Origin of the sequence: Bauldia sp. (genome assembly GCF_020442045.1) — a bacterium.
Lineage (GTDB): Bacteria > Pseudomonadota > Alphaproteobacteria > Rhizobiales > Kaistiaceae > Bauldia.
In genome coordinates this window covers 1-54,415 of the sequence record NZ_JAGRLA010000058.1, presented here as the reverse complement: position 1 = coordinate 54,415, position 54,415 = coordinate 1, and the positions used below count along the sequence as shown (strand labels likewise).

Genomic DNA, 54,415 nt, shown 5'->3' with positions numbered 1-54,415 from the left:
CGGCACAGACCCGGCTGATTGCCGTCGGCGGCTATTCCGGCACCGGCAAGACCTCGCTGTCGCGGTCGGTCGCGTCCCATGTCGGCCGCGCGCCGGGGGCGGTGCATCTTCGCAGCGACATCGAGCGGAAGCGGCTGATGGGAGCCGGCGAGTTGGATCGCCTGCCGCCCTCGGGCTACGAACCCGAGGTCACGGAGAAGGTCTTCGCCGCGCTGCGCGACCAGGCCGAAATGGCGCTGACCGCCGGCCACAGCGTCATCGTCGACGCCGTCCACAAGACGCCCGACGAGCGCAGGCTCATCGCCGCCGTGGCCGAGAGGCTTGGTGTCCCCTTCACCGGTCTGTGGCTGACGGCGCCGGTCGAGGTGCTGATCGGCCGGATCGCCCATCGCCGCGCCGATGCATCCGACGCCACGGCCGCCGTCGTCATGCTCCAGGCAGACCAGCCGAGCGGAGAGATCGACTGGACGACCCTCGACACGACCCGACCGATCCGCGACAACACCGCGGCAGCGCTTCGCGCCGCCCGGCTGCCCCCTGAACCCGTGAACACGCCCCGACAGGCGGGCAGCGCGGCGTCGCGAGAATGAATCCCGAGAACGAGACGGCCCACGACGCCGGCGCGCAAAACGAAAAGGCGCCAGCCTGTCGGACCCGCGTCCGGAAGCTGGCGCCCCCCTGCGACTACATTCGCGAGACCTTGAACTTTCTTCGCGGACGCCTCAAAAAAAACGGTGTCTACTCGAACGCTTGGTCCCGTCTCGTAGCTGGCGCCTCAATACCCGCGACGGCTAGCACGTCCAGGCGGTTATCGAGGCAGCCCCGCACCGTACAGAATATCGCAGGCTTTTCGGCTGTCAAGCACCGGTTTTCGGACCGCGAAACTGGATTTCGGCCTTCAGATCACAGGAGCACACATCAGTCGGATGGCCGATACCAAAAAGAATGGGCCATCGACGCGGGTGTATCGGCTCGGAACGTGTCGGTCACACCGCCCCAATGCGGTTGGCGAGTGTTCCGATCTTTTCAACCGTCAGTTCCACGAGGTCGCCGCGATCGAGATACCGCCCGACCTCGAGGCCGCAGCCGCGTGGTGTCGTGCCCAGGCCAATCACCTCCCCCGCCTCCAGCGTTTCGTCGCGCGACATGTAGGAGACCGTGGCCTCCGGCGTGTGGACCATGCCGTCGAGAACTGCCTCCGCGATGACCTCGCCATTGATCGACACGGACGCTGCAAGGCCAATGGGATCGTCGAGCTCGTCGATCGTCACGATCCATGGCCCCATCGCATTGGCCCCGTCGAAGCTCTTCGACTTGGACGGACCGAAGCCGCCTTCGGCTTCGCGGAGCTGGAAATCCCGCGCCGAGAAGTCGTTGTAGATGGTGTAGCCAAAGAAATGCGAGCGTGCGGCCTCGACCGGAATATTCCGGCCGCGCCTGCCGACGACAAGGCCGAGCTCGAGCTCGTAGTCGATGACGCGGCTGAGACCCGGCCAGGCGATCTCGGCGCCATGGCCGACGACATTGAGCCGGTTCTGGAAGTAGAAGACGGGCCGGTCCGAGAAGGCCGCCGGCACGTCGGCGAGCGGCCCGGCATCATGGTCGCCGGCGAGCCGGCGCATGCCGGCCGGCGCGTGGCGTATGTGCTGCGCGAAGAGCGCGGACTCGCGGAGCTGGATCGGCCTCGGCAGCGGCGGAAGGAAGGTCGCGCTCGCGGTCGGCACCGAGAAACGCGGCTCGTCACCGAGGACCTCGAACAGCGAATGGGCGATCGCGAGGCCGGCTTCGCCCGCCTCGATCAGCGCCAGCATCGACGCGAAGGGGCCCGCATCGGCTCCCGAATGCCGGGCGGCAGCGGCGAGATCGAAGGCAAGGTCGTCGTCGCCATGGATAATCGCGACGTAGGGACCGTCGGCCCCGACCAGCGTGGCAAGTTTCATAGGCGGATCACCCCGGATTCGGGCATGGCCGCGAGATAGCGGGCAAAGCCGGTGCGCAGGTCGTAGCGCGGGAACCAGATACCGTCCCACCGGGCGAGGCTGAAATCGTCCTGGACCTCCGGTGCCGGGTCGGCGCCATCGACAAGCTCTATCCTGGCATCGGGGAGCACGGCGTGCACGCGGTCGACAACCTCGGGCATGGTCAGGCGTTCCCCCGACGTGACGTTGAGGACGTCCGACGGAAGATCCTTCGCGTCGAGGCAGGCGAGCACCGCGCAGGCGACATCGTCGACATGCACATAGTGATAAGGGAATGCCGGGTCGCAGGCGATCGTCGTCGCCAGCCCGGCGGCGTGGTCACCGACAATCCGCCGGAAGGGGCATTCCGCCCGCCGGTACGGCCCGTAGACCCGCGTGATCCGCAGGCTGGCGCCCGGCAGGCCGTAAGCCCTGGCGAATGCGGAGACCAGCGCCTCGCCGGCGACCTTGCTCGCCGCATAGGCGCTGGCGGGCTTCAGTGGATGGTCCTCGTCGATCGTCCCCGGCCCGACATCGCCGTAGACCACATGCGACGAGCAGAAGACGAAGCGGCTGGCACCGAGCCGCCGCGCTGCATCGAGAAGGAATGCCGTCGCCGTTATGTTGATGTCGACGGTTCTCAAGGGGTCTTCGGCGCCCATCACCGGCGACGAGAGCCCGCCGGCGTGGACGACCGCCTCGACCCCTTCGTCACGCATCAGGGATTCGAGACGGTCGGTCTCGGCGAATGAAACAAGACGGAGCGTTGGGTCGTCCCGGCCGAAATCGGTCCGGTCGACCCCAATCGCCTCGTCGCCGCGTTCGGCGAGCGCGCGGCGGACCGCGAGGCCGACGAGGCCGGCGCCGCCTGTCACAAGCGCCCTCATGGTCTCTCCGAATCCGAGAATCCGGTCATCAGGCAAGCAGGCTCCTTGCGAGCATTCCGTGGACACCCTTCTCGACGTTGACCGACTGGGTGACGTGAAAGTCGGCGGCGAGCGAACAGAGCTGGTAGGCCTGCTCACGCGACAGGTTGGTGCGGGCCGTGACGATGCCGATCATCTCGCGAACCGCCCGGCGCATCGCCTCGTCGAGATCGGAATGCATCCCCATGCTGATGAAATGCGTCGTGGTCTCCGCACGCGGATAGGAAATCAGCGGCTCCCGCCCCTGACGCTTGTGGAGGACGAAGGTGAAGGTGCCGGTGAGGCAGGTCTCGAGCGCCGTGACACAGACCTCGCCATGCCCCTGTACCGCGTGACCATCGCCGACCGTGAACAACCCGCCCTCGGCCCAGACCGGAAAGAAGATCGTCGCCCCTGCGCCGAGGTCCTTGTTATCGAGATTGCCGCCGTGCAGCCGCGGCTCGCGCGAGGATATCTCCCCGTAATCCGGCGGCGGCGCCACGCCCATCACACCGAAGAACGGAGCCAGAGGAAGGTCCGTGCCCCAGGGCAGGGTCGCCACCCGGCGCTCACGGTCGATCGGGATATGGTCAAGCACTCGTTCGGGCATGATGAAGTCGTCGGGCAGGGTCCCGTCGAACGGCTCGATGGCGTTGAAGCCCCAGTTGGCGCCGAGCTCGATGGCGTCGACGCGGACCTCGAGCATGTCCCCCGGCTCTGCGCCCGCAATGGCGATCGGCCCGGTCAGGAGATGCCCCCAGCGGAACGGAAGGTCGGCGGCATGGATGGCGCGCAAGCCTTCAGGAACGATCATCCCCGATCGCTCGTCGGGCATCAGCTCCGCGCCTCCGGTCAGGCATTCGACGACCACCGTATCGCCCGACTCGACCTGAAGGACCGGTGGCATCGCCGCCGAGAAACGCCCCCAGGAGACAGTCTCCGGCGTCGCATGAAGCATGTGTCTCGTCATGATCTCCGCCACCCGCCTCCCTCGCGAATCTCGTCGGTCCTCACCGAAGCATCCCTTCCATGCCGGCGTCACAGCGCGCACCGAACCGGAGACGCCCGTCCGCGCTGCCCCGTCGAGGGGCATCAGACGGGATTTGTCCCCGCCCCTTGCGGAAATTGCATCATAGGGGCTGGACAGGCCAGATAAAAGAGGTCAGACTTTTGACCTCTGAACTATGTTGACCGAATCCTGACGAGGTGCGAGGGTCCGCCCCTTTCAACCAGTCAGGGAGGACCACATCGTGGATACGAGCCATTTCGAGGATCTGACCGCCAAGATCTGGGCGTCCGGAACGCCCCGGGAAGACCTCGTCCAGCGCGTCGCGAACGCCCTACGCGAGCAGATTCTGTCCGGACGCCTCGCGGGCGGAACGCGCCTCGTCCCGGAAGCCCAGCTCGCCCGCAATCTCAGCATCAGCCGCCCGACACTCCGCGAGGCCATTCGCGTCCTGGCGCGCGAGGGGCTGCTCGAGGTCAAGCATGGTGTCGGCACCTTCGTCGTGTCCGAACCGTCGCCGATCCTCGGCTCTCTCGAGATGATGCGCTCGATGACCGACCTGATCCGCTCGGTCGGCGGCGAACCTTCGGTCTCGGACCTGGAGATGGAAGTGACCGGCGCCTCGTCCGCGGTCGCCGATGCGCTGGAGATTGCCCCGGAGACCCAGGTCACCCACATCTCGCGCGTCCGGCTGATCGACGGGCGCCCGCTCGTCTTCTCGCACGAGTATCTGCACCTTTCGACCGTGGACGAGGACTTCAAGCTCCTGTCGAGCTTCGACGGCGGGTCGCTCTATGAATTCCTGCGCAGCAAATGCGCCCGCCCGATCTCGCACAGCCGCGTCCTGATCACCGCGGTCGCCGCCGACGCCGACAACGCCAGATGGCTGAAGCTGAAGCGCAATGCACCGCTGCTTCTGGTCCGCGAAACCCATTTCGATTTCAACGGCCGGCCGATCCTCTACGCGGTCAGCTACCACAATTCGGAAGTCGTCGAATTCACCTCCCTAAGGTCCGGTCTCCTGACATGACCTCCGAATTCGCCACCCTCGGCAACATCACCATTGACGACCTCGTCTTCCCTGATGGCTCGACAATGTGGTGTTCGCCGGGTGGCAATGCGGTCTATTCCGCGCTCGGCATCGCGATATGGGGCGAGAAGCCGGACGTCATCGCCCCGATCGGACCCGAATACCCCACCGAATCTCTCGAAGGTCGCGTCGATCTTGCCCGTTGTCGCCGCCTCGACAGAAACCTCCGCAACTGGGGGCTCTACGAGGAAGACGGAACCCGGACCTTCACCTTCCGCTCGAAGACCCGTGACTGGCGCGCCTTCAGCCCCTCCCCCGACGATGTCGGCGACGCGCGCTACCGGTATGTCCATCTCGCCCCGCTGCCCTGGGATCTCCAGATCACCTTTGCCGAGCACTTCCGGGCAACCGGCGCCCAGGTCATCTCCGTCGATCCGGACGACCGCTACCTCGACCAACTCGAGGATGCCGATTTCGATCGGCTGCTTGCCGCCATCGACCTCTTCCTGCCGAGCCTCCAGGATGCCACCGCCCTTTTCCCCGGTTCGTCTCCGTCGGCGGCGATCGCCGCCCTGAGGAAGAGAGCGCCGGAGGTTCCGGTGATCGCCGTCAAATGCGGATCGGACGGCGTGCTGATGCACGCGGCGGGATCTTCGGACCTTATCCAGGTGAAGTCGGCTGCCGTCGACGTAGTTGACGCGACCGGCGCCGGTGACGCGTTTTCCGGCGGCGCTCTGCTTGGCTACGCGCGCACCGGCGATCCCGTCGAGGCCGTCCTCCACGGCAGCGTTTCGGCGTCTTACGCCGTGGCCGTCAACGGACCGGGCGCGCTGGTCCGCGCCGAGGGCGGCGAAACGGCCGCGCGACTGGAACGCCTGCGACCAACCGTTGAAATGATTCCGTTTTGAACCTGACCGGGAACGCGCTGCGAAATGCGCAAACATCCAAGGAGTAGAAGACGTGGAGAATGAAAAGACCGTGATGTTGCGCGAAATCGCGATGCAGCCGGATTTCGTCAAGGACAACATTGACGACATGCTGGCCTACATGCGTGGCGTCCTGAAGGGACGCGAACCCGGCACGCTGCGGCATGGCTTCTCGATCGGCTGCGGCGACAGCTATTTCGCCGCCATCGCCGCCCGCAGCTTCATGATGAAGGCCACCGGTCTCTTCATCGAGCCGGTCGAGGCGCTCGAATTCTCGCGCTACCTCGTGGAAGACCTTCCCGACGATTCCTTCGTCTTCGGCATCTCCAACTCCGGCACCGTCTCCCGCACGATCGAAGGCGTCCACCTCGCCCGCGAAAAGGGCGCCTGGACCTTCGGCGTCACCGTCTCCGAGGACAACACGCTCGCCCAGACAGCCGAGACCCTGATCAAGGTCAACGCCACGCCCAACATCAAGATCCAGGCCGACGGCTCGCGCGTCGTGACCCCCGGCACCATCACCTACACGGCCAGCATGCTCGGGCTCTTCGTCGCCGCGATCGCCTTCGGCGAGCACGTCGGCAACCTCGATCCCGCCAGGTCCGCCGCTCTCGTCGCGGAGCTGAAGGCGGTCGCCGGCCAGATGGCGGCGGCCGATGCCGGCACAGCGGAAATCGCCCGCAAGATTGCGCCAAGCTTCACCACCGACCGCCATACGGTGATCCTCGGCGGCGGCCCCAACTACGCCACCTCATATTTCGGCGTCGCCAAGTGGTTCGAATCGCTCACCCGCGGCTCTCACGTCTCCCAGCTCGAGGAGTGGGCGCATGAGCAGTATTTCATGACCAACGAGACGGTCGACACCATCATCATCCTCCCGCCGGGCGGCGGCCACAGCCGCGGCCTCGAACAGGCCCAGGCGGCGCGCGACATGGAATCGCGCGTCATCATCATCGGCGCCGAGGACGACCAGGCCGCCCGCGACGCCTCCGACGTCTACTTCCCGATGCCGGCCGGCATTCCCGAATACCTGACGCCATTCGTCTACAAGCTGCCGTTCGAATATCTGTCCTGCCAGATTGCCGCCGAGCAGGACATCGCCTTCCTGGGCTTTAACGACCGCAAGCGGCAGGAAGTGAATTTCCGCCAGATCTTCGACTCCTCGCAGGCGGCGGTCCGGGCGGCATCCTGATGGGCGCGCTGACCGACCTCATCGCGGGCGGCACGAAGCCGGTCATCGGCATGATCCAGCTCGCTCCCCTCCCCGACAGCAGTCGGTGGCGGGGGAGCACGCTGGAGGCGGTCCTCGAGCCCGCGCTCGCCGAGGCGGAACTGCTCGCCACCAACGGCATCGACGCGTTGATGGTCCAGAACCTGGGTGACATCCCGGTGGCGCCGCGTGTTGCCGCCGCCCAGGTCGCCTGGATGACCCGCGTCGTGTCGGAGATCACCCGGCGCTACGACCTCCCGGTCGGTCTGAACCTGCTCGAAAACGACGCCGAGGCGATGTTTGCCGTTGCCACCGCGGCCGGTGTCGATTTCGTCCGGATCAAGATTCTCGTCGGCGCGATGATGACGCCCTTCGGCATCGAAAGCGGCCAGGCGCATACCGCCATCAAGGCACGGACCCGCTGGAACGGCGACGGGATTTCGATCTTCGCCGACGTCCACGACCGGACCGGCACGCCGATCGCGACCTCCGGCTTTGCCGAGGATCTCGACTTCGCCGTCCGCCTTGGCGGCGCCGACGGCCTGGTGCTCACCGGCAAGAACCACGCACAGACGATGGATTACATCCGCGAGGCACGAAAACTGCTTGGTCCCGTGCCGATCCTGGTCGGCGGCAGCGTCAATGCGGATAACTGGCATGAGGTCACCGCGGTCGCCGACGGCGCGATCGTCAGTTCGTCCCTGAAGTCCTCCGGTGCTGCGACCGGAAGCTTCGATCCCGAGAAGATCCGGAAGTTCATGGCCACGGTCACCCGCTCGGCAGCGGCCTGACTCCCAAAAACAACAAGAAGAACGAGAAACGCGACAGTCCAGAGAGAACAACGAGGAAAGGGTTTCTGTGATGCTTAAATCTATTCTTGGCCGCGGTTTGGCCGTGGCATTGGCCATCGGGCTCGGCTCCTCCGCCTATGCGCAGGACAAGCTCAAGGTCGCGATGATCACGTCGGAGTCCGGCCTCGGCGACCGGTCGTTCAACGACATGATGGTCGAGGGCATGAAGAAGGCCGAAGCCGACTTCGGCGCCGAATATGTGGTCATCCAGCCGCGCGCCGTCTCGGAGTTCCAATCGGCGATCGCCCGCGCGGCGGGTCAGGGCTTCGACATCATCATCGGTTCGTCATTCGACATGATCAAGCCGATGCAGGAAGTCGCCAAGGCCTTCCCCGACCAGAAATTCGGCCTCGTCGATGTCGGGCCCGAGCCGCTCGGCCCCAATGTCGTCTCGACCGTGACCAAGGACTGGGAAGGTTCCTTCCTGGTCGGCTGGATTGCAGCAAAGACGACCAAGACCGGCAAGATCGGCTTCGTCGGCGGCAAGGACATCCCGATCATCCATCGCTTCTTCATTGGCTATTACTACGGAGCCAAGATGGCTAACCCGGATGTCGAGGTATTCGAGAGCTATTCCGGCACCTTCACCGACCCGGCGGCGGGCAAGGAATATACCCTCGCCCTGATCAACGAAGGCTCCGACATCAACTACGCGGTCGCGGGCTCGACCAGCGCCGGCGTCATCGACGCGGCAAAGGAGACCAACACCTTCGCCATCGGCGTCGACTCCAACCAGAACTATATGGCGCCCGGAAACGTGCTGACCTCGATGATGAAGCGCGTCGACACCCAGGCCTATGACATGATCAAGTCGATCGCCGACGGCGACTTCAAGGGTGGTGAGGTCCTCTACTACGGCCTCGCCGAGGACGGCGTCGCCGCCGCCATGGACGAGTATAACGACGGCCTGATCGCCGAAGACGTGCTCGCCGACGTCGACATGCTGAAGCAGAAGATCCTGACCGGCGAGATCGTGGTTCCGAACTATTTCGACCTGGAGCCCGGCCAGAAGGAGATGGGCAAGCCGCCGATGGCGACGCCGCCGTCGGTCGCCGACGCCAAGTGATCCAATCGTGAGACCAGCCGCGGCGATCTCCTCGCCGCGGCTCCCCCTCCCGACAGAGGATCGATCATGAGCGCCAGTGACGTCGTAGAGATCACGGGTGTCGTCAAGCGCTTCGGCGACTTCACCGCGATCCACGATGCTTCCTTGACAGTCCGCAAGGGCGAGGTTCACGCCATCGTCGGCGAAAACGGCGCCGGCAAATCGACCCTGATGAACATCCTTTACGGCCTGCTTCATCGCGATGCCGGAGAGGTGAAACTCTTCCAGGAATCCGTGAATTTCTCCGGGCCGGCCGAAGCCATAGCCGCCGGTGTCGGCATGGTCCACCAGCACTTCAAGCTGGCCCCGACCTTCACCGTGGCGGACAACATCATTCTCGGTTCCGAGCCGATGCGTTCGCTCGGCCGCCTCGACCGCGAACGCGCCATTCGCGAGACCGGCGAGATCAGCAAGCGCTATGGCCTCGACCTCGACCCGCGGGCGATCATCAGTTCGCTTGCCGTCGGTCTGCGCCAACGCGTCGAAATCCTCAAGGCGCTCTACCGGGAGGCCCAGGTCCTCATTCTCGATGAGCCGACGGCAGTGTTGACCCCGCAGGAAACGCGCGAATTGTTCGCGACCATCCGCACGCTCGCCGAAAACGGCCATTCGATCATCTTCATCACCCACAAGCTCCGCGAGGTGCTTGCCGTTTCCGACCGCATCTCGGTGATGCGCCAGGGGCGCATCGTGGCGACGCTCGACAACAAGGACGTGACGGCCCAGGAGATCGCCAGCCTGATGGTCGGCAGGACCGTCCTGCTCCGCGTCAACAAGAGCAAGGCGAAGGCAAGCGACGAAGCCCTCCTCAGGGTCGACGGCCTGACCGCCCGCGGCGAACGCGGCGAGACCGCGGTCGACGACCTTTCGCTGACCGTCCGCTCCGGCGAGATCGTCGGGCTCGCCGGCGTCCAGGGCAATGGCCAGGATGAACTGGTCGAATGCATCGCGGGCCTCCGCCGTCAGGTTTCCGGCACCATCGACATCTGCGGACGGAGAGCGGCCGCCGACCCCCGCGCCAATCGCGCGGCCGGCCTCGCCTACATCCCGGCCGACCGCGGTGGCGTTGGCCTGTCGCTTGACAGCGCGATCTGGGAAAACCTCACGGTCGGCCATGTCGAGGAATTCGGCCGCGGCCCGATGCTCGCGATCCGCGCCGCGCGGCAGCGCGCCGGATCGCTGATCCAGAGCTTCGACATCCGCGGCGCCGAGCTCGACAAGCGCGCCGGGTCGCTGTCCGGAGGCAATCAGCAGAAGGTTCAGGTCGCCCGCGAGCTCACCCGCGATGCGCGACTGGTGCTCGCCGAGCAGCCGTCCCAGGGCGTCGATATTGGGGCCATCGAATCGATCCACCGGATCCTTGTCGAGATGCGGGACGCGGGACGCGCCGTCTTCGTCATTTCCGCCGACCTCGACGAGATCTTCTCCCTGTCGGATCGAATCCTCGTGATCTATCGGGGGCGCATCGTCGCCGATCTCCTCACCGAGGAGACCGATGCCGAAACCGTCGGCCGCTACATGGGCGGGCTCGATGAACCCGCCCCGCCCGACCAGCACAAGCCGGATACCGGATCCGGCGATGAGGCATCCGCTCATGTCCGCTGAAGCCGCAGTCCCGACCGGAGGCCATTTTTCTCTGGCCGGCCTCGTCAAGCCACTTCTCCAGCCGCTCATCGCGGTCGCGATCGCCGTCGTGGTCGGTGGCCTCCTGGTTCTGTCGCTGGGGGAGAACCCGTTTGAGATCTACTGGCTGCTGATCAGCGGCAGCCTCGTCGGCTGGCCGAACTTCCTGGTCACCCTGCAGATGATGAGTCCGCTGCTGTTTACCGGGCTGGCGGTCGCCATTTCCTTCCGCGCCGGCCTGTGGAATATCGGCGCCGAGGGCCAGATGATCATCGGCGCCCTCTTCGCGGGCATAGCCGGCTTCGCGGTCGACCTTCCGACCTTCCTCCACATCCCCTTCTGCCTCGCCGCGGCGTTCCTCGGCGGCCTGCTCTGGGCACTGATCCCGGCTGTCCTCAGGGTCTGGCTCAACGTCAACGAGATCGTCGTCTGCCTGATGATGAACCCGATCGCCCTTCTCTTCTCCGGCTATGTCTCGACGCATCTCCTCAAGGCGCCCGGTCCCACCAACAAGCTGCCGGACATCGCCGAGACGGCGGTCCTGCCGACCTTCTCGCTCTATTCGCAGGTCAATGCCGGCTTCATTATCGGGCTCGCGCTCTGTCTCCTCTTCGCGGCCATCAACGGCTGGACCAAGAAGGGCTTCGAGTGGAAGATCATGGGCCTCGCCCCGCGCTTCGCCTATTACGGCGGGATCAAGGTGCCGCTGCACGCGGTCGTCGTGATGATGATCAGCGGCGGCATTGCCGGCCTCGGCGGCGCCGAACAGGTCCTCGGCGAATACCGCGCCTTCTACGACAACTTCTCGCCCGGCTACGGCTTCGACGGCATTGCCGTCGCGATGCTGGCCAACTTCAACCCGATCGGCGTCGTACTGGCCGCCTTCCTGTTCGGCGCGCTCAATGGCGGCAGCGCCGTCCTCCAGATGATGACCGGTCTGAGCAAATATCTTGTCCAGGTCCTCCAGTTCATCATCGTCCTTATCCTCGCGGCCCAGTTCACCTGGGGCTGGCTGCGCAGCCGCAAGAACGCCATCACCGCCCAAGAGGACCGGCTCGAGCCGGAGACCGAGGAGAGCTGAGCCATGGACTCCGACATCGCCTTCTCAGCCGTACGCATCTCGACGCCGCTGATCTTCGCCGCGATGGGCGGCCTGCTCACCTATCAGGCGGGCATGCTCAATATCGCGCTCGACGGCTTCATGATCGTTGCGGCCTTCGCGGCGATCGCCGTTGCCTATGTCACCGGCAGCCTCGGCATCGCCCTGCTCGCCGGTGTCTTCTTCTCGGTGGTCATGGCCGCCCTGCTGGCGCTGTTCAACCTGCGCTTCCGGGCCCACATCTTCATCGCCGGCATCGCGGTCACCTTCCTCGCCTACGGGCTGACCGCACTGCTCCTGAAGGGCCTCCTCGGCGAGGACGGTGTCTTCTCCGCGAACACCATCCCGACCTTCTCGACCATCGAGATCCCGTTGATCAAGGACATTCCCTGGATCGGCCGCGTGCTCAGCGGCCACACGATCCTCGTCTATCTCGCCTACCTGTCGGTCCCCGTCGTCGCCTGGTTTCTCTACAGGACACGCTGGGGCCTGCGGGTGCGTGTGGTCGGCGAGGCCGAGGATGCAGCGCTGGCCGCCGGCGTCAATGTCGAGCGGATCAAGCTGCAAACGATGCTTCTCTCCGGTGTCTTCTGCGGCCTCGCCGGCGCCTATCTCTCGCTCGGCTACGTCTCCCTCTTCGCCAACAAGATGACAAACGAACGCGGCCTCATCGCTCTCGCGGCGATCTTCTTCGCCAAGGGCGCGCCGTTCCCGACCGCGCTGGTCGCCCTGCTCTTCGGCACCGCGACCGCGCTCTCCGTCCGGCTGCCGCAAATGACCGGTGCGGCGCCACAGCTCCTGCAGCTCATTCCCTATGTCGTGACCGTGCTCGCGCTGGTCGTCGTCGGCATCCGCAATGCGCGCAGCCGCAGCCGCCACGGCGCCTGGAGGTTCGACGTCCAGTAGGCAAGTGAAACGCCGGTGAGGAAAACCTTCGCCGGCGCCATTTCTCCCTGTCAGGCCGGGTGCTCGGCCAGCCAGTGACGGGCAATGTCGAGTCGGCCCGCCACCCAGGCGTCGTCATGGGCGGCGACATGGTCAAGCAGCCGGGCGAGCCCGACCGCCCGCGCTGGATGTCCGATAAGCCGGCAATGGAGGCCGACCGACATCATCTTCGGCCGGGTGGCGCCCTCGGCATAGAGCATGTCGAAGCCGTCCCGGTGGAAGACGAAATAGTCGTCGGACGTCGCGAAGAGGCCATTGGTGAACTTGGTATCGTTGTTGGCCTGGCTGTAGGGAACGACCAGGTGCGGCTTGCCGCCGACCTCGACGTAATAGGGCAGTTCGTCGTTGTAGGAATCGCTGTCGTAGAGGAAGCCGCCCTCCTCGGCGACGAGGCGCCGCGTATTGACGCTCGCTCCATAGCGGCAATACCAGCCATAGGGGCGCTCGCCGAGCGTCGTTTCGAGGCTGGTGATCGCCTTCGCGATATGGTCGCGCTCCTCGGCCTCCGAGAGCTTGTAATGCTCGATCCACCGCCAGCCGTGGCAGCAGATGTCGTGGCCGGCGTCGCGGATCGCCCTGGCGGCGGCCGGATTGCGCTCGAGCGCCAGGGCGCAGGCGAAGATGGTCAGCTTGAGCCCGCGCTCCTCGAAGAGGCGCAGCACGCGCCAGAAGCCGACGCGGCTGCCGTATTCGAACATCGACTCCGCCGCGAGGTCGCGATCCCCGTGCGGTACCGGCGGCGTGCCGACCTCGGTCAGGAAGGCGTCGGAATGGCCATCCTCGTCCATGAAGGAATATTCCGACCCTTCCTCATAGTTGAGGACGAAATTGACGGCGACGCGCGCCCCTCCCGGCCACTTCGGGTCGGGCGGATTCGGCCCATAGCCGACGATGTCGCGAACCGGCTGTGTCACGCGATATCCTCCTGTCGCGCATTGGCGGGGTCGGCGTCCTGCTGCCACCGACGAAGGACGGTCTCCGGCTCGGCGGCCATGATCCCCGCCGTCCCGAAATCGCCGATGGTGAAGGACGCGGCGGCGACACCCGCCCGCGCCGCGGCCTCGATGTCGCCGGACGTATTGACCAGCGCCGCCATGAAGGCGCCGGAGAAGCTGTCTCCCGCGCCGGTCGCGTCGACGACCCCGGCCGGCAGGGCGGGAACGGCCAGATCCCGGCCAGTTTCCGCGTCGTGGACGAAGCAGCCTTCCGGGCCGAGCTTGACGACGACCAGCCGCGGTCCGAGCGCCGCGAGCTCGCGCGAGGCCCGTGGCCAGTCTTCCGATCCGGTCAGGCGGCGAACCTCGACCGCGCTCGGCAGGAAGACGTCGACCCGCGAAACGATCTCCCGCACCCGTTCCTCGTTGCCGGGGATATAGTCCTGCTGCGGATCGAGAGCCGTGAGGCCGGGTTTGTCGGCCAGGTATCGCGACAGCGCCTCGGTGGCGTCGAGATACATCGCCAGGATGAGAAAGGCATCGGCGCCGAGATAGTCCCGCGGGATGTCGGCGGGCGCCGGCGAGAGGTCGGCGAAATCCTCTTCCGTGTGATGGAAGGTCCAGACCCGCTCGCCATCCGGCTGATAGACGACCTCGACATGCAGGGTCGGCCTGTCGCGCACCGGCAGGCTGGCGGGCGAAAAGCCGCGCACCCTTAGCCGGCGGATCGTCTCCTCGGGAACGTCGTTGCCGATCGGCGCGACGATCTCCGTGGTCGGCTCGAAGATGCGTGCCGCGAAACCGGCATAGAGCGCATCGCCACCGCCCGCGCGCCTCTTCACCGAGCCGTCGGGCAGGACGATATCGTCGCTCGTCAGATTGCCGAGGCAGACGAACCGCGGCGCGGTCATCGTCCGGCCGCCTCCTCTGCTCTGCGGAACTGGATCATCGCGACGTGATAGGCGTAGAGCTGGAGCGGCACTGTATAGACCAGCGGCGACAAGCGCTCGATCATCGGCGGCAGCCGGATCACCGTATCCGCCAGCGCATCGAAGGCCGGGTTGTCGTCGGCGGTAATGGCATAGATGACGCCGCCCGCCAGCCGCCCCTGCTCGGCGGTGTCGCGAGCCCGCGGCACCGACAGCCCGTTCGGCGCCACCAGCCACAAGGGGTCGCCGCGCTTCTGCGACTGGTAGTGGTGATACTCCTCGAGCGGGATCGCCAGCGCATGATCGCGCGTACACTCCTTGATCTTCGCAGCGCCGAAGAAGGCCCCCGCGAAGGACGGCCCGCCACCGCAGAAGAGATGGATCGGCTTCGCCGCCTCGGCTTCCGCGAGACGCGCGACCTCGGCCTCCGTATCCGCGATGACCGCCGCGATCTGGTCGGGCACCGCATCGAGCGCGGCGGTCAGCTCGTCGACCCGGGCGGCGTTCCCGCCCCGTGCCGCCAGGACCGCGATGGCAAGCGCCGACAACAGGCCGATTGCCGCCGTGCTCGCCTGGGTCGGCCAGCCCTTGCGCTCGGCATGGATCAGCATCGCCTCGTCGGATTCGACCATCAGGGTGGATCCGGGCGTATTGCTGAGCGCCAGCGTCCGGGCGCCGAGCGCCCGCGCCCGCAGCATCGCCTCGACCGTGCGGGTCGTCGTTCCGGTCGACGACAACGTCACGACCAGCGTGTCGCCGTCGATCGGCGCGTGGAAGTAATAGGCAAGGTCGAGCGCCTGCATCGGTTCGCAGGGCACGCCGAACCCCTCCTCCAGCAGCACCCGCGCCGCGACCATCACCGCATAGGAGTCGCCGCAGCCGGTGAGATAGACGCGGCGCGGCGGCCTCGCCGCGAAATCCCGGGCAAAGCGGGCGATATCGTCGTGTGCGCCGTCAAGCGTTTGCCGGAACGTCTCCGGCTGGCCGGCGATCTCCGTCCGCGTGATCTCGACCCGGCGGCGGCGGACCGGGTTCAGCGCATCATCGGCGGGAAGCGCCTTGATCCGGGCCGCCTCCTTGTCGAACAGGGCGCGGACGATCGCGCGGGAATGCTCGTCGAGCGGTGAATCGGGGGCGAGCAGCGGCGTTTCCAGTACGGGCGATGTCATGGTGGTGGGTGCTTCCGTTTTCTATCCGGGATGGGCTCAGGCGGAATCGCCGGCCTCGATGTGCCGGCGGTAGTCATCGAGGCCGGCGGCGAGATCGAAGCGTGGCCGCCAGCCGAGGTCACGGCCGATCCTGGCAATGTCGAATTCTGTCTGGACGTCGGGCACGTCGTCGGCGCCGGGAACCAGCACCGGCCTTGCGCCGGTGACCGCCCGCTCTGCGATCCGCGCGATCTCCGGCATGGTCAGGGCCTCGCCGGCACCGACATTATATTCCCGGTCGGGCAGGCTTGGCGCTTCCAGCACCGTCGCGATCGCCTCGCCGACGTCGTCGACATAGACATAGTGATAGACGAAGTCGCTTTCGCAGGGGATTTCGGTGGCCCGCCCCGCCGCGGCATCCCGGATCAGCGAGCCGAGATGGCAGTTGGCACGGCGATAGGGACCGTAGACCCGCGCGATCCTCAGGCTGACGCCGTCGACACCATATTCGGCCGCGAAACCGCGGATGAGCTGTTCGCCGGTGACCTTGGAGGCGCCGTAGACCGAGGTGGGACGCAGCGGCGTCGTCTCGTCGATCCGGCCAGGACCGACATCCCCGTAGACGCTGATCGAGGAACATAGGACGAAGCGCTTCATGCCATAGGCGCGGGCCAGGTCGAGCAACAGGGCCGTTCCGTCGATATTGGCCTTGACGATCTCCAGCGGCTGCCCCTTGAAGAGCATCGGCCCCGAGATCGCGCCACAATGGACGATCGCTTCGATCCGGTCGCGCTCGATGATCGCCTCGAGCCCCGTCCGGTCGTCGAGCCCGATCAGCGACAGGTCCTTGTCGCCGCGACCGAAGTCGGTGAGGTCGATCGCCGTCACCTCGTGGCCGCGAGCGGCGAGCAGCGGCCGCAGCGCCATGCCGATCAGTCCGGCGCCGCCGGTAAGCAGGACTTTCATGGGCGTAACATCCTTCCTTCCATGCATCGGAGACCACCGCCGCCCGCCGTGCGTCGCGCCGTCCGCGATGGTTCGCCGGGGCGGATCATCCAGGCATCGCCACGTCGCGATAGAGGCGCTTCAGCTTCTCCTGGAATGGCGGGTCGCGCTTCTCGAGCGTTCCGGCGTGTGGGTCGGCGCCGGCCAGCATCGTGTCCGTCGCATCGCGCGAGAAATCGACGACGAAGCGCACGCGCTCGGCACGGCGCTGCTCGACCGCCGCCGGAACGCTGGCGAGGGACCGGTCCTCTCGCAATGCCCGCCGTACCTCGTCGACGACGACGCAGGCGTCTTCCATTGCCTGGGTCGCGCCCTGTCCCAGCGTCGGTACCATCGGATGCGCGGCATCGCCGACCAGCAGTACCCGCTCGGCGGGGCGGAACAGGATCGACGCTTCCTGCAAACGCGCCCAGTGGATACTGTCGCAATGCCGCTCGATCGCCCCGATCAGGAACCCGGCCTCGCGGGACGGCGTCCCTGTCGCCGGCCGGTAGACCGCGGTCAGCGCCTCGGCGTTCTTCATCGCATCCGGCACGCCGCTGTCGGCCGGAATCGGGAAGGAACCGGCGAGGTAGACGAAATCGCCGGGAACCCGGTAGGCCAGCAGCCGGTTCGGACCGTTGAACCACTGGCCATAATCATCGATCGGACAGTCGGGCCCGACCGGGAAAAGCAGCCGATAGAGGCAGACGCCGAGGAACATCGGTGGATTGTCGCCGCTGAACGCCGTGCGCACCTTCGAATAGCGGCCGTCGCCGCCGATCAGCAGGTCGATATCCTCCGCCCTCTCGACCGCGTCCGCCGTCCTGTCCCGCCACGTCGCCGTCAGCCGGCCATCGCCCGCGATCCCGCAGCTTTCCAGCTCCGCACCGTAGCGCACACCGTCGCCGAGCGGACCGCGCAGCAGCGCATAGAGCTCGGCCCAGCGAATCCGGATCCCGTCATTGTCGGCGACCTCGGAAAGGTCGAGGTCCATCAGGTCCTCGCCCGAGGTCAGCGCGATCGTCCAGCGCTTCCACGGAAGGCTGGCCTTCACCAGCGCATCCGCCTGCTCCGGCATGAAGCCGGACAGCGACTTGATCCCGTTCGGCCCGATATTGACGCCGGTACCGGCATCGGCATGGTCGACCGTCGTCGCCTTTTCGAGGCAGGTCACCTCGACTCCCGGCTCGTCGCGCAACCCCGCCGCGATCAGGCTCCCCGCGATCCCGCAGCCCGCGACGAGCATACGCTGGCGTCCGTTCCCGCGATTTGCCTCACCCGCCATCGTCAGGCGCGCTCGCAGATCAGGGCGATCATGCCGCCGCCGTCGGGACCCTGGTGCTCGGCGCCTCCCGAGACGAACAGGGCGGTGTCATTGAGGACGCTCGCCGCGATCGCGCCGACCGCCGCGCGGATATGGCGCTGCTGGTCGATGTCGCCGTCGTTCAGCATCGTGTGCGGCCTGCCCCGGATCAGGCCGTCGCGCGCCGCCTCGCATTTGACGAAGCCGGCGCGGATGCGTCCGGCCTCGTCCGCCGGGATCTGTGATCCTGACGGAAAGCCAAGCGCGCCGGCGACCGCTTGCATGCCGTCAACGTCGAGCGCGTCGGCGAGCGGACTATGCGCGATCGCCAGCGGTCCGCTCCATTTGTCGCTCATCCCGATGACGATCACTTCGTTGCACTTGACCTCGACGCCGGCCGAGGCACTGGCAACCGAGGAGAAAACCGACATGTCCCTGAATAGGTTGGCTTCGACCGCCTGCTCGGCCCCGACCTCGCCAAGGGCCTTGGCGACACCGAAGGCCGATGCCGCCCTCCCGAAGCCCATCAGCTTGCCGGGGTTGTCGGTCGCCGCCGGCTTGCCCGCCGCGGCGCCTTCGGCGATCTCGGCGAGCGTGAAGGCCGGTCCCTTGATCTGGACGAAATGGACGTCGGCGGGATCGTCGATCCCGGCCTTCTCCATCGCCTCGCGGACGGCCGCCGCGGTCATGTCGATCTGCGACTGCCGGCCGATATCCGCTGGCTCGAAGGGCGCGGTGAAGGCGACGCCGACGCCAAGCGCCTTGCCGCCATTCGGTTGCTCGTCGGACGGGACCGCCGTGAAGACCGCGTAATGGGGCGACAGCACCCCTTCCGTCCCCCCGGAAAAGACGAAAGGCACGCGCGCCCGCACAGCGTCCGGCGTCTCGCCCGTCGTCTCGCCGATCAAAAGCGCGAGCGACAGCGTCAGGTAGCCCCGGGTATAGTCGTTGACGAGCCCGTTGCCCGGCGTCTTGCCGATGACGGCGACGATGGTCGCCGGATCGATCCTTCCCGCCTCGATCGCGGCGCGCAATCCGGATACGTCGCCGGGATCGCTGAGGCTGAAACGGTGGACGTCGGCCCTCATACGGACGCTGCTCCCATCGGCTCGCCCCGACACAGGAGCGACGCCCGCCGGACCCTGAGGTCGGCCTTCATCTCGTCATTCCAACCTATCAGAGGTCAGATGTCTATCCAATTATGACGATCATGTTGTCTGATGATGCCAGCGGATAAACCAGCGCGACACCGCTTCCACGAGTGCAAAGCTGATCCCGGCATAGAGAATGAAAAGGAAAGCGATGATCATCACGCGCCCGGTATAGGCGAATTGCAGCGCGTAGATCACGATCACGCCGAGCCCCTCCTGAGCGCCGAGCAGTTCGCCGGCCACCACGAGGCTCCAGGCGAGGCCTATGCTCAACAACAGCGAGGCGCGAAGCTCCGGAACGATGGCTGGCATGACGATCAGCCGGTATCGCGTGGCGAGACCCGCCCCGGCGGTAGCTGCACGGTCGAAATAGACGCGTGGAACGTTGCCGACCGCGTTGATCGCACCGATGAACATGATCACGCCGACGCCATAGGCGACAAAGAGGATGATCCCTATGGTCGCCGCCCCGAACCACAGATTGAAGAGCGGAATCATCGCCAGGAAGGGCGTCATGCGCAGGATGTGGACGCTCGGCGCGAGCAGCCGGCGCGCGAGCGACGACATGGAAACGAGGACGCCGAGCCCGACGCCGACAACGACCCCGGCGACGAGACCGATCAGCACCCGTTGGAAGGTGATCAACGACGCCTTGCCGAGCGCCAGAATGGCCGCGGCGTAAGTCGGCGGATCTCCCTCGACCGTCGACGGGATGCCAAGGCTGCCATCCCAGTAATCCGCCATCCGCAACAGCGAATTGCTCCAGAGATAGCCCCAGCCCGGGACAAGCGGTTCGTCGTAGCTGCCGGTGGCGGTTACGATGCGAGACAGCAGTTCCCACAGGAGAACCAGCGCAACGAAGACGCCAATTCCGCTGGCGACTGAAACGAGTCGCTCACGCCGGGACGCCATCGCTATTCCAGCCCTATGTGGTGGAGAAGCAGGTGCCTCAGTTCCAGGCCGCGCGGCGTCGCCAATGCGTCATCGCTTCTCGGCATGGGCAGGTCCACCGCCTGGTCCTCGACCACGCTGCCGTTGGAGACGACGATCACGCGCGTCGCCAACCGTAGAGCTTCATCGACGTCGTGGGTGACGAACATGATCGTCTTCCCGGTCCGCTCCCACAGGCTGAGAAGCACATCCTGAAGCTGGCGCCGGGTGACATAGTCGAGGGCGCCGAACGGCTCGTCGGCGAGAAGGATCGGTGGATCGCTGGCAAAGACCCCGGCCACTGCCACACGGGCGCGCATGCCGCCGGACAGCTCGCGCGGCCAGGCGCGCGGGACATTGCGGAGCCCGACCAGATCGAGGTGCTCGCGGGCGACGCGCAACCGTTCGGGCTTCGGCATCCCGGATACTCTCAGCCCGAAGGCGACATTGTCCTCCACCCGCATCCATGGAAAGACCGCGTCCTTCTGGAAGATGACGCCACGATCGACGCCAGGCGCCTTGACCGGCTTCCCAAGCACGCGCACATCGCCCGAATATGAGGGGATCAGACCCGCGACCACGTTGAGAAGCGTCGTCTTGCCGTGTCCGGAGCGGCCGAGCACGCAGACGAACTCCCCCTCGCCGATGTCCAGCGAGACGTCGCGTAGCGCCTGCACTCGGGTACCGTCGTCGCGCTCGAAAACGACCGAAAGCCTGTCGATCGAGACGGCGGATTGGGTTTCGACCATCAACATTGCCCCGTTCTCAAGCCCACCGCGTGACCCACCGGGCAAGCGCGACGAGCAGCATGTCCATAATGATTGCCGTCAAGGCGACGAGGCTGACACAGGCCAGCATGCCAGCGACGTTGTTGACGTTGGTGAGGGTCTTGATCGCCTGACCGATGCCGCTCGGCGCACCGAGGATCTCGGCGAAGGTCTCGAGCCCCCAGGCGCTGGCAAGCGTGATGCGCAGGCCACCGAGGATTTCCGGAAGCGTGCCCGGGATCAGCACCAGGAACAGCCGGTCCCGCCACGAGGCGCCCCGCGCCATCGCGGATTTCTCGTAGACCGGATCGACATTGGCGGCGGCGCGCTGGGCGAAGATCACCATCATCACGGCGCTGTAGCCCCCGACCAACAGCACCTGCGTGAACGGGACGACACCGAACCACAGAAGGAAGAGAGGAGCAGCCACCAGGACCGGCACCGTACCGAGAACGAGCACGATCGGGTCAACGATCAGGCGCAGCGGACGGAGGCGTGCGCTGGCAATCCCGACGACAATGCCGACCGCGCTACCGACGACAAGCCCGACCAGGACGTTGCGCGTCGTGTAGAGCAGAAGAGCGCCGTAGCCGGTCCGGCCGAGGCCGAATACCTCGAGCCGTGGCGACCGGAGAAAGTTGTTCCAGAGGTCGACGGCGACCGCATAGGGCGAGACGAGCCGGCTCGGCGGCAGTTCGATGGCGAGGATCGTCCAGACGGCAAGAAAGAGCAGGACGCCGCTGGGTGCGACCAGGAAATGCGCGAGCCAGCGGCCCCAGGCCGCTGGTCGCCTTTGCTCGGGGGCGCCACCCGCCAGGGGGCTGGCGGCGCCTGTACCCGGTTCCGTCATTCGGCTGCGGCGCTGAGGATGCGATAGGCGTCAAGGTAGTTGAAGTTGTCGTACTGAGCCTTCGCCTTGTCGACCAGCGCCTGCTTGTCGCCCGGGAGTTCCATACCCCCGACCTTCTTCATCAGTTCGTCTGAAGCGGCCTTCAGCTCGACCAGATCGTGATAGGCGTCGCAGGCCCAGATCACGTCGTCGGCATCATATTCGACATCCGGCAGGACGCTCTTTTCGATGTTGAACCTCGCGGCGGCATCGAAAGCGGTGCGGTAGTAAAGCGCCGAATCCGTCTTGTCGCAGTAGTTTTCCTGGAAGGTAAAGTCCGACAGCGGGCTCAGCGAATCGATCGTCACCTTCAGGCCTTCGACGTCGAGGCTGGTACCGGCGAAGGCATTGACGTAGTCGAGCATGGAGCCGAGTACATGCTCCGGATCCGCCTTCTCGTCACGGATGATGCGGAACATCACCGAGAGGAAACGCAGCACCGTCTCCGGGTTCTCCTTCGCCCAGTCGGCATCGGCCGCCACGCCCGGCGTGCCGACGAGCGCGGCCGTCGGCGACCCCGGCCCCGCAGGCATGAAGGTCAGGATGTCGATCGGGGTGACCAGCGGTATCCACCCGGCACCGCGAAGCTGGGCGGTGAAGGGGGCACCGGTCGGCGACTGGAACTCCACCTGGCCGCTGGACGCGAGTTGCTGGGCATTGGCGTCCGGCGTGATGACCAGGTCAGTGTCCTCGGTCATGTCCATGCCGCCGAGCTTGAACGCCGTGTCCAGGAATATCCGATTGTCGATATTCGGCGCCGTGGCGAACTTCTTGCCCTTGAGCTGGGCCATGGTGGCCTTCATCGCGTCCTCGAAGGACATGCCCTCGCCCATGAAGTCATTCACCGTCTTTGCCCCGGTGTCGGGATGGGCGAGCACGGCGAAACCCTGGAAGAGATCGGTTAGGGCGATGAAACGGATGTTCTTCACCGAATCCATCGCCGCGATCACGTCCGGCGGATAAAGCGCCTGCATATCGATTTGCTTGTTGATCAGGAGCGGGATCGCCTGGTCGATCAGGACCTTGCGGCCATACGGCTCGGGCGTGATCTTGATCCCGACGTCGTCATAGTAGCCGAGCTTGATGCCGGCCACGAAGATGAGGTCATTCGCAAAAGGCCGCATACCGAGGCTGACCTCGACCTTCGGAATGTCGGTTCCCGCGCTGACGTCGTCCAGCGAGAACCCGAGGCCCTTCTCCTCGGCATGTGCGGAGAAGGAAAAGGCTGCCGCCGCAGCAAACAGCATCGTGGAGGTCCGACTGAAACCAAAACGGAATGACATGGATGCGCTCCCTGTTTTGAATCCGCACGCATTTGCGGAGCGTGACACCACACTTGTCCGGCACCGCCAAAGACGGGCACCCCCCAACGCTCCCCAAGCACGCTCGCAATGCGTAACACAATAATTGAATTATGTATGCACTTTTTGTATGCGGTTGTTGAACTGGTTTTGATCATCCTGTGAAATGACCGCCTCGATTCGAAAGCATCTCCCATGGCCGCAAGCGAGTTGAAGTCCGCGCCCCTCACCCGGCGGAGTCTCCATGACGAGCTGGTCGAGGGCATGCGGGACATGATCATCGACGGCAAGCTCAAGCCGGGAGAGAAGATCTCCGAGCGCGTCCTGACGGAGCATTTCGGCGTCTCGCGCACGCCGTTGCGCGAATGCTTGAAGGCACTGGCCGCGGAAGGCCTGGTTCAACTCGTGCCAAACCGGGGCGCCGTCGTCGCCCGGATCACCGAGGAAGAGATCGACGAGCTCTTCCCGATCCTCGGCGCGCTCGAAGCATTGGCTGGCGAGCTCGCCTGCGCCCGGCTGGGCGACGCCGATCTCCAGAGGCTGCGCACGCTTCACGGGCGGATGCTGGATCACTTTCACTACGGCGAGGAAGGGCCCTACCGGCGCATCAACCGACAGTTCCACCAGACGCTTTTCGACATCGCCGGGAACGCGTCCCTTTCGGAGATGTACAGGCAGCTTCTTGGACGCATCCACCTGGTTCGCTTCCTTGTCGACAAGCGCGAGACCGACTGGCAGAAGGCCGTCGACGATCACGAACGGATCATGGATGCCCTGGACCGTCGCGACGGCCAGCGCCTTGCCGTTATCCTCAAGCAGCACCTCACCGAGACGGCGGCGGATGTCTCGCGCCAGTCACTGGCGCCCACGACCGCGCTGGCCGCCACCAAATGACGACGAAACTTGCCAACGATCGCGTCGACGATTATGAATTCATAATTCATAATCAAGATTCGACGGGCCACTTGCCGGGCCTCTATCTCGACGTGCTTCAGATGCGAGGTCAGCGATGACAACAGAACTTCCCGCCCAGGACGAAAAGCCGCCGCTCCCCCTCGAAGGCATCCGCGTCCTCGACGTGAGCCAGGTGATGGCCGGCCCTTTCTGCTCGATGATGCTCGGCGATCTCGGGGCGGATGTCATCAAGATCGAGCCCCCGAAGGGCGGCGACCAGACGCGCGGTGCCATGGGCTTCCGCCTCAAGGGCAGCGACAGCCTCGGCTTCATCATCATGAACCGCAACAAGCGGTCGATCGCCCTCGACCTCAAGACGGACGAAGGCCGCGAAGCCTTCTATCGGCTGGTCAGGACCGCCGACGTGCTGGTCGAGAACTACCGTCCCGGCGCCGTGAAGCGCCTCGGCATCGACTACGAGACGCTGAAGGAGATCAACCCCGGGCTGATCTACGCCTCGATCTCCGGCTTCGGCCAGACCGGGCCGTGGTCGCAGCGCCCGGGCTTCGACCTGATGGCGCAGGCGATGTCGGGAATCATGAGCATCACCGGCCATCCCGATGGCCCCCCCGCCAAGTCCGGCGTTCCGGTCACCGACATCGGCTGTGCCCTCTTCGCCCTCTACGCGATCCTCGCCGCCTATATCGGACGGCAGAAGACCGGCCTTGGCCAGCATATCGACGCCTCTCTCTTCGAGGCTGGAATCGCCTTCGCGATCTGGGACATTGCCGAGTACTGGGGTACCGGCCGGGTTCCCGGCCGCATCGGCACCGCCAACCGGATGAGCGCGCCCTACCAGGCGGTCAAGGCCGCGGACGACTATTTCGTCATGGGCGCCAACAATGACCGGCTCTGGCAGCGCCTCTGCGACCTGATGGACCGGCCCGACCTCCTCGAGCATCCCGATTACGGCTCGATCACCGACCGTCTCGCCAACCGCGAGGCGCTCGTCGCCGACCTCGAGACGACCTTCGCGAGTAAACCCGCCGCCGAATGGATCGACCTGATGCTCGAGGCGGGCGTCCCCGCCGGACCGATCTACGACTACGAGCAAGCGCTCGGCAGCGACCATGCCCGGGAGCGCGGCATGACCATGGAGATCGACCACCCGGTCGAGGGGCTGGTTCGCACCATCGGATACCCGGTCAAGCTTTCGGGCACGCCCCAGCGGGTCCGGCGCCATCCGCCGCGTCTCGGCGAGCATACCGACGAGATCCTGGCCGAGCTCGGCTTCGATGAAGAGGCACGAAACCGTCTCAACCATCCCCAGGCCGCGGAATGAGCGACGGCAGCGTCCGCCTCGACGTCACCGGCGGAGTCGCGACGGTGGTCTTCGACCGCCCGTCGGCGCGGAACGCCATGACCATGGCGATGTATGGCGAGCTCGGCGAGGCCTGCGACGCCATTGCCGGCGATTCCTCGGTCCGCGTCGCCGTATTTCGCGGCGCCGGAGAGAGCTTCGTCGCGGGCACCGATATCGCCCATTTCACCTCCTTCACCTCCGCCGAGGACGGCATCGCCTATGAGCAGGCGATCGACGCGACCGTCGACCGGCTGGAGCGCCTTCCCGTCCCGACCGTCGCCGCGATCACCGGCGCGGCGGTCGGCGGCGGCCTGGTTCTCGCCGCCGCCTGCGACATCCGTGTCGCCACGCCTGGCGCCCGCTTCGGCATCCCGATCGCCCGCACGGTCGGCAACTGCGTCTCGATCGCCAACGCCGCCCGCCTCGCCGCCGCCTTCGGGGTGTCGCGCGCGAAGCGACTCCTGCTTCTCGCCGAGCTTCTTTCCGCCGAGGAAGCAAGGTCCTGCGGGTTCCTGACCGAGATCGTCGACGGCGACGCCATGGACGGCCGCGTCGCCGCGATCTGCGATACGATCTCCGCCCATGCCCCGATCACCATGCGGGCGGCGCGCGAGGCGCTCCGCCGGGTCGTCGTCGAGGGCTTGCCGGACGACGGCGATCTGATCCGCGCCGCCTATGGCAGCGAGGATTTCCGCCGCGGCGTCTCCGCTTTCCTGGAGAAGGCCAGGCCGCGCTTCGAGGGCTCATGACGTTCAAAACGGGGGATGATGCGATGACGTTCGATTTCGACGACCAGGTCGCGCTGGTCACCGGCGCCGGAAGCGGCATCGGCCGCGCCACCGCCCTTGGGCTGGCGAAGGACGGCGCCACCGTGGTGTGCCTCGACATTGCCGGCGAGCAGGAGGTGGCGGCGGAGATCGAGGCGGCCGGCGGCAAGGCGCTGGCCGTTCGTCTCGATGTCCGCGACGCGGCGGGATGGGAACGGGTCGTGAGCGACATCGGCGAACGGTTCGGCCGCATCGATATCCTGGTCGCCAATGCCGGCATCGCCGTTCCCGGCGACCGCCCGCACGAGGTGAGCGAGGAGATCTGGGACCGCATCCTCGACATCAACGCCAAGGGCGTCTGGCTCGGCATGAAGGCGGTGCTGCCGATGATGATCGCCAGGAAGTCCGGCAAGATCGTCAACGTCGCCTCGACCGCCGCCCATATCGGCCTGCGCGACGCGGCCGCCTATTGCGCGTCAAAGGGTGCCGTCCTCGCCCTCACCCGCCAGGCCGGCGTCCAGCACGCCCCGGACAACATCCAGATCAATTCCGTGTCGCCCGGCACGACGATGACCGGCATCCAGCGCGACGTCACCGACGAACAGCGTGCCGCCTTCATGAAGCTGACCCCGATCGGCCGTTTCGCCGAGGCCGACGAGGTGGCGGCGGTGATCCTGTTCCTCTGCTCCGGGGGATCGTCCTTCATGGCCGGCGCCGATGTCGGCATCGACGGCGGCATGGTCGCCTTCTGATCTGCCGGTCAGGCCGAGAACCGGCAGCCGACCGACCCGAAACCGGTAAAGATCACCTCGACCGTGCTGTTCCGCCCGGCGAATTCGAGCCCGGTATAGGTCCCGGTGGTCACCACCATGCCCGCGGGAATGCCCTCCGTCAGGCGCAGGTGGTTGACCAGGGCAATCGCGGGAAGCAGCGGGTCTCCCGCAGCGTGGCCGCCGGTCCGCCGCACGACCTCGCTCCCGTCGATGACGACCCGCGCCTCGAGCGCCGCGAGATCGAAGGAGCGCCAGTCGTCGCGGGCCGCGCCGACGATGAATCCGCCATTCGCCATGAAGTCCGCCGCCCGTTCGATAGCCGGCGTAGCATCGTAGTCGCGGAACCGCGTTTCAACGATTTCGATGGCGGGAAAGGCCGAGACCGCAGCCTCGATCTCTTCCCGCCGGTAGGCCTCGTCGCGCGGCGGAAGATCCTGATCGAAACGAAATGCGATCTCCGCCTCGATGCCGAACATCGACAGGGATGCCGACGGAACGATGGCGCCATCGTCCAGAACTCCCGATCCAACGAGGATGCCGGCCATCAGGCCGACGTCCGGTGCCACCGCAACCTTCCAGCCGGCGACCTCGTCGCCGATCAGGCCGAGCGTGACCCGCTGGATCGCGTAGGCCTCGTCGCCATTATTGGGTCTGAGCTCCTCGGCAAGCCGGTCGAGCGGATCGCCGGTCTGGCGCGCCGCGGCCAGCAGCCTTGCCGCTCGCTCGATCGCGGCGCCGTCCATGCCCGTCACTCCTCGGTCGATCCCGTCAGCACGCCCATCGCCGCGTCCACGCCACCGGGTGTGTGCGGAACGCCGGCGAGGCGCAGCCCCATCTCGACGCCGCCAAGCGTTCCGATCAGCGACAGGTCGTTGAAGTCCCCGAGATGGCCGATGCGGAAGACACGGTCCTTGAGCATGCCGAGCCCGTTGCCGAGGCTCATGTTGAAACCTTGGAGGATCAGGCGCCGCAGCCCGTCGGCGCTTTCGCCTTCCGGCAACCGCACGGCCGTCAAAGAACCGGAATAGTCGCGCGGTTCGAGGCATTGCACCTCCATGCCACCCGCCTCCCCCCAGGCGCGGACCGCCGCGCGGCTCGCGGCGCCGTGCCGGGCGTGCCGGGCGAAGACGTTGCCGAGCCCCTCCTCCTCCAGCATCGCCAGCGCCTCCCGCAGGCCGCGCAGCAGGTTCGTCGCCGGCGTATAGGGGAAATAAAAGCCCGCATTGGCTTCGAGCATCGGCTGCCAGTCCCAGAAGCTGCGCGGGATCGTCGCGATCTCGGCGGCGGCCAGGGCCTTGTCGCTGATCGCATTGAAGGAAAGCCCGGGCGGTAGCATGAGCCCCTTCTGGCTCCCGCCGATGGTAACGTCGACGCCCCATTCCTCATGACGATAGTCGATCGAACCGAGCGACGAGATCGTGTCCACCATGAGGAGCGCCGGATGACCGGCCGCGTCGATCGCCGCCCGGATCGCGGCGATCGGGCTGGTGCAGCCCGTCGACGTCTCGTTGTGGACAATGCAGACGGCGCGGATCCGGTGGTCGGTGTCCTCGCGGAGCGCCGTCTCGATGGCCGCCGGGTCGGCCCCCCGCCGCCAGTCCGTCTCCATGACGACCGGTTCGAGGCCGAGCCGCTTCGCCATGTCGCTCCATAGCGTCGCAAACCAGCCGGTGCGCACCGTCAGGACCCGGTCGCCCGGCGACAGCGTGTTGACCAGGGCAGCTTCCCACGCGCCGGTTCCGGAAGCCGGATAGACCACCACCGGCCCGCTCGTCTGGAAGACGCGCTGGAGCCCGGTCAGGACGGTCCGGGCGAGATCGGCGAAGTCCGGCCCGCGATGGTCGATCGTCGGCTCGGCAATCGCGTGGAGCACCCGGTCCGGGACATTGGTCGGTCCCGGAATCTGCAGGAAATGACGGCCCGGTGCGCGGCTGTTGCTCATGACTGACCCTCCAGGATGGGAAGCGCGGGCGCCGGGTAGCGTTCCGCGAGCGCTTCGGCAAAAGCGAGAAGCGAGGCGTCGGCGCCGAACCCGGCGGCGAACTGCACGCCAATCGGCAATCCCGCCTTCGATACGGCGACCGGCAGGTTGATCGCCGGAACCCCCGCGATGTTCGCCCAGCCGGTGAACACGGCGTGGTCACGTGGCCCGGCTGCCTTTCCGGCGATCATGTCGGGAAACGGCGTCGCGGCGTCCCACGGTAGCGCCGCGGCGGTCGGCGTCAGCACCAGATCGACATCCTCGAACAATTCGGCGCACCGTCGCCTGAACGCCGCGATCCTTTCCAGGACGTCGATATAGTCGGCGCCGGTCAGCTTCTCGCCGTCGGCGATCATGGTGCGGACCGACTTGCCCGCCAATGCGCCGATTTCCGGGTTGTATTGCGTACCGAGCCAGGCGGCGCCGGCACGGGAGATGACGTACCAGATGCGCCCCGCGTCATCGAGATCGAAGAAGACCGTCGCCTCGCGAACCGGATAGCCTTCCCCGGCGAGGCCCACCGCGATATCGGCGGTCGCCGTCGCCACTTCGGAGTCGACCGGAGAATCGCCGAATTGCGGGATATAGAGGATGCGCGGCTTGTCGGCCGGCCATGGCGGCGCGGGCGCATAGAGCGACCGCCGGTCGCGCGGATCGGGCGGGGCCATCACCCCGTCGAGCAGCGCGGCATCGGCGACGGAAGTGGTTAGCGCCCCCGCCGCCTCGAAATCGGTGAGGATCGACGGAAAGCCGTCGATCCGCGGCACATGCCCGGCCGAGGGCTTCCAGCCGACAAGCCCGGTATGGCAGGCCGGCCGGCGGATGGAGCCACCGCCATCGGTGCCGATCGCCGCCGTCACCAGCCCTGCGGCAACGCCCGCCGCCGCGCCGCCTGACGATCCGCCCGGGGTCAGCGCCACGTTCCAGGGATTCCGGGTCACGCCGAAGAGCTCGTTGTCGGTATAGCCCTCGAGGGTCAGTTCGGGAACGTTTGTCTTGCCGACGATCACGGCGCCGGCGGCGCGCAGGCGGGCGACTGGCAGTTCGTCGATCTCGGGTATGAACTTGGCGAGCGCGCGGCTCCCCCAGGTCGCCGGCATGCCCGCGACGAGGATATTGTCCTTCACCGAAATCGGTATGCCTTCCAGCGCCGACCGCGCCGCTCCCGACGCCAGCCGCGCGTCGCTCTCCCGCGCCGCCTCGCGGGCGCCCGCCTCGTCGAGTGCCACGAAGCTGTTGAGCCGCGGGTCGATCCGCCGGATCCGGTCGAGGCACCGGTCGAGCAGCGCCTCGGCAGTCGACGCGCCCGAACGCAGTGCCATACCGGTTCCGGAAATGTCGTCGGCCATCGTCGTCTCCCTTGTTGTTATTGTTGCAATGGCCGGCCGATCGCGGCGGGCATCTTCGAGGAACGCCCTATTCCGGCAAGCACGGCGAGCGCGATGAGATAGGGCACCATGTGGATGATGTAGGAGCTGACCGGGACGCCGAAGCTCTGCAGCCTGAGCTCGAAGGCCTCGGCCGCGCCGAACAGCAGGCAGGCCGCCACCGCGCCCCAGGGCGACCAGCGCGCCACGATCAGCGACGCGAGCGCGAGGTATCCGCGGCCGCCGGTCATCCCGTCGGTAAAGGTTCCGACCTGCTGGAGCGTCAGCACCGCGCCGCCGAGCCCGGCGATCGCCCCGCAGGCGATGACGGCGAGCATCCGGACCCGGAACGGGTTGGCGCCCGAGGCGAAGACCGCTTCCGGATTCTCACCGGTCGCCCTGAGCGTCAGTCCCGCCTGGGTCCGCCCCAGGAAGAAGGCGATCGCAGCGCAGCCGAGCACCGCGACATAGGTCAGCGGCGGATGGTCGAAAAGCAGCGGCCCGACCACCGGAATGTCGCTGAGAAGCGGAATCGGCCAGGGTCCGAGTAGCGTCAGATGGAAGGATACCAGCTTGCCGCTGCCGGCGAGAATCCGCACGAGATAGCTGGTCAGCCCGAGCGCCAGGATGTTGGCGGCGAGCCCGGTGACCATGTTGTCGGCGCGGAAGCGCACTGTGACCACTGCGACCGCGACACCGATCACCCCCCCGCCGATCGCCGCGAGCAGGATGCCGACCGCCGTGCTGTCGCTCGCCCAGGCTCCGACCGTCGCCGCGAAGGCACCCGCCAGCATCATCCCCTCGAGGCCGACCGCGAATACCCCTGCCCGCTCGGACAGAATCCCGCCAAGCGCGGCGAAGAGCAGCGGCGTCGCGATTCGAATGGCGGCGTCGAGAAAATCGATCATGTCCGGCGCACCGTGGCTGCGAGAACGAACAGCATGGTCAGTCCCTCGATCACCGCGACGAGCGCCGAGGGAACGCCGACCTGCCGCTGCATCGAGAGCGAACCGGCTTCCAGAAGCCCGACGAAAAGCGCTGCCGGAATGATCGCCAGCGGTTCAAGCGCGCCGAGCAGCGCGACAGTCACCGCCTTGAATCCGAAGCCAAGCGAGAAACCCTCGATCAGCCGCCGATGGATTCCGAGCACCTCGATACCGCCGGCCAGCCCGGCAAGCGCCCCGGCGAGCAGCATCACGCCCCAGGTCACCCGGCCGAGCGAGAATCCGGCATAGGCGGTCGCCGGTCGCGAACTCCCCGTCACCCGGACGGCAAAACCGAAATTTGTCCGCCACAGCACGAAGGAAAGCGCCACGGCCGCGAGGATCGCAATGATGAAGCCGGGATGGGCGTCGAGCCCCGGAAAGCGCGGCAACCAGACCTCGCGGGGCATCAATGGCGACTGGAGGAATCCCGCGCCCTTTTGCCCCAATGATCCGGCGAGGAGTTGCTGGACGAGAATCAGGGCGACGAAGTTGAGGAGGAGCGTCACCAGCACCTCGTGGACCCGGCGGCCGAGATGGATCGCCGCCGCAATCGCCGCCCAGCCGGCTCCGGCCGCCGCCGCCGCGATCAGCACGATGACGATGGCAATGGGCGACATCCCGCCAGGCCAGGCAAGCGCCGCGGCGGCGGCTCCGATCCCGCCGATCGCGATCTGCCCTTCGGCCCCGATGTTGATCACCCCGGCGCGGAAACACATGGCGACCCCTGCTCCGGCAAGCAGATACGGCGTCGTCCGGTTGAGGGCGACGCCGATCTGGTGCGGCGTCCCCACCGCGCCGGCCGCCATCGCCGCGAAGGCCGTGAACGGGTTGTGGCCCGAGAGCAGGATGAGCCCCGCCGCGGAAAGCATCGACAGAAGCACGGCGAGAAGGATCCGGCCCGCCAGCCGGTCGGTGGCGAAGCGCAACCCGAAGGTCCGGCCGCCCGCCTCGGAGGCGTCGCCCGACGATGGCGAAGTGGTGTCGCTCATGCCGCCCGTCCGGACATCCAGAGCCCGATCTGCCGCATGTCGGCCTCGTCATGCGGGACGACGCCCGCAAAGCCGCCGCCCGCCATCACCGCGATCCGGTCGCTGATCGTCATCACCTCTTCGAGCTCCGACGAGACATAGAGGACGGCTGCCCCCGCATCGCGGAGCGCGATAACCCGGTCGAGCACGAAGCGGGTCGCGCCCGGATCGAGCCCCCACGCCGCCTGATGCGCGATCAGCACCGCCGGCCCCCGGTCGAGCTCGCGTGCGACGACGATCTTCTGCTGGTTGCCGCCGGACAGCCGCGAGACAATGGCCGATGGCCCGGAGGCGCGGATATCATAGGAGGCGATCAGCGACTCCGCTTTCGCGACGCCCGCACCGGGCTGCAGCACGCCATGCGCCGAATAAGGCGGCTTGCGGCTGTCCCGCAGCATCAGGTTCTCGGCAACGGTCATGCTGCGCACCAGGCCCGTCGCCGCGCGATCCGCAGGCATATAGGCCATCCCGGCCCGGACCCGCCGCGCCACCGAAGCGCCGGTGATATCCTGGCCGTCGAGATGGATGCTGCCGCCGTGCATCCGGCGAAGCCCGGCGAGCGTCTCGACCAGCTCGATCTGGCCATTGCCGTCGACTCCCGCGATGCCGAGGATCTCGCCGCCGCGTATCTCGAAGGAAAGCGGCTCCAGCCCCGGCGAAACCAGGTCCCTGGCCGCAAGCCGCACCGGACCGAGCTCGGGAGCCTGATGGGCCCGGGTCGTGCTGATCGTCCGGCCGACCATCATCTCTGCGAGCTGGCCGCGGGTGACGTCCGCGACCGGCGCGCGACCGGTGACGCGGCCGTCGCGAAGCACCACCACCTCGTCGCAGACTTCGAGCACCTCGGGCAGCTTGTGGGTAATGAAGACGATCCCCTTGCCTTCTTCCTTTAGCCGGCGAAGGATCGACAGCAGGTCGGCCACTTCCGTCGGCGCCAGATTGGATGTCGGCTCGTCGAGGATGAGAAGCTCGGTCTCCCGCAGGATCGCCTTGAGGATCTCGACACGCTGGCGGCGCCCAAGCGGAAGCGAGGCGATACGTGCGCGCGGATCGAGGTCGAGACCGAAGCGTTGGCTTGCCTCCCGGATCCGCGTCTCCATTGTCGCGGTCTGCAGGATATCGCCCGCCTCCGGCCAGCCGAGCATTACGTTCTCGACCACCGTCATCGCCTCGATCAGCATGAAATGCTGATGGATCATGGTGATCCCCGCCGCCATCGCCGCGCGGGGGCTGTGGTCGGAAAGCTCCCGCCCCTTGAAGGCGATCGTACCGGCATCGGGGCGCTGCATACCGAACAGTATCTTCATCAGCGTGCTCTTGCCGGAGCCGTTCTCGCCGAGCAGGCCGAGTATCTGACCCGCCTGGACGTCGAGATCGATGCCGTCATTCGCACGCAGCGTGCCGAAGCATTTCACGATGCCGCGCATTTCGAGGAGAGCGGTCATGCGCTCTCCCGGATCGGCCGCCGGCGCCGGCCGACGTCGGACAGATCGGCGACGGCCGGGCGGAACCCGGCCGTCGTATCGTCCTCTTTTTCGTCGTTGAGGTTCACCAAGGCTGGCCTAGCTACCGCTACGCGCGTCTTCTTCGGTGGGCTCGATCTTCAGCTCGCCCGAAGCGAATTTGGCGGCCAGGTCATCGAGCTCTTTCACCACCTCTTCGGGGACGATCGGGTTATACGCCTTGCCCTCGTCATACATCAGCGTCGCCCCGGTCACCGGCGCGGTGTCGTAGCCATACTGGACGAAGTCGCCGAACAGCTTGCCGTCCTTCACCTGGTCGGCGGTGCTGCCGAACATGCCGGGCCAGTCCTCGATGATATTGGTCAGCACGAGGTCTGGCGCGATCTTGGTATGGTCGAAGCCGCGGCCGCTCGCATAGACATTCTTCTCCTTGGCCGCCTGCATCAGGCCCGTCTCGCCAGCGTTCAGCTTGCCGGTGATGAAATCCGCCCCTTGCGCGATCAGCGACAGCGCCGCCTCCTTCGCTTCGGCCGCGTCCTCCATGTCCTTGACATAGAGGATGGTGACCTCGGCGCCTTCCTTCTCCGCACAGATGCGGAAGCCGCCGGCCTGCGCGGTGATGTTGGGAACACCCTGGAGGCCATAGACGCCCGCCACCTTGTGGGTCTTGCTCATCTTCGCGGCGAGCATGCCGAGCTGACAGCCGAACTGGGCGTTATTCCAGTCGATCGACATGACGTTCGGCGGCATGCCTTCGTTGCCGCTGACCGCAATGAACTGCACGTCGGGGAAGTCCGGCCCGACCTGCTCCATCGCCGAGACGAACCGGCCGGAGTGGCCCATCACGATGTTGTAGCCCTGGCTCGCATATTCGCGCAGCGCCTCGGCCTCGTCGGCATCGGCAACGTTCTCCGAATAGGCGGTTACGAATCCGTGTGGTTCGAGGCTCATCAGGATGGCGTAACCGAGCGCATTCCAGCTCTGGTCGTTGATGCTGCCCGGAAGAAGGATAGCCGCCTTGTCTTCGGCGAAGGCCGGCGCGGTGAACGCAGCGACCGAAGCCAGCAAGGCGGTGGCGATTGCGGGGCGGCGAAGGCTCTGAAAGATGTGTGTGGTCATGTGAAAATCCTCACGTTCTCACCCTTCCGGCCGATGCAGGTTTGCCTCGACCAGGGAGCCCTCCACGGAGCAATTTCAATGCCAGCGGTTGGCTGACGCGCGCGCCCTAGACCCGGGCGATCGCTGCGATCGGCGCCTCCCCTGGCTCGCACTGATGCTCCGTTCCACCCGAAACGAAAATCGCTGCATCACCCGTCACCGAGGCGATCACCGCGCCGAGCGCGGCGCGGGCATGGCGCTCGTAATTGATATCGGCATCGGAAAGCATCGTCGTCCGCCGGCCACGCAGGAGTCCACCGGGCGGCGCTTCCGCCTTGGCGAAGATCGCCACCGCTTCTGCGTCACTCGCTCCGCCTCCCGCGTCGCGGATCGCGGCACGGACTCCCTCCGCGTCGATCACGTCGCGCAGGATCGCGTGACCGATCCTGAGGTCCCCGCCCGCCTTCGACGAATTGCCGAATAGCAGGATTTCGCAGTTCTTGAGCTCACCGCCGGCCGAGGTGTTGGCGACGGAAGAATAGAGGTCCATCCGCTTGGCGATCGCCTCGTCATTGACGTCGGCGGCGGCCACTTCACCAAGCGCCAGGGCAACGCCGAGCGCGGTCGCGCCGCGGGCATATGGCTTCGAACCGTTGGGATCCTGGGTGACGAGCTTCGCCCCCCGGCTGTTGGCGTCGGCCACCGCCGCCGGCGTCAGCAGCGGTCCTTTGACCTGGACGTAGTGGACGTCGGCGGGGTCCTCGATGCCGGCTTCCGCCTGTGCCTGACGGACCGCGTCGGCGACCGTCTCGACCTCGGCCATCGTCCCCACTTCCTCGGGCGCGAAATCCCGGGTTACGGCAATTCCGATCGCCAGGCGCTTGTCGCCGGCCGGCTCGGAGTCGCTACGGGTGAAGATCGTCGCGTGCGGGCTGAGGACCCCTTCCGTCCCCCCCGACCATACGAAGGCGATCCGCTTCGCCACGTCGTCCGCCGGCAGGCCGAGGTGTTTTCCGAGCGCGATCGAAAAAGACAAGGTGGCAAGCGCCCGGGTAAAGTCGTTGGCACCGCCATTTCCCTCGGTCTTGCCGATGCTGGCGACAATCTCCTCCGGCCGGATCGTGCCGTCGGCGATCAGCCGCTCGAGACCTGAGACATCGGCCGGGCTGTTCATCAGAACCTTGTGAACCCCGACGCGCATCCCACTCTCCCTCGCTTGTTTCACCGCGATACTATGCCGACCGGCCCGACCGTCAACTTTATTGGAAAAGATTTCACGATGTGGAATAGTGCGACTCCAGCGAAGACGGGGTAGTCATGGACGCGATCGCGAGCAGCCCGCGCACTCGGCGCAACGATGAAAAAACGCGCACTGCCTCGTCGGGGGCAGGCGTCCAGTCCCTGACGAGGGCCCTGTCGATCCTCGATGCGCTCGCCGCCAGCGACGACGGGCTGACCCTGACCACCCTCGCCCGTCAGGTCGCCCTTCCCCCGTCGAGCGCCCACCGGCTCCTGACCACCATGCAAAGGCAACGCTTCGTCCGCTTCGACCAGGCATCGATGTCCTGGCAGATCGGCGTCCAGGCCTTCCTCGTCGGCAATGCCTTCGCCCGTACCCGCGACGTGGCGGTCCTTGCCAAGCCCTATATGCGGCAGTTGATGGAAGAGTGCGGCGAGACGGTGAATCTCTATGTGCTGAGCGGCCGTGAATCCATCATCTGCATGGGTCAGGTCCAGTGCCATCAGACGATCCGCGCCATCTCCCGCCCGGGCGGCCAGGTGCGGATGCATGGCTCGGCGGCGGGCAAGGCGATGCTCGCCCACATGACCCGGCAGGAGGTCGCCGATATCGCCCGCAAGCAGGGCTTGGCGCGCAACACGCCGAACACCATCGGCAGCCTCCGGAAACTCCACGCCGAGCTCGGTCGGATACGCCAGCGCGGCTACTCGATCGACGACGAGGAATTCGCGATCGGGCTCCGCTGCATCGCCGCCCCGCTCTTCGACGAGCGCGGCACCGCCCATGCCGCCCTCTCGATCGCCGGACCGGCTGCGCGCATCGTCGATGACCGGCTTGCCGAGCTCGGCCGCCTGGTCGGCGCCGCGGCGCGCTCGGTCACCACCGAGCTCGGCGGCTCGGTGGAGACGTCCGCGGCCTGAGGGCGCCGGGATTGCGTCGGTTTCGGGTTGCCGCCGGCCTCCGGCCATATCGATGGGAAACGCCGGACCGGCGCTGGAGAGGCGCAAGAAGCGCCATGCGGAAACGATGAGGCTGGTCCGGCGCTATCAGCAATTGACGCGCGGTGGCCAGCGGCAGCTAAATCCGTAGCGAATTGGATTGCAGCGGCTTGAAGCCGAAGCCCTCGTAGAGCGCTTTTCTGCGAGCGACGCGCTCGGGGTCGCCGCAATCGAGAACGTCCAGCATAACGACCGCTATCCCGAGGCTCTCGGCCACCAGGGCGACGCATTTCAGCGCATCGACGAGGAGGTCGCCACCGTAACCCTGGCCGCGGAATCGTTCGTCGCGACCGATCATGGAAATATAGACCGCCGGGATGTTGCCATGGGAGGGGCGTGTTCGCGCAAACCTCCTTGGCAATTCTCCGTAGCGCACCGAATGCGCATTGATTGAATAGAAGCCAATCAAGGCGCCATCCGGCGCCGTTATAGCCGGTCGAGCCTTATATAGACCTTATATCTTGGTCCGAGACGACTATCTGATCGCGCCGTAATTTATTGATTTCCTTGGTGAGCGCGCAGGGGCTCGAACCCTGGACCTACTGATTAAAAGTCAGTTGCTCTACCAACTGAGCTACGCGCTCCGCGGCCCCATATGGCTGGCCGGCACTGCCCGGGTCAATACCGGAGCGGCGACTTCTGGCAATCTTTGTCCGCTGGCGTGAAACTGAAGGCCCCATCGGCGCGTATCGAAGTCGACGACATGGAGGAAATGTCATGACCAGCCGCTTGAGACACGCCCTCGCGATAATTCTCCTCGCTTTCGGTATCGCCGGCGCAACGCCCGCGGCCGCCGAGATGGCCGGCGCCGACCGCGACAGCATCCGCGCCATCATCGAGAGCCAGATGAGTGCCTTCCAGCGCGACGACGGCGCCGCCGCCTACGGCTACGCCGCGCCGGCGATCCGGCAGCTCTTCCCGAGCGCCGACATCTTCATGGAAATGGTCCGGACCGGCTACCAGCCGGTCTACCGGCCCCGCTCCGTAACCTTCGGCGAGCTCGTCGAGACGCCCCAGGGGCCGGAGCAGCGGGTCTTCCTCACCGGCCCGGACGGCAGGAGCTGGGTGGCGATCTATACCCTCGAACGGCAACCGGACGGCACCTGGAAGATCAGCGGCTGCCGGCTGGTCAAGGACGACGGCAGCATCGCCTGAGCGTCGCGCGGAATCAGAGCGGCGGCAGGTCGCCGCGCGCCCAGCCCGCCTTCGTCCCGGCGACGAAGGCGGCGTAGCGCCCTTCGGCGATCGCCGCGCGGATGCCAGCCATCAGGTGCTGGTAATAGGCGAGGTTGTTCCAGGTCAGCAGCATCCCGGCGAGCAACTCGCCGGATTTCACGAGATGGTGCAGATAGGCCCGCGAATAGTCGCGGGACGGCGCCCAGTCCATCGCCTCGTCGAGCGGCCGCGGGTCCTCGGCATGCCGCGCATTCTTCATGTTGAGCTTGCCGAAGCGCGTATAGGCGACGCCATGGCGTCCGGCCCGCGTCGGCAGCACGCAGTCGAACATGTCGACGCCGCGCGCCACCGCCTCGACGATATCGTCCGGCTGGCCGACGCCCATCAGGTAGCGCGGCTTGTCCGCCGGCAGCGCCGGCACCGTCGTGTCGAGCATGGCGAGCATCACGTCCTGCGGCTCGCCGACCGCGAGGCCGCCGATCGCGTAGCCGTCGAAGCCGATCGCCGCGAGCCCCTCCGCGGATTCGATCCTGAGGTCAGGCTGGTCGCCACCCTGGACGATGCCGAAGAGCGCCCGTTCCCTTGTTTCCCCGAAGGCGGCCTTGGAGCGTTCCGCCCAGCGCAGCGACAGCCGCATCGCCCTCTCCACCTCCTGCCGTGACGCCGGCAGCCGCACGCATTCGTCGAGCTGCATGCGGATATCGGCGTCGAGCAGCGCCTGGATCTCGAGCGAGCGCTCCGGGGTCAGGCGGTGGGTCGATCCGTCGAGATGCGACTGGAAGGTGACGCCGTCCTCGTCGAGCTTGCGGAGCCCGGCGAGCGACATGACCTGGAAGCCGCCGGAATCGGTGAGGATCGGATGCGGCCAGTTGGCGAAGACATGCAGGCCGCCGAGCGCCGCGACCCGCTCCGCCCCCGGCCGCAGCATCAGGTGATAGGTGTTGCCGAGGATGACGTCGGCGCCGAGCGCCCTCACCTGCTCCGGATACATCGCCTTGACCGTGCCCGCCGTCCCGACCGGCATGAAGGCCGGCGTGCGGATCATCCCGCGAGCGGTGGTCAGCTCGCCCGTCCGCGCCGCGCCATCGGTCGCGGCGATCGTCATGCGAAAGTCGGTCACCGCGCCGCCTCCGGGAAGAGCAGGCTGGCGTCACCATAGGAATAGAAGCGGTAGCCGGTGTCGATGGCGTGGCGATAGGCGGCGATCATCGTCTCGCGGCCGGCAAAGGCCGAGACCAGCATGAACAGCGTCGAGCGCGGCAGGTGGAAATTGGTCATCAGCAGGTCCACTGCCTTGAAGCGGTAGCCGGGGGTTATGAAGATCGCCGTCTCGCCGGCGAAGGGCTGAACCATCCCGCTATCGTCGGCGGCGCTTTCGAGCAGCCGGAGCGACGTCGTGCCGACCGCGACGATCCGCCCGCCGGCGGCGCGCGCCTCGTTCAGTCGCTCGGCCGCTTCGGCGCTCACCGTCCCCCATTCGGCGTGCATATGGTGGTCTGCGGTGTCCTCCACCTTGACCGGCAAGAAGGTCCCCGGCCCGACATGCAGCGTCACCGTCTCGCGGCCGATCCCGGCTTCCGCCAGCCGCCTGTCGAGTTCTTCGGTGAAATGCAGCCCCGCCGTCGGCGCCGCGACCGCCCCCTCCTCGCGGGCATAGATCGTCTGGTAGTCGGTCCGGTCCCGCTCGTCCTCGGCCCGGCGGCCGGCGATATAGGGCGGCAGCGGCATGTGGCCGATCGCATGGATCGCCTCGTCGAGCACCGGACCGGAGAGGTCGAAGCCGATCAGCACGTCGCCCGCCGCGCCCTTCTCCTTGACGGTCGCGTCGAGCCCCGATGCGAGGCAGGCATTGTCGACCATCGCGCCGAAGCGCAACCGGTCGCCGGGCATGAGACGCCGCGCCGGCCGGGCGAAGGCGCGCCACCGGGCCGCGCCCTCCCGCTCGTAGAGCGTCACCGAGACCGGCGTGACATTTTGCCCGCGGATCCGCTCGCCGCGCAGTTCCGCCGGAATAACCCTGGTGTCGTTCACCACCAGCACGTCACCGGGCCTGAGCAGGTCCGGAAGGTCGCGGACCTGGTGGTCCGAGAGCCCCCCGCCCGGTCCGACCTCGAGCAACCGCGCCGCGTCGCGAGGTTTCGCCGGACGCAGCGCGATGCACGCGTCCGGCAGCTCGAAATCGAAAAGGTCGACCCGCACGGAAGCGCCGGGTCAGCGCCGCGTATAGGCGCGGCCGAGCGCCAGCACGCCGATGATGATCAGCACCGCCGGCCATATGAGATTCCAGTCGACATCGAGGTCGAACAGGAACATCACCGTCAGCGCCACCAGCACGATACCGGTGATCAGCGGCCCGACCATCGCCCCGCCGAACTGCCGTGCGTTGGCCTCATACGCCTTCCAGGCGCTGGCGAAGGCATAGAGCGCCGGTATCAGGATGAACAACGCCCACCAGTTGCCCGGAATGGCATAGCCCATGTTCTGGAACAGGAAGACGACGCCGACCGCGATGAGGATCAGCGCCGCGATCCAGGCGCCCGGACCGCGCGATCCGTCGACGTCCCTGTCTGACTGGTTATCGGACATGATTGCTCCGCTCCCGGTTCGTCCGGGGCGATCCTAGCACGACGGTGCCGGCCGGAAGGTTACCGGGCCCGGCGACGACCGGACCCGGCCCGCATGGCATCGCTGGTGCGCGAGCCGCGCCTCAGGCGGCGTCGGCGGCGACCTTCATCGAGATGATCTTGTCGGGGTTCGCCACCGGCTCGCCGCGCTTGATCTTGTCGATATTCTCCATCCCCTCGGTGACCTTTCCCCAGACGGTGTACTGGCCGTTCAGGAAGCTGGCATCGGCGAAGCAGATGAAGAACTGGCTGTCGGCGGAATTCGGATCGCTGGCGCGCGCCATCGAGCAGGTGCCACGGACATGCGGCTCGGCGTTGAACTCGGCCGCAAGGTGCTGGCCCGAGCCGCCCATGCCGGTACCGGTCGGGTCGCCGGTCTGCGCCATGAAGCCGTCGATCACCCGGTGGAAGACGATGCCGTCATAGAAGCCCTGGCGCGCCAGTTCCTTGATCCGCGCGACATGGCCGGGCGCGAGATCGGGCCTCAGCTCGATCACGGTCGTGCCATGGGTGGTTTCCATGACCAGCGTGTTCTCGGGGTCTTGTCCTTCAGCCATCGGGCCCTCCTCGTCCTTTCCTGTGTTCCGTTCAGTTCGTGTCGCCCATCACCCGCATGGTGACGATGTGATCCGGGTTGACCACCGGCTCGCCGCGCTTCAGTTGGTCGACAAGCTCCATGCCTTCGACCACCTCGCCCCAGACCGTATACTCGCCGTTCAGGAAGGAGCAGTCCTGGAAGCAGATGAAGAATTGCGAGTTGGCCGAGTTCGGATCGGGGGTACGGGCAGCGCCGATCGTCCCGCGCCCGAAATTCGTGTTGGTGAACTCGGCCTTGAGATCGGGAAGATCCGAGCCGCCGGTACCGGTGCCGGTCGGGTCGCCGCCCTGCGCCATGAAGCCCTCGATCACCCGGTGGAAGGGCGTGCCGTCATAGAAGCCGCGGCGGGTCAGGGTCTTCACCTGAGCCACGTGGTTCGGCGCCAGATCCGGCCGCAGGCGGATAATCACGTCGCCGCTCTCGAGCGTCATCACCAGGGTGTTGTCGGGATCGAGTTCCTGGGCATGCGCGATCGCCGGCAGCAGCAGGAAGAGTGCCGCCAGCGCGGCCGTGACGTGCTTGATCATTCTGACTCACCAAAATCGCAAACGATGGGATGGATGGACTGCCCGACAACGCGCAGATAGCCGATGCGGACGGTATGGTCGCCCTCTTCTCCGCGCAACAGGCGGATGAGGATTGCAAGGGATTCGACGGTCTCGTCGGCGAGGTCGATCGAAAAGGATCGCCCGTCGTCGAACGACTGATAGAGCGCGACCGGCGTCGCCTCGTCCACCGAAAGCGTGCTCCATGCGCCGTCCGGCGTCGTCACCCGGACCCAGTTCGGCCGGTCCGCCGGAAGGCCGGATCCGAGATTCATCTCGACGGTCACCCCGGGATCGCCGGTGCCGACGCAGCTCACGGTCTCGGTGGCATGGGCCGGAGCGCAGACAGCCGCCAGGGCGGCAAACGACAGACAGGTTCTTGCCAGCTGCATGATGGTCACCGTGTCGAATCAGTCCGAGGAAGCGGGGCGATCGGCCTTGGCCTGCAGTCTTGCGACGATCGCCGGCGGAACGAAGGGCGAAACGTCGCCGCCCATGCGGGCGATCTGCCGGACAAGCGTGGCGGTGATGTGACGGGTGCTGGGCGACGCCGGCAGGAAGACCGTCTTGATCTCCGGCGCCAGCACCGCGTTGGTCGAAGCCATCTGCATCTCGTAGTCGAAATCGGCGGCGTTGCGGAGCCCCCGGACCAGCAGGGTGGCGCCCGCTTCCTGCGCGGCGGTCACGGTCAGGCCGTCGAAGGACGATACGGCAACCCGCTTCCCCTCGCCGTTGGGCAGCGCGGCGACCGCGTCGGCGATCATCGCCTTGCGCTCGCCGGGCGTGAACATCGTCTGCTTGGTGGGATGCACGCCGATCGCGACCACCACCCGGTCGCAGATCGTCAGCGCCGCCGCGAGGATATCGAGGTGGCCATTGGTGATCGGATCGAAGGTGCCTGGATAGAGTGCGGTTCGGGTCATGGTCCCGTCGGTTTCGGCCTTCGCCCCTTCGGGCGTGGCTCGGCTTCTAGCGGGAAGCATGGATGCCGGCAAGGCGTTCCCCTCCCGTCGCTTTTGCCCCGGGCGCTGCCAAGCCGCCGCGAAGCCACGTCTTTTTATTTTATAATTCAATAGGTTAACCATGTGATCCCGGTCACATGCTTTTTGTGATCAACGTCACTGTGGATGGAAAGGCGCGGACCTATCTTCCCCTCATGCAGTTGGTTCGACGCGGCCCGAGATTGGGGCCGGCAGGTAAGGAGGGGAAAATGAACACCAGGATCCGTCAGACGATCGTTGCAGTGACTTTCTCGGCAACCGTTGCGCTCGGCATCACCGGTGCGACCCTGAGCGGCCAGACCAAGGAAACCGATCTCGCGCAGGTCTGCGCGAATGCGACCTGGCCGATGATCCCGGCCGAATGCCTCGAGGGGCAGCAGAGCGACGTCCGGAAAATTTCCCCGGATGGCACCGTGACCGGCACCACCGTGCTGACATCGGCCGATATCGCCCTTGCCGAGCGCTTCCAGACCGCCTTTCAGTAGCCGGTCGGCGACCACGGCACCCTGAACGCCAGATGAACGGAGCGAATGGCCGCGGTTCAGTCGGGAAAGAGCAGTATCCGACGAATAGAGGTCAGCTTCCGTCAGGAGAGAAGCAAATGAACATTCTGGTCCACACCGCGATCGCAGCGACGAGCCTGGCCGCGACGGTGGCCGTCGCCTTCGCCGGCGCTGCGATCCTCGACTCGGGCGCCCCTGTCGCGGCCGCGAAGTCGGATCGCCTCGAGGTCGCCGCCGAAGCCCCGGCCGAGACGCGCTACATCACGATCGAGTCGCGCGGCGACCAGGTTTCGGTGCTTCAGCGCGTTCCCGTCACCCTGACGGCCTCGAACTGACCGAAAGACTTTTGAAGACCTGACTCCCAAGACCCCAGCCTGAGCCGCCGGCAGCCCCACCCGGCGGCTCATTTCTTTTCCGCCCGGCCCGATCTCGAACCCGGGTTGTCACGACGCGGCCTCGTCTCCGGCCGGGTCTTCGCCCTCTTCCTCGTCTTCCTCGGGCAGATGCTCGACCGACACCACCTTCTCGTCCTCGGCGGTATCGAAGACGATCACCCCTTGTGTGCCGCGGCCGACGATGCGGATGTCGTGGATCGGCATCCGGATGATCTGCCCGCCATCGGAGACCAGCATGATCTGGTCGTTGGCCTCGACCGGGAAGGACCCGACCAGCGGCCCGTTGCGGTCATTGACGACCATGGCGACGATGCCCTTGCCGCCGCGGCCCGTGGTCCGGTATTCGAAGGAGGATGTCCGCTTGCCGTAGCCGTTTTGCGAGACCGTCAGGATGAACTGCTCGACGGCGCCCATCTCCGCATAGCGCTCCTGGCTGAGCTCGCCGTCGGCCGCCTCCGCCTCCTCGTCGGCCTCCGGCTCGGCCGCCTCGACCTCCCCCTCGCCCCGTACCGCGCGACTCAGCTTGAGATAGGCCGACCGTTCGGCCGAATCGGCGTCGAAGTGGTGGAGGATGGCCATGGAGATCACCCGGTCGCCGCCGCCAAGCGCAATCCCGCGGACGCCGGTCGAATCGCGCCCCTTGAAGACCCGCACCTCGCCGATCGGGAAGCGGATGCACTGGCCGAGCGCGGTTGTCAGCAGCACGTCCTGCGCCTCGGTCGCGGGCTGGACGCCGACGATCCCGTCGCCGTCGTCGAGCTTCATCGCGATCTTGCCGTTGCGGTTCACCTGGACGAAGTCGGACAGCTTGTTGCGACGGACCCGGCCGCTCGTCGTCGCGAACATCACGTCGAGTGCGTCCCAGCTGTCCTCGTCCTCCGGCAACGGCAGGATCGAGGTGATCCACTCGTCCTTCTGGAGCGGCAGCAGGTTGACCAGCGCCTTGCCGCGCGACGTCGGCGAGGCCAGCGGCAATCGCCAGACCTTCTCCTTGTAGACGATGCCCCGCGACGAGAAGAACAGCACCGGCGTATGGGTGTTGGCGACGAAGACCCGGTTGACGAAGTCCTCGTCCTTCATCGCCATGCCGGTGCGGCCCTTGCCGCCGCGGCGCTGCGCCCGATAGGTATCGAGCGCCACCCGCTTGATCCAGCCGGAATGGGTGACGGTAACGACCATGTCCTCGCGCTGGATCAGGTCCTCGTCATCGAGCTCGGCGCCGCCGTCGACGATCTCCGTCCGCCGCGGCGTCGCGAATTCCTCGCGGATCGCGATCAGCTCGTCTTTGACAATCGTCTGGATGCGCGCCCGGGAGCGCAGGATGTCAAGATAGTCGGTGATCTCCGCCGCGATCTTCTCGAGTTCGTCGCTGATCTCCTCGCGCCCCAGCGCGGTCAGCCGGGCAAGCCGCAACTCGAGGATCGCCCGCGCCTGCGCGTCGGAGAGCCGGTAGGTCCCGTCTTCTTCGATACGGTGGCGGGGATCGTCGATCAAAGCGATCAGCGGCGCCACGTCCTCGGCGGGCCAGTTCCGGCTCATCAGTTCCTCGCGCGCGGTCGCCGCGTCCTTGGACGAGCGGATGACGCGGATCACCTCGTCGATATGGGCGACGGCGATGGCGAGGCCGACCAGCACATGGGCCCTGTCCCGCGCCTTGGCGAGCAGGAACCGCGTCCGCCGGCCGACCACGTCCTCACGGAACGCGACGAAGGCCTGGAGCATGTCCTTCAGCGTCATCTGCTCCGGGCGGCCGCCGTTCAGCGCCACCATGTTGCAGCCGAAGGAGGTCTGCAGCGGCGAGAAGCGATAGACCTGGTTCAGCACCACGTCGGCGACCGCCTCGCGCTTCAGCTCGATCACCACCCGCATGCCGTCGCGGTCGGATTCGTCGCGGATATCGGAGATCCCCTCGATCCGCTTGTCGCGGACCAGCTCGGCGATCTTCTCGATCATCGACGCCTTGTTCACCTGGTACGGAATTTCCGTGATGACGATCGCCTCCCGCTCCTTGCGGATCGTCTCGACGCTGGCGCGTCCGCGCATCAGCACCGAGCCGCGCGCCGTCTCATAGGCCGAGCGGATGCCGGCGCGTCCGAGGATGATGCCGCCGGTCGGGAAATCGGGACCGGGAACGATCTCCATCAGCCGCGGAAGGTCGATGCCGGGATCGTCGATCATCGCGATCGTCGCATCGATGATCTCGCCGAGATTATGCGGCGGGATATTGGTCGCCATGCCGACGGCGATACCGCCGGCGCCATTGACCAGCAGGTTCGGGAAACGCGCCGGCAGCACCACCGGCTCGGTTTCCGACCCGTCGTAATTCTCGCGAAAGTCGACCGTGTCCTTGTCGATGTCCTCGAGCAGCGAATGGGCCACCTTTTCGAGGCGGCACTCGGTGTAGCGCATCGCCGCCGGCGGATCGCCGTCGACGGAGCCGAAATTGCCCTGCCCGTCGATCAGCGGCAGGCGCATCGAGAAGGGCTGCACCAGCCTGACCAGGGCGTCGTAGATCGCCTGGTCGCCATGCGGATGGTATTTGCCCATCACGTCGCCGACGACCAGGGCCGACTTGCGGTAGGGCTTGTTCCAGTCCCGGCCGTTCTCGTGCATCGAATAGAGGATGCGGCGATGGACCGGCTTCAGCCCGTCGCGGGCGTCGGGCAGCGCGCGACTGACGATCACGCTCATCGCGTAATCGAGATAGCTTCGCCGCATCTCGTCGGTGATCGAGACGAATTCGATGCCGGGGGTCATCCCCTCGCCGGGTTCTTCCGGCGTCGGAGGCGGTGTTTCGTCAGCCAATTGGGTGCTCGGGAATCAGTCACAAACTGCTCCCGGAACCTAGGCATTCGCCGGCAAAGTTACAAGGCCCAAGCCGGCTGTGAATGGAAGCGAATTCCTGTTATTTTTCAAATGCCTGAACGGTCAAATCCAGAGCGGCCCGAAGTCGGCGGGGAAAGGAGCGCGGTGAAACGGTTGATCGCCCCGTCCGGGGAACGGACCAGGATCCTCCACATCGTCTCCGACAGCATCCCGCAAAGAGTGGTATTCACGGCGGAACGGCCCTCCGGCGGCGGGCCGCCTGACGGTACCGTGGAGGTCGTCCGCCGCCGCTGGTTCGCGCGCAAGGCGCCGGAAACCAGCCCCCTGTCGGCCCGGCAGAGCTTCGCCAAGGGCTTCGCCGACGTCGACTACGCAATCTATGTGACGCCGCGGGAAGACGTCGCGATCACCTTCGAAACCCGCCACTTCGAGCGGAAGACCCTGTTTCTGGTCCTCCTCGGCATACTTGTCGTCGCCGTGCTCGCCGCCGCCGCCGTCCCGCTGCTTTGATTGTCGTCCCTGGGGGCCCATAACAAGGCAATGACGACCGATCTTGTCCTTCCCGACGCGCGCGGCGACGAAACCTCCTTCCGCCGTGCCGTCCGCCAGCTCCGGGATCACCTTCTCGGCGCGGTGGACGTCGACATGGCGATCATGCTGAACGGCCAGCCCTTCACCATCACCTGGGGCGATCGCCGCCCCGCCAAGACCGACGAGGCCGCCTTTTCCCTTTCCTCCGGCATGCGGGTGATCGAGGCGACCGCTACCCGGCCGGCCGAGATCGTCTCCTCCGGCGAAGAGCAGATCACCATCGTCATCGACGGCGAACGCCTCGTCTTCCATCTCGTCGAGGTCCGGGGCGAGCCGCCGCCCCCGCCGCCGAAGGCGATCCCCTGATCCGGTCCGCTCCGCCTCTCTAGGATCCGGCCGCGTCGGATACAGCCTTTCGCCAGGTGATCGCGTCGTCCAGCCTGTCGTCGCCCCAGAACAGTTCGCCGGCGACGACAAAGCTGGGCGAGCCGAAGATGCCGAGCGAACGCGCCTCGTCGGTGGCCGCGAGATAGGCCGCCTCGGTCTCGTCCGACCGTGCCCGCTCGATCACTGCCTCGGGGTCTTGGCCGATCTCGGTCAGGCTCCCGCTGAGATTCGGTTCGCTTCCCGCCGGCTGGCCCTCCTCGAACCACCGGCGATAGGTCGCCACGACGTAATCCCGACACCACCCTTCGTCCCGGCCGACGATCGCGACGCGATTCGCCAGGTCGAATTCTTCGAGCGGATAAGGCGCCGGCAGCCGGGCCCTGAGCCCGTATCTGGCGGCGCGGCGTTCGATATCCCGCCACATGTACCGGGCTTTGACCGGCTTGTCGGCGAACGGGATGTTGTCCATCTCCCTCATGATGGCGCGGACGCTGAACGGCCGCCAGTTGAAGGAGACGCCGTGCGCCGCCTCGATTTCTCTCAGCCGCATGATGGTCAGGAAGCTGTAGGTGCTGCCAATCGAAAACCAGAGATCGATCGGTTCCATCGCTGTTCCCCGTCGTCGGTCCGCGCGCGCCCCAACCCCTACCACTCCGCGCCGGGATCGTTAACCGTCCCGCCTGGGCAGGATGTCGCCGCCCGTCGCTCACAACCGGCATGGCGCTCCGGAAACCGGAGAAAAGCGCGATCACGGCCGCTTCCCTTAACCACTCGTTAACCATAGCGCGGCGACAACATGTAACCGTTCATTAACTCCGGTTAACAGCACCGTGTCACTCGCTCTCGCCGCCAGTTCCGGAATTCGCCTCGCCGGCCGCTCCTTCCTCGCTTTCGTGCTGGAACCCATGCCACCGGTCGCCGGATGGCTGGACGACCTCGACGCGGTGGCGCGCCAGTCCCTCGCCTTCTTCGCCAACCGTCCGGTCGTGCTCAATCTGGCAAGGCTCGCCCCCGATCGGAACGAGACCAACGCGATCATCGACGCGCTGAAGATCCGCAACATCCGGGTCATCGCGGTCGAAGGCGTCGATCCGGCCTGGCTTGACCCGTCGCTTGCTCCCCTCGGCAGCGGCAAGGAATCCGGCAAGGTCGTCGACTTCCCAGGCGCCAGGGCGCCGGCTCAGCCGCGCGCCGCGGCATCGTCGAGAGGCTCGTCGATCATCGACCGGCCGGTGCGCTCCGGCCAGACGATCTTCCATCCCGAAGGCGACGTGATCGTCCTTGGCTCGGTTTCGTCCGGCGCCGAGGTGATCGCCGGCGGCTCGGTCCATGTCTATGGCACGCTGAGAGGCCGCGCCCTCGCCGGCGCCACCGGCAATCCCGGCGCGCTGATCTTCTGCCGGAAATTCCAGGCCGAGCTGGTCTCGATCGACGGCAGCTACATGACCGCGGAGCAGACACCGCCTGACCTGATCGGCAAGCCGGTCCAGATCCGGCTGAAGAATGACGCGATCGTGACCGATATTCTCGACTAGCAAGGAGAAGGGGCAAAGATGGGGACGGTAATCGTAGTCACTTCCGGTAAAGGCGGCGTTGGCAAGACGACGTCTTCGGCGGCCATCGGCGCCGCTCTCGCCCAGACGGGCGATTCGGTGGCGCTGGTCGATTTCGACGTCGGGCTGCGCAATCTCGACCTGGTGCTCGGCGCCGAGCGACGCGTCGTCTATGACTTCGTCAACGTCATCCAGGGCCAGGCCAAGCTTTCCCAGGCCCTGATCCGCGACAAGCGGATCGAGACGCTGCACCTGCTCGCCGCCTCCCAGACCCGCGACAAGGACGCGCTGACCGAGGAAGGCGTCGAGGACGTCGTCGGTTCGCTGCGCGAGACCTTCGACTGGGTCATCTGCGACAGCCCGGCCGGCATCGAGCGCGGCGCCATCCTGGCGATGCGGCACGCCGACATGGCGATTGTGGTGACCAATCCGGAGGTTTCCTCGGTCCGCGATTCGGACCGCATCATCGGCCTCCTCGACGCCCGGACAAGACGCACCGAACAGGGCGAGGCGATGGAAAAGCACGTCCTGATCACCCGCTTCGACCCGACCCGCGCCGCCCGCGGCGACATGCTCGCGATCGACGACGTGCTGGAAATCCTGTCATTGCCGCTGATCGGCATCGTGCCGGAGAGCCAGTCGGTGCTGAAGGCGTCCAACATCGGCATGCCGGTGGTGCTTGCCGACCCGTCGAGCGATTCCGCCCGCGCCTATGCCGATGCGGCCAGGCGGATCAAGGGCGAGAGCGTCGATCTGGCGGTTCCGACCGTCAGGAGGAGTTTGTTCGGAGGCCTGTTCCGGAGGGCAGCCTGATGATTTTGCGTTTCTTCAGACTCCGGCGCTCGGCGCCGGTGGCCAGGGATCGGCTGAAGGTCCTTCTGGCCCACGAGCGGGCGATGACCGGAAGACCGGATCTGGTCGCGGTGTTGCGCGAGGAAATCCTCGCCGTCATCCGCAAGCATGTCCCGGTCGATCCCGGCAAGGTCAACGTGCGCGCCGATCGCGACGGCAGCACCTCGACACTCAGCGTCGATATCGAATTGTCGACAATGGAACCGCCGCGGGCCGCCGCCGCATAGGCGCCGGCCCGGCAAATCCCGCGCCGAAAGGCTAGGGATGCGCGAATCCGGCGGGATAGGGTTTGCCGCAGATCCAGAAATAGTTCTTGTGCTTCGGGCTCCAGATGAAGCAATTCACGAAATCCCAGGGATTCTGGTTGATCCCCCGCCATGCCTGGTGCCGGGTGCGTGACGTGTAGCCGTTGTTGGCCAGCACCGGGGCGGCTGTGGCGATGATCGTCGCGGCAACGATGATTGCAGTGACGTATTTGGACATGCTCTCTCCTGTCAGGGATCGGTTTTCTCCAGTCTAGCCGCTTCGCGTCCCCGGCGAAACGGTGCCGGCTGCCTTCATCGGTTGACCGGATCGTCTGGCGTGCGCGTCACATCACCACCGGCGGAAAGAACCTTCGCCCGAATCTCCCGGTTGGCCGCCGCCGCCGCGTTGTGATACCACCCGCGCCGCGGCATTTTCGGTCGCGGCTTTTCCGGGAGTCGGACTTGCTCAAGGGCTGGCCGGCGATACTTACACTTGGCTGGATTCTCCTGGCGCTGTCTGTCGGCGCGGTCGGCGTCGCGCTCTTTTCGCTGACCACCGGAGACGGACTGGCACCGCTTTTCGCGGAAGATGCGGCAATCACCGCCGGCATCGGCGGGACGTGTATCCTGTCGACCATGGGGCGCACCTTCGAGCTCCACTTCCGCGATGCGACCTTCCTCACCGTGCTCGCCTGGTTCGCGGTCCCCTGTTTCATCGCCCTGCCCTACCTCGCCGATCCGCTGGACCTCTCGCCGGTCGACGCCTATTTCGAGGCGGCGTCCGGCCTGACCACGACCGGCGCCACCGTGCTCTCCGGCCTCGACAAGCTTCCCCATTCGCTCCTCCTCTGGCGCTCCTTCAGCCAGTGGATCGGCGGCATGGGCATCATCGGCTTCGCCATTGTCATCCTGCCTTTCCTCAAGATCGGCGGCATGCAGCTCTTCCGGCTCGAATTCTCGGACCGTTCCGACAAGCGGATGCCGCGTGCCCGGTCGATCGCCATGGCGGTCGCGGAGATTTACGTCGGCCTCACCGTCCTTTGCTTCCTTGTCTATAACCTTCTCGGCATGAGCGCCTTCGATGCCCTCAATCATGCATTGACCACCCTGCCGACAGGCGGATTCTCGACCCACGACGCCTCCTTCGGCTACTTCAAGAGCCCGGCGCTGAGGTGGGCGGCGGTCGTCTTCATGCTGCTCGCGGCGATGCCCTTTCTCGCCTATCTGCGCTTCATGCAGCGCGGCAGCCTGCGCGAGCGCATGGATCCGCAGGTCGAGGCCTTCCTGCTGACCATCGCCGCCATGGTCGTGCTCTTCTCGGCCTGGCTGGTGACGAGCCGCGCCTTCAATGTCGGCGATGCGCTGACCGAATCGGCTTTCAACATCGTCTCGGTCGTCACCACGACCGGCTTCGCTTCCCAGGACTATCTGACCTGGGGAACCTTCGCCGCGGTCTGGTTCTTCGCCCTCACCTTCGTCGGCGGCTGCACCGGCTCGACCGCCGGCGGCCTGAAGATTTTCCGCTTCCAGATGGCCTCGCGGGTCGTCGCGCGCCACGTCGGCAGCTCGATCCACCCCCACGCGGTCGTGCCCCTGCGTTATGGCGGCCGTCTTGTCTCGGACGAACAGGTCGGCTCGGTTGCGGTCTTCGTCTTCCTCTATCTGGCGTCGATCGTCGCCATTTCGATCGCCCTGTCGATCCTCGGCCTCGACCCGCGGACCGCCCTCTCCGCCGCCGCGACCGCCGTCAGCAATGTCGGCCCCGGCATCGGCGACGTGATCGGCCCGGCCGGCAATTTCTCCAGCCTGCCGGACGCCGCGAAGATCATCCTGTCCATCGCCATGGTGATGGGCCGGCTGGAGATCCTCAGCGTGCTGCTCCTGCTCTTCCCGAGCTTCTACCGCTGACCGCGCGCCAGCGCCCCTGACCGCGAATCATGATCGGGTTCCATGCTTGAGAAACTCATCCATTCCTTCGTCACGCTGTTCGTAACCGCCGATCCGATCAGCATCGTCCCGCTTTTCATCGTCGTCACCGCCGGCATGTCCGACGCCTCCCGCAGGCTCGTCGCCCTCCGTTCGGTCCTGATCGCCGGGCCGATCCTCATCGCTTTCGCCCTTTTCGGCGACGACATCATCAAGTTCTTCGGCATCACGATTCAGGCCTTCGAGGTTGCCGGCGGCCTCCTCCTCTTCGCCATCGCCTTCCGGATGGTGTTCGATTCCGGCAAGCCGGCGGATGCGCCCCAGGACACGGACAGCGACACGGGCCTCACCCAGATCGCCGTCTTCCCGCTGGCCATCCCGATGATGGCTGGTCCGGGCGCCATCTCGGCGACCATCCTCCTCACCACCCACCGCGACACCTGGATCGACCTCGTTGCCCTGGTCGGCATCATCGTCGTGTTGATGGGCCTGATCTACACGGTCCTGATGACGTCGGAGCGAATCGATCGCTGGCTCGGCAGCATCGGGCGGGTTGTCGCGAGCCGGCTGCTCGGCGTCATCCTCGCCGCATTGGCGATCCAGTTCGTCAGCGAGGGCGTCCTCGCCTTCGCCACCCAGATAGCGAAGTCAGCCTAATCGCCCGCCGTCTCCCGCAGCGTGACGCGCATCGTCCTGCCGCCAAAGGCATGGACGCTGTCATGGGCGGCGATCTCGACCGCGTCGACACCTTCCGGGATCGCCACGCCGCCGAGGCTGCGGGTAAAAGGTTGTTCGTTTTCATGGGGATGGAGCAGGGTTCTCGTGCCATAGACGGTTCCGTCGGCCCCCCGGATTTCCCAGGCGTCGGCATAGTGGTCCCATCCCTCGTCGTCGTGGCGCACGGTCACGTCGAAGCGCCAGGTTCCTCCCGCCTCCTGCGTCGCCACGACGTCGACGACGTCCGCCTCGCCGGCCATGGAGGGCGCCGCGCAGAGCCCCGAGACCAGGAATGCCAGAAGGACCGCGCGCATTGACTCCCTCCCCGCTTGCACCGAAAGCCTGTCCCCGGAGAATCTAGGGACCGTCGCCCGTCCGACCACCCCGGAGAATTTGCGAATGGCCGCCCATGGCTCGAAGATCGTCATCTACGCCGCCCTTGCCGGCAACGCCCTCATCGCGGTGACCAAGTTCGTCGCGGCCGGCCTGACCGGGTCGTCGGCGATGATGTCGGAGGGCATTCACTCGCTGGTCGACACCGGCAACCAGGGGCTCCTCCTCTACGGCATCCGTCGTGCCGCGCGGCCGGCGGACGCCCGCCATCCCTTCGGCTACGGCGCCGAACTCTATTTCTGGTCCTTCGTCGTCGCGATCCTGATCTTCGCGGTCGGCGCCGGCGTGTCCTTCTACGAGGGCATCGCCAAGATCCTCGATCCCCACCCGATGGAGGATCCGGTCATCAACTATGTGGTCCTGGCCCTTGCCATGGTCTTCGAGGGGGTCGCCTGGACGATCGCCTTTCGCAGCTTCGACAAGGCGCGCGGCAAGATGGGCCTGATCGCGGCGGTGCGACAGTCGAAGGACCCGACCGTCTTCACCGTTCTGTTCGAGGACACGGCGGCGATGCTCGGCCTTCTCGTCGCCTTTGTCGGCGTCTTCCTCGCCTCGTCCTACGGCATCGCCTGGGCCGACGGCGCCGCCTCGATCGGCATCGGCATCATCCTCGCGCTTGCCGCGATCTTCCTGGCCATCGAGACCAAGGGCCTGCTGATCGGCGAGGCGGCGGCGCCCGAAATCGTCGAGACGATCCGCAACATCGTGCTGGCGACGCCGACCGTCTCGGGCATGAACGAGCTGCGCACCCTCCACCGCGGGCCGGAGGATATCCTCCTCGCGCTCTCCGTCGACTTCGAGGACAACCTCACCGCCGGCAAGGTCGAGGAAGCGATCCAGGCACTCGAAACCGCGATCCGGAACCAGTTTCCGAGCGTCGGCCGCGTCTTCATCGAGGTCCAGTCGCGCAGCGGCCACCAGCAGTCCGTCGCCGCCGAGCAGCGCCGCCTCGAGACCGACGGCGGCTGACCGCCGCTACTGGAGCGACTGACGATAGGCGTGGACGTCTTCCGGCGTCATGGCCTCGTCCCGCAAACCGGCGACATCCGCCGCGCTGACCGCCATTCCGTCCGTGTTGAGCGCATCATTGCCCCAGCTCGATCGGACATAGCCGATCACCGCGGCGATCTCGTCGTCGGACAGGAACTCGAACGGCGGCATGTCGCTGTCGAAGGTCTTGCCGCCGA

59 protein-coding genes and 1 tRNA gene (1 of these 60 cut by a window edge) are annotated in these 54,415 nt (G+C 66.4%); 25 read left to right on the top strand and 35 right to left on the bottom strand.

The genetic code is table 11. The features are described from left to right. A protein-coding gene (locus KDJ86_RS06780; protein ID WP_291744233.1) for a bifunctional aminoglycoside phosphotransferase/ATP-binding protein crosses the window boundary here: on the top strand, window positions 1–590 show its 3' portion. Its footprint begins 994 nt before the window's first position; the window shows 590 of its 1,584 coding nt (coding positions 995–1,584); its start codon lies off the left edge, out of view; the stop codon is at window positions 588–590. 396 nt (window positions 591–986) lie between these two features. Here the strand turns inward: KDJ86_RS06780 and KDJ86_RS06775 are convergent, their stop codons facing one another. Genes KDJ86_RS06775 through KDJ86_RS06765 form a run of 3 tightly spaced genes read right to left on the bottom strand, consistent with a single transcriptional unit; the run spans window position 987 to window position 3,833 of the window. Further along, window positions 987–1,940, bottom strand: coding sequence for a fumarylacetoacetate hydrolase family protein (locus KDJ86_RS06775; protein ID WP_291744231.1), 954 nt, complete (start codon window positions 1,938–1,940; stop codon window positions 987–989). Continuing rightward, window positions 1,937–2,845, bottom strand: a complete 909-nt coding sequence (locus tag KDJ86_RS06770) for an NAD-dependent epimerase/dehydratase family protein (protein ID WP_291744229.1) — start codon at window positions 2,843–2,845, stop codon at window positions 1,937–1,939. Before KDJ86_RS06770 ends, KDJ86_RS06775 begins: the two co-directional genes overlap by 4 nt. A 28-nt stretch (window positions 2,846–2,873) precedes the next feature. Continuing rightward, the gene (locus tag KDJ86_RS06765; protein ID WP_291744227.1) at window positions 2,874–3,833 is read right to left on the bottom strand and encodes an acetamidase/formamidase family protein; all 960 of its coding nucleotides are present in this window, start codon (window positions 3,831–3,833) and stop codon (window positions 2,874–2,876) included. 280 nt (window positions 3,834–4,113) lie between these two features. Between KDJ86_RS06765 and KDJ86_RS06760 the strand changes: the two genes are divergently transcribed. The 8 genes from KDJ86_RS06760 (at window position 4,114) to KDJ86_RS06725 (ending at window position 12,619) form a co-directional block, all read left to right on the top strand. Continuing rightward, window positions 4,114–4,899 carry a GntR family transcriptional regulator gene (locus KDJ86_RS06760; RefSeq protein ID WP_291744225.1) on the top strand — a complete coding sequence of 262 codons (786 nt, stop codon included), beginning with the start codon at window positions 4,114–4,116 and terminating at the stop codon, window positions 4,897–4,899. Continuing rightward, on the top strand, window positions 4,896–5,807 hold the full coding sequence (locus KDJ86_RS06755) for a carbohydrate kinase family protein (RefSeq protein ID WP_291744224.1): 912 nt from the start codon (window positions 4,896–4,898) through the stop codon (window positions 5,805–5,807). The genes KDJ86_RS06760 and KDJ86_RS06755 overlap by 4 nt, the downstream gene beginning before the upstream one ends. Before the next feature lie 52 nt (window positions 5,808–5,859). Next, window positions 5,860–7,017: an SIS domain-containing protein gene (locus tag KDJ86_RS06750; RefSeq protein ID WP_291744222.1), complete on the top strand. Its 1,158-nt coding sequence runs from the start codon at window positions 5,860–5,862 to the stop codon at window positions 7,015–7,017. Further along, entirely contained in the window at window positions 7,017–7,826 is an 810-nt protein-coding gene (locus KDJ86_RS06745) for a BtpA/SgcQ family protein (RefSeq protein ID WP_291744220.1), read from the top strand. The genes KDJ86_RS06750 and KDJ86_RS06745 overlap by 1 nt, the downstream gene beginning before the upstream one ends. A gap of 70 nt (window positions 7,827–7,896) precedes the next feature. Beyond that, entirely contained in the window at window positions 7,897–8,952 is a 1,056-nt protein-coding gene (locus KDJ86_RS06740) for a BMP family lipoprotein (RefSeq protein ID WP_291744219.1), read from the top strand. A 66-nt stretch (window positions 8,953–9,018) separates the two neighbouring features. Beyond that, window positions 9,019–10,596 (top strand): ABC transporter ATP-binding protein, encoded by a 1,578-nt coding sequence (locus KDJ86_RS06735; RefSeq protein WP_291744217.1) that lies wholly within the window; start codon window positions 9,019–9,021, stop codon window positions 10,594–10,596. After that, window positions 10,586–11,695 (top strand): ABC transporter permease, encoded by a 1,110-nt coding sequence (locus KDJ86_RS06730; protein ID WP_291744215.1) that lies wholly within the window; start codon window positions 10,586–10,588, stop codon window positions 11,693–11,695. The genes KDJ86_RS06735 and KDJ86_RS06730 overlap by 11 nt, the downstream gene beginning before the upstream one ends. 3 nt (window positions 11,696–11,698) lie before the next feature. After that, complete coding sequence (locus tag KDJ86_RS06725; RefSeq protein ID WP_291744213.1) at window positions 11,699–12,619, top strand: ABC transporter permease; 921 nt, start codon at window positions 11,699–11,701, stop codon at window positions 12,617–12,619. A 50-nt stretch (window positions 12,620–12,669) separates the two neighbouring features. Here the strand turns inward: KDJ86_RS06725 and KDJ86_RS06720 are convergent, their stop codons facing one another. The 10 genes from KDJ86_RS06720 to KDJ86_RS06675 form a co-directional block, all read right to left on the bottom strand. Next, window positions 12,670–13,572, bottom strand: coding sequence for an allantoinase PuuE (locus KDJ86_RS06720; RefSeq protein WP_291744211.1), 903 nt, complete (start codon window positions 13,570–13,572; stop codon window positions 12,670–12,672). Beyond that, window positions 13,569–14,504: a carbohydrate kinase family protein gene (locus KDJ86_RS06715; RefSeq protein ID WP_291744209.1), complete on the bottom strand. Its 936-nt coding sequence runs from the start codon at window positions 14,502–14,504 to the stop codon at window positions 13,569–13,571. The genes KDJ86_RS06720 and KDJ86_RS06715 overlap by 4 nt, the downstream gene beginning before the upstream one ends. Further along, window positions 14,501–15,691: an SIS domain-containing protein gene (locus KDJ86_RS06710; RefSeq protein WP_291744207.1), complete on the bottom strand. Its 1,191-nt coding sequence runs from the start codon at window positions 15,689–15,691 to the stop codon at window positions 14,501–14,503. Before KDJ86_RS06710 ends, KDJ86_RS06715 begins: the two co-directional genes overlap by 4 nt. A 36-nt stretch (window positions 15,692–15,727) precedes the next feature. After that, the gene (locus tag KDJ86_RS06705) at window positions 15,728–16,636 is read right to left on the bottom strand and encodes an NAD-dependent epimerase/dehydratase family protein (protein WP_291744204.1); all 909 of its coding nucleotides are present in this window, start codon (window positions 16,634–16,636) and stop codon (window positions 15,728–15,730) included. A gap of 85 nt (window positions 16,637–16,721) precedes the next feature. Beyond that, window positions 16,722–17,903: an FAD-dependent oxidoreductase gene (locus KDJ86_RS06700; RefSeq protein ID WP_291744202.1), complete on the bottom strand. Its 1,182-nt coding sequence runs from the start codon at window positions 17,901–17,903 to the stop codon at window positions 16,722–16,724. Between the two features lie 41 nt (window positions 17,904–17,944). Continuing rightward, window positions 17,945–19,048 carry a cyanuric acid amidohydrolase gene (gene atzD, locus KDJ86_RS06695; protein WP_291744200.1) on the bottom strand — a complete coding sequence of 368 codons (1,104 nt, stop codon included), beginning with the start codon at window positions 19,046–19,048 and terminating at the stop codon, window positions 17,945–17,947. A gap of 120 nt (window positions 19,049–19,168) precedes the next feature. Next, complete coding sequence (locus KDJ86_RS06690) at window positions 19,169–20,023, bottom strand: ABC transporter permease (protein ID WP_291744198.1); 855 nt, start codon at window positions 20,021–20,023, stop codon at window positions 19,169–19,171. Window positions 20,024–20,025: 2 nt separating this feature from the next. Further along, on the bottom strand, window positions 20,026–20,796 hold the full coding sequence (locus KDJ86_RS06685; RefSeq protein WP_291744196.1) for an ABC transporter ATP-binding protein: 771 nt from the start codon (window positions 20,794–20,796) through the stop codon (window positions 20,026–20,028). Window positions 20,797–20,806: 10 nt separating this feature from the next. After that, entirely contained in the window at window positions 20,807–21,658 is an 852-nt protein-coding gene (locus KDJ86_RS06680; RefSeq protein ID WP_291744195.1) for an ABC transporter permease, read from the bottom strand. Continuing rightward, window positions 21,655–22,944, bottom strand: a complete 1,290-nt coding sequence (locus KDJ86_RS06675; RefSeq protein ID WP_291744193.1) for an ABC transporter substrate-binding protein — start codon at window positions 22,942–22,944, stop codon at window positions 21,655–21,657. The genes KDJ86_RS06680 and KDJ86_RS06675 overlap by 4 nt, the downstream gene beginning before the upstream one ends. Window positions 22,945–23,193: 249 nt before the next feature. Between KDJ86_RS06675 and KDJ86_RS06670 the strand changes: the two genes are divergently transcribed. The 4 genes from KDJ86_RS06670 to KDJ86_RS06655 all read left to right on the top strand — a co-directional run bounded on the left by KDJ86_RS06670 (window position 23,194) and on the right by KDJ86_RS06655 (window position 26,774). Beyond that, window positions 23,194–23,892, top strand: a complete 699-nt coding sequence (locus KDJ86_RS06670) for a GntR family transcriptional regulator (protein WP_291744191.1) — start codon at window positions 23,194–23,196, stop codon at window positions 23,890–23,892. Window positions 23,893–24,007: 115 nt separating this feature from the next. After that, complete coding sequence (locus tag KDJ86_RS06665; RefSeq protein WP_291744189.1) at window positions 24,008–25,234, top strand: CaiB/BaiF CoA transferase family protein; 1,227 nt, start codon at window positions 24,008–24,010, stop codon at window positions 25,232–25,234. Beyond that, on the top strand, window positions 25,231–26,004 hold the full coding sequence (locus tag KDJ86_RS06660; protein WP_291744187.1) for an enoyl-CoA hydratase: 774 nt from the start codon (window positions 25,231–25,233) through the stop codon (window positions 26,002–26,004). Before KDJ86_RS06665 ends, KDJ86_RS06660 begins: the two co-directional genes overlap by 4 nt. Before the next feature lie 23 nt (window positions 26,005–26,027). Next, complete coding sequence (locus tag KDJ86_RS06655; protein ID WP_291744186.1) at window positions 26,028–26,774, top strand: SDR family NAD(P)-dependent oxidoreductase; 747 nt, start codon at window positions 26,028–26,030, stop codon at window positions 26,772–26,774. 8 nt (window positions 26,775–26,782) lie between these two features. On the opposite strand, the gene KDJ86_RS06650 is transcribed toward KDJ86_RS06655, so the two are convergent. From KDJ86_RS06650 to atzD (KDJ86_RS06615), 8 genes are all read right to left on the bottom strand, one after another. Next, window positions 26,783–27,538, bottom strand: coding sequence for a 2-keto-4-pentenoate hydratase (locus tag KDJ86_RS06650; protein ID WP_291744184.1), 756 nt, complete (start codon window positions 27,536–27,538; stop codon window positions 26,783–26,785). Window positions 27,539–27,543: 5 nt separating this feature from the next. Further along, a complete protein-coding gene (locus tag KDJ86_RS06645) occupies window positions 27,544–28,737 on the bottom strand; it encodes a pyridoxal-phosphate-dependent aminotransferase family protein (protein WP_291744182.1) in 1,194 nt (397 codons plus the stop codon). Continuing rightward, entirely contained in the window at window positions 28,734–30,125 is a 1,392-nt protein-coding gene (locus KDJ86_RS06640; RefSeq protein WP_291744180.1) for an amidase, read from the bottom strand. The genes KDJ86_RS06645 and KDJ86_RS06640 overlap by 4 nt, the downstream gene beginning before the upstream one ends. A gap of 17 nt (window positions 30,126–30,142) precedes the next feature. Beyond that, a complete protein-coding gene (locus KDJ86_RS06635) occupies window positions 30,143–31,051 on the bottom strand; it encodes an ABC transporter permease (RefSeq protein WP_291744178.1) in 909 nt (302 codons plus the stop codon). After that, complete coding sequence (locus KDJ86_RS06630) at window positions 31,048–32,118, bottom strand: ABC transporter permease (protein ID WP_291744176.1); 1,071 nt, start codon at window positions 32,116–32,118, stop codon at window positions 31,048–31,050. Before KDJ86_RS06630 ends, KDJ86_RS06635 begins: the two co-directional genes overlap by 4 nt. After that, window positions 32,115–33,602 (bottom strand): ABC transporter ATP-binding protein, encoded by a 1,488-nt coding sequence (locus tag KDJ86_RS06625; RefSeq protein ID WP_291744174.1) that lies wholly within the window; start codon window positions 33,600–33,602, stop codon window positions 32,115–32,117. Before KDJ86_RS06625 ends, KDJ86_RS06630 begins: the two co-directional genes overlap by 4 nt. Window positions 33,603–33,719: 117 nt before the next feature. Beyond that, entirely contained in the window at window positions 33,720–34,739 is a 1,020-nt protein-coding gene (locus KDJ86_RS06620) for a BMP family protein (protein ID WP_291744172.1), read from the bottom strand. Between the two features lie 106 nt (window positions 34,740–34,845). Beyond that, window positions 34,846–35,919, bottom strand: coding sequence for a cyanuric acid amidohydrolase (gene atzD / locus KDJ86_RS06615; protein WP_291744170.1), 1,074 nt, complete (start codon window positions 35,917–35,919; stop codon window positions 34,846–34,848). A 116-nt stretch (window positions 35,920–36,035) separates the two neighbouring features. Between atzD (KDJ86_RS06615) and KDJ86_RS06610 the strand changes: the two genes are divergently transcribed. Next, window positions 36,036–36,878: an IclR family transcriptional regulator domain-containing protein gene (locus KDJ86_RS06610; protein ID WP_291744168.1), complete on the top strand. Its 843-nt coding sequence runs from the start codon at window positions 36,036–36,038 to the stop codon at window positions 36,876–36,878. Window positions 36,879–37,035: 157 nt separating this feature from the next. On the opposite strand, the gene KDJ86_RS06605 is transcribed toward KDJ86_RS06610, so the two are convergent. Next, the gene (locus tag KDJ86_RS06605) at window positions 37,036–37,365 is read right to left on the bottom strand and encodes a GNAT family N-acetyltransferase (RefSeq protein ID WP_291744166.1); all 330 of its coding nucleotides are present in this window, start codon (window positions 37,363–37,365) and stop codon (window positions 37,036–37,038) included. Between the two features lie 99 nt (window positions 37,366–37,464). Next, window positions 37,465–37,540 (bottom strand) — tRNA-Lys (locus KDJ86_RS06600). 133 nt (window positions 37,541–37,673) lie between these two features. On the opposite strand from KDJ86_RS06600, the gene KDJ86_RS06595 reads away from it, so the two are divergent. After that, window positions 37,674–38,111, top strand: a complete 438-nt coding sequence (locus KDJ86_RS06595) for a DUF4864 domain-containing protein (RefSeq protein ID WP_291744164.1) — start codon at window positions 37,674–37,676, stop codon at window positions 38,109–38,111. 13 nt (window positions 38,112–38,124) lie between these two features. On the opposite strand, the gene tgt is transcribed toward KDJ86_RS06595, so the two are convergent. The 7 genes from tgt to coaD all read right to left on the bottom strand — a co-directional run bounded on the left by tgt (window position 38,125) and on the right by coaD (window position 42,822). Continuing rightward, window positions 38,125–39,237 (bottom strand): tRNA guanosine(34) transglycosylase Tgt, encoded by a 1,113-nt coding sequence (gene tgt / locus KDJ86_RS06590; RefSeq protein ID WP_291744246.1) that lies wholly within the window; start codon window positions 39,235–39,237, stop codon window positions 38,125–38,127. An 11-nt stretch (window positions 39,238–39,248) separates the two neighbouring features. Continuing rightward, window positions 39,249–40,331: a tRNA preQ1(34) S-adenosylmethionine ribosyltransferase-isomerase QueA gene (gene queA / locus KDJ86_RS06585; protein ID WP_291744162.1), complete on the bottom strand. Its 1,083-nt coding sequence runs from the start codon at window positions 40,329–40,331 to the stop codon at window positions 39,249–39,251. A 12-nt stretch (window positions 40,332–40,343) separates the two neighbouring features. Further along, entirely contained in the window at window positions 40,344–40,718 is a 375-nt protein-coding gene (locus tag KDJ86_RS06580) for a LiaF transmembrane domain-containing protein (protein ID WP_291744160.1), read from the bottom strand. A 121-nt stretch (window positions 40,719–40,839) separates the two neighbouring features. After that, window positions 40,840–41,313 carry a peptidylprolyl isomerase gene (locus KDJ86_RS06575; protein ID WP_291744158.1) on the bottom strand — a complete coding sequence of 158 codons (474 nt, stop codon included), beginning with the start codon at window positions 41,311–41,313 and terminating at the stop codon, window positions 40,840–40,842. Between the two features lie 31 nt (window positions 41,314–41,344). After that, window positions 41,345–41,881: a peptidylprolyl isomerase gene (locus KDJ86_RS06570; protein WP_291744156.1), complete on the bottom strand. Its 537-nt coding sequence runs from the start codon at window positions 41,879–41,881 to the stop codon at window positions 41,345–41,347. Continuing rightward, complete coding sequence (locus KDJ86_RS06565; protein WP_291744154.1) at window positions 41,878–42,291, bottom strand: hypothetical protein; 414 nt, start codon at window positions 42,289–42,291, stop codon at window positions 41,878–41,880. Before KDJ86_RS06565 ends, KDJ86_RS06570 begins: the two co-directional genes overlap by 4 nt. Before the next feature lie 18 nt (window positions 42,292–42,309). Then, a complete protein-coding gene (gene coaD / locus KDJ86_RS06560) occupies window positions 42,310–42,822 on the bottom strand; it encodes a pantetheine-phosphate adenylyltransferase (protein WP_291744152.1) in 513 nt (170 codons plus the stop codon). A 176-nt stretch (window positions 42,823–42,998) separates the two neighbouring features. Here coaD and KDJ86_RS06555 point away from each other — a divergent pair, with 176 nt between their 5' ends. Continuing rightward, window positions 42,999–43,385, top strand: coding sequence for a hypothetical protein (locus tag KDJ86_RS06555; RefSeq protein ID WP_291744150.1), 387 nt, complete (start codon window positions 42,999–43,001; stop codon window positions 43,383–43,385). 116 nt (window positions 43,386–43,501) lie between these two features. Beyond that, the gene (locus KDJ86_RS06550) at window positions 43,502–43,738 is read left to right on the top strand and encodes a hypothetical protein (RefSeq protein ID WP_291744148.1); all 237 of its coding nucleotides are present in this window, start codon (window positions 43,502–43,504) and stop codon (window positions 43,736–43,738) included. Between the two features lie 108 nt (window positions 43,739–43,846). Here the strand turns inward: KDJ86_RS06550 and gyrA are convergent, their stop codons facing one another. Next, window positions 43,847–46,555, bottom strand: a complete 2,709-nt coding sequence (gyrA, locus tag KDJ86_RS06545) for a DNA gyrase subunit A (protein WP_291744244.1) — start codon at window positions 46,553–46,555, stop codon at window positions 43,847–43,849. A gap of 213 nt (window positions 46,556–46,768) precedes the next feature. Here gyrA and KDJ86_RS06540 point away from each other — a divergent pair, with 213 nt between their 5' ends. Both KDJ86_RS06540 and KDJ86_RS06535 read left to right on the top strand, forming a co-directional pair. Next, the gene (locus KDJ86_RS06540; RefSeq protein ID WP_291744146.1) at window positions 46,769–47,134 is read left to right on the top strand and encodes a hypothetical protein; all 366 of its coding nucleotides are present in this window, start codon (window positions 46,769–46,771) and stop codon (window positions 47,132–47,134) included. A 30-nt stretch (window positions 47,135–47,164) separates the two neighbouring features. Further along, a complete protein-coding gene (locus KDJ86_RS06535; protein WP_291744144.1) occupies window positions 47,165–47,521 on the top strand; it encodes a hypothetical protein in 357 nt (118 codons plus the stop codon). 19 nt (window positions 47,522–47,540) lie between these two features. On the opposite strand, the gene KDJ86_RS06530 is transcribed toward KDJ86_RS06535, so the two are convergent. Next, the gene (locus KDJ86_RS06530; protein ID WP_291744143.1) at window positions 47,541–48,149 is read right to left on the bottom strand and encodes a 2-hydroxychromene-2-carboxylate isomerase; all 609 of its coding nucleotides are present in this window, start codon (window positions 48,147–48,149) and stop codon (window positions 47,541–47,543) included. Between the two features lie 223 nt (window positions 48,150–48,372). Between KDJ86_RS06530 and minC the strand changes: the two genes are divergently transcribed. Genes minC through minE form a run of 3 tightly spaced genes read left to right on the top strand, consistent with a single transcriptional unit; the run spans window position 48,373 to window position 50,174 of the window. After that, entirely contained in the window at window positions 48,373–49,077 is a 705-nt protein-coding gene (gene minC, locus KDJ86_RS06525; RefSeq protein WP_291744141.1) for a septum site-determining protein MinC, read from the top strand. A gap of 18 nt (window positions 49,078–49,095) precedes the next feature. Then, window positions 49,096–49,908: a septum site-determining protein MinD gene (gene minD, locus KDJ86_RS06520; RefSeq protein ID WP_291744139.1), complete on the top strand. Its 813-nt coding sequence runs from the start codon at window positions 49,096–49,098 to the stop codon at window positions 49,906–49,908. Then, a complete protein-coding gene (gene minE / locus KDJ86_RS06515; RefSeq protein WP_291744241.1) occupies window positions 49,905–50,174 on the top strand; it encodes a cell division topological specificity factor MinE in 270 nt (89 codons plus the stop codon). The genes minD and minE overlap by 4 nt, the downstream gene beginning before the upstream one ends. Window positions 50,175–50,205: 31 nt before the next feature. Here minE and KDJ86_RS06510 read toward each other — a convergent pair whose 3' ends face one another. Next, on the bottom strand, window positions 50,206–50,430 hold the full coding sequence (locus KDJ86_RS06510) for a hypothetical protein (protein ID WP_291744137.1): 225 nt from the start codon (window positions 50,428–50,430) through the stop codon (window positions 50,206–50,208). 224 nt (window positions 50,431–50,654) lie between these two features. On the opposite strand from KDJ86_RS06510, the gene KDJ86_RS06505 reads away from it, so the two are divergent. Together KDJ86_RS06505 and KDJ86_RS06500 are read left to right on the top strand one after the other, a co-directional pair. Continuing rightward, window positions 50,655–52,100: a TrkH family potassium uptake protein gene (locus KDJ86_RS06505; RefSeq protein WP_291744136.1), complete on the top strand. Its 1,446-nt coding sequence runs from the start codon at window positions 50,655–50,657 to the stop codon at window positions 52,098–52,100. A gap of 42 nt (window positions 52,101–52,142) precedes the next feature. Beyond that, window positions 52,143–52,775, top strand: coding sequence for a MarC family protein (locus tag KDJ86_RS06500; RefSeq protein WP_291744134.1), 633 nt, complete (start codon window positions 52,143–52,145; stop codon window positions 52,773–52,775). Here the strand turns inward: KDJ86_RS06500 and KDJ86_RS06495 are convergent. Continuing rightward, window positions 52,772–53,149, bottom strand: coding sequence for a hypothetical protein (locus tag KDJ86_RS06495; protein WP_291744132.1), 378 nt, complete (start codon window positions 53,147–53,149; stop codon window positions 52,772–52,774). The two genes, KDJ86_RS06500 and KDJ86_RS06495, sit on opposite strands and share 4 nt — an antisense overlap. Before the next feature lie 85 nt (window positions 53,150–53,234). Between KDJ86_RS06495 and KDJ86_RS06490 the strand changes: the two genes are divergently transcribed. Then, window positions 53,235–54,197 (top strand): cation diffusion facilitator family transporter, encoded by a 963-nt coding sequence (locus KDJ86_RS06490; RefSeq protein ID WP_291744131.1) that lies wholly within the window; start codon window positions 53,235–53,237, stop codon window positions 54,195–54,197. A gap of 6 nt (window positions 54,198–54,203) precedes the next feature. On the opposite strand, the gene KDJ86_RS06485 is transcribed toward KDJ86_RS06490, so the two are convergent. After that, a partial coding sequence (locus KDJ86_RS06485) for a c-type cytochrome (protein WP_367116763.1) occupies window positions 54,204–54,415 on the bottom strand: 212 nt, incomplete at its 5' end.

Excerpts from the sequence above, each read along its gene's own strand:
- KDJ86_RS06770 (WP_291744229.1), bottom strand. The coding sequence starts at position 2,845 with ATGAGGGCGCTTGTGACAGGCGGCGCCGGCCTCGTCGGCCTCGCGGTC.
- KDJ86_RS06570 (WP_291744156.1), bottom strand. The coding sequence starts at position 41,881 with ATGATCAAGCACGTCACGGCCGCGCTGGCGGCACTCTTCCTGCTGCTG.
- KDJ86_RS06655 (WP_291744186.1), top strand. The coding sequence starts at position 26,028 with ATGACGTTCGATTTCGACGACCAGGTCGCGCTGGTCACCGGCGCCGGA.
- KDJ86_RS06535 (WP_291744144.1), top strand. The coding sequence starts at position 47,165 with ATGACGACCGATCTTGTCCTTCCCGACGCGCGCGGCGACGAAACCTCC.
- KDJ86_RS06735 (WP_291744217.1), top strand. The coding sequence starts at position 9,019 with ATGAGCGCCAGTGACGTCGTAGAGATCACGGGTGTCGTCAAGCGCTTC.
- tgt (WP_291744246.1), bottom strand. The coding sequence starts at position 39,237 with ATGACGATCGCCGCGACCGATGGCGCGGCGCGGACGGGCGAGCTGACC.
- KDJ86_RS06705 (WP_291744204.1), bottom strand. The coding sequence starts at position 16,636 with ATGAAAGTCCTGCTTACCGGCGGCGCCGGACTGATCGGCATGGCGCTG.
- KDJ86_RS06565 (WP_291744154.1), bottom strand. The coding sequence starts at position 42,291 with ATGCAGCTGGCAAGAACCTGTCTGTCGTTTGCCGCCCTGGCGGCTGTC.
- KDJ86_RS06630 (WP_291744176.1), bottom strand. The coding sequence starts at position 32,118 with ATGAGCGACACCACTTCGCCATCGTCGGGCGACGCCTCCGAGGCGGGC.
- KDJ86_RS06510 (WP_291744137.1), bottom strand. The coding sequence starts at position 50,430 with ATGTCCAAATACGTCACTGCAATCATCGTTGCCGCGACGATCATCGCC.
- KDJ86_RS06765 (WP_291744227.1), bottom strand. The coding sequence starts at position 3,833 with ATGACGAGACACATGCTTCATGCGACGCCGGAGACTGTCTCCTGGGGG.
- KDJ86_RS06660 (WP_291744187.1), top strand. The coding sequence starts at position 25,231 with ATGAGCGACGGCAGCGTCCGCCTCGACGTCACCGGCGGAGTCGCGACG.
- KDJ86_RS06500 (WP_291744134.1), top strand. The coding sequence starts at position 52,143 with ATGCTTGAGAAACTCATCCATTCCTTCGTCACGCTGTTCGTAACCGCC.
- KDJ86_RS06775 (WP_291744231.1), bottom strand. The coding sequence starts at position 1,940 with ATGAAACTTGCCACGCTGGTCGGGGCCGACGGTCCCTACGTCGCGATT.
- KDJ86_RS06575 (WP_291744158.1), bottom strand. The coding sequence starts at position 41,313 with ATGGCTGAAGGACAAGACCCCGAGAACACGCTGGTCATGGAAACCACC.
- KDJ86_RS06645 (WP_291744182.1), bottom strand. The coding sequence starts at position 28,737 with ATGAGCAACAGCCGCGCACCGGGCCGTCATTTCCTGCAGATTCCGGGA.
- KDJ86_RS06755 (WP_291744224.1), top strand. The coding sequence starts at position 4,896 with ATGACCTCCGAATTCGCCACCCTCGGCAACATCACCATTGACGACCTC.
- gyrA (WP_291744244.1), bottom strand. The coding sequence starts at position 46,555 with ATGACCCCCGGCATCGAATTCGTCTCGATCACCGACGAGATGCGGCGA.
- KDJ86_RS06675 (WP_291744193.1), bottom strand. The coding sequence starts at position 22,944 with ATGCTGTTTGCTGCGGCGGCAGCCTTTTCCTTCTCCGCACATGCCGAG.
- KDJ86_RS06640 (WP_291744180.1), bottom strand. The coding sequence starts at position 30,125 with ATGGCCGACGACATTTCCGGAACCGGTATGGCACTGCGTTCGGGCGCG.
- KDJ86_RS06610 (WP_291744168.1), top strand. The coding sequence starts at position 36,036 with ATGGACGCGATCGCGAGCAGCCCGCGCACTCGGCGCAACGATGAAAAA.
- KDJ86_RS06495 (WP_291744132.1), bottom strand. The coding sequence starts at position 53,149 with ATGCGCGCGGTCCTTCTGGCATTCCTGGTCTCGGGGCTCTGCGCGGCG.
- KDJ86_RS06725 (WP_291744213.1), top strand. The coding sequence starts at position 11,699 with ATGGACTCCGACATCGCCTTCTCAGCCGTACGCATCTCGACGCCGCTG.
- KDJ86_RS06740 (WP_291744219.1), top strand. The coding sequence starts at position 7,897 with ATGCTTAAATCTATTCTTGGCCGCGGTTTGGCCGTGGCATTGGCCATC.
- KDJ86_RS06555 (WP_291744150.1), top strand. The coding sequence starts at position 42,999 with ATGCTTTTTGTGATCAACGTCACTGTGGATGGAAAGGCGCGGACCTAT.
- KDJ86_RS06620 (WP_291744172.1), bottom strand. The coding sequence starts at position 34,739 with ATGACCACACACATCTTTCAGAGCCTTCGCCGCCCCGCAATCGCCACC.
- KDJ86_RS06700 (WP_291744202.1), bottom strand. The coding sequence starts at position 17,903 with ATGCTCGTCGCGGGCTGCGGGATCGCGGGGAGCCTGATCGCGGCGGGG.
- minD (WP_291744139.1), top strand. The coding sequence starts at position 49,096 with ATGGGGACGGTAATCGTAGTCACTTCCGGTAAAGGCGGCGTTGGCAAG.
- KDJ86_RS06710 (WP_291744207.1), bottom strand. The coding sequence starts at position 15,691 with ATGACATCGCCCGTACTGGAAACGCCGCTGCTCGCCCCCGATTCACCG.
- atzD (WP_291744200.1), bottom strand. The coding sequence starts at position 19,048 with ATGAGGGCCGACGTCCACCGTTTCAGCCTCAGCGATCCCGGCGACGTA.
- KDJ86_RS06670 (WP_291744191.1), top strand. The coding sequence starts at position 23,194 with ATGGCCGCAAGCGAGTTGAAGTCCGCGCCCCTCACCCGGCGGAGTCTC.
- KDJ86_RS06665 (WP_291744189.1), top strand. The coding sequence starts at position 24,008 with ATGACAACAGAACTTCCCGCCCAGGACGAAAAGCCGCCGCTCCCCCTC.
- KDJ86_RS06715 (WP_291744209.1), bottom strand. The coding sequence starts at position 14,504 with ATGACCGCGCCGCGGTTCGTCTGCCTCGGCAATCTGACGAGCGACGAT.
- KDJ86_RS06625 (WP_291744174.1), bottom strand. The coding sequence starts at position 33,602 with ATGACCGCTCTCCTCGAAATGCGCGGCATCGTGAAATGCTTCGGCACG.
- KDJ86_RS06650 (WP_291744184.1), bottom strand. The coding sequence starts at position 27,538 with ATGGACGGCGCCGCGATCGAGCGAGCGGCAAGGCTGCTGGCCGCGGCG.
- KDJ86_RS06690 (WP_291744198.1), bottom strand. The coding sequence starts at position 20,023 with ATGGCGTCCCGGCGTGAGCGACTCGTTTCAGTCGCCAGCGGAATTGGC.
- atzD (WP_291744170.1), bottom strand. The coding sequence starts at position 35,919 with ATGCGCGTCGGGGTTCACAAGGTTCTGATGAACAGCCCGGCCGATGTC.
- KDJ86_RS06490 (WP_291744131.1), top strand. The coding sequence starts at position 53,235 with ATGGCCGCCCATGGCTCGAAGATCGTCATCTACGCCGCCCTTGCCGGC.
- KDJ86_RS06745 (WP_291744220.1), top strand. The coding sequence starts at position 7,017 with ATGGGCGCGCTGACCGACCTCATCGCGGGCGGCACGAAGCCGGTCATC.
- KDJ86_RS06550 (WP_291744148.1), top strand. The coding sequence starts at position 43,502 with ATGAACATTCTGGTCCACACCGCGATCGCAGCGACGAGCCTGGCCGCG.
- coaD (WP_291744152.1), bottom strand. The coding sequence starts at position 42,822 with ATGACCCGAACCGCACTCTATCCAGGCACCTTCGATCCGATCACCAAT.
- KDJ86_RS06530 (WP_291744143.1), bottom strand. The coding sequence starts at position 48,149 with ATGGAACCGATCGATCTCTGGTTTTCGATTGGCAGCACCTACAGCTTC.
- KDJ86_RS06730 (WP_291744215.1), top strand. The coding sequence starts at position 10,586 with ATGTCCGCTGAAGCCGCAGTCCCGACCGGAGGCCATTTTTCTCTGGCC.
- KDJ86_RS06595 (WP_291744164.1), top strand. The coding sequence starts at position 37,674 with ATGACCAGCCGCTTGAGACACGCCCTCGCGATAATTCTCCTCGCTTTC.
- KDJ86_RS06685 (WP_291744196.1), bottom strand. The coding sequence starts at position 20,796 with ATGTTGATGGTCGAAACCCAATCCGCCGTCTCGATCGACAGGCTTTCG.
- KDJ86_RS06580 (WP_291744160.1), bottom strand. The coding sequence starts at position 40,718 with ATGTCCGATAACCAGTCAGACAGGGACGTCGACGGATCGCGCGGTCCG.
- KDJ86_RS06680 (WP_291744195.1), bottom strand. The coding sequence starts at position 21,658 with ATGACGGAACCGGGTACAGGCGCCGCCAGCCCCCTGGCGGGTGGCGCC.
- KDJ86_RS06635 (WP_291744178.1), bottom strand. The coding sequence starts at position 31,051 with ATGATCGATTTTCTCGACGCCGCCATTCGAATCGCGACGCCGCTGCTC.